This is a genomic window from Streptomyces sp. NPDC059582 (assembly GCF_042735715.1).
GTDB lineage: Bacteria > Actinomycetota > Actinomycetes > Streptomycetales > Streptomycetaceae > Streptomyces.
Map to the genome: position 1 here is coordinate 282,314 of NZ_JBHWCC010000003.1, position 50,088 is coordinate 332,401.

General features: G+C 72.7%; 41 protein-coding genes, 1 tRNA gene and 1 pseudogene (1 of these 43 running past the window's edge). 19 read left to right on the plus strand and 24 right to left on the minus strand.

The genetic code is table 11. From position 1 onward, the window contains the following. The 5 genes in view from ACFV0T_RS04840 to ACFV0T_RS04860 are tightly spaced (at most 3 nt apart) and all read left to right on the plus strand, a layout consistent with a single transcriptional unit that may run on beyond the window. Positions 1-2,049: the 3' end of a beta-ketoacyl synthase N-terminal-like domain-containing protein gene (locus ACFV0T_RS04840; protein WP_385774443.1), read on the plus strand. It extends 3,117 nt beyond the left edge of the window; 2,049 of the gene's 5,166 nt are visible here — the last part of the coding sequence; its start codon lies beyond the left edge, outside the window; it ends in the stop codon at positions 2,047-2,049. Then, positions 2,046-2,363, plus strand: coding sequence for an acyl carrier protein (locus ACFV0T_RS04845; RefSeq protein ID WP_385774445.1), 318 nt, complete (start codon positions 2,046-2,048; stop codon positions 2,361-2,363). The genes ACFV0T_RS04840 and ACFV0T_RS04845 overlap by 4 nt, the downstream gene beginning before the upstream one ends. Positions 2,364-2,366: 3 nt before the next feature. Continuing rightward, a complete protein-coding gene (locus tag ACFV0T_RS04850) occupies positions 2,367-3,218 on the plus strand; it encodes an alpha/beta fold hydrolase (RefSeq protein ID WP_385774447.1) in 852 nt (283 codons plus the stop codon). Further along, a complete protein-coding gene (locus tag ACFV0T_RS04855) occupies positions 3,215-4,639 on the plus strand; it encodes a glycosyltransferase (RefSeq protein WP_385774449.1) in 1,425 nt (474 codons plus the stop codon). Before ACFV0T_RS04850 ends, ACFV0T_RS04855 begins: the two co-directional genes overlap by 4 nt. After that, the gene (locus tag ACFV0T_RS04860) at positions 4,636-5,724 is read left to right on the plus strand and encodes a class I SAM-dependent methyltransferase (RefSeq protein WP_385774452.1); all 1,089 of its coding nucleotides are present in this window, start codon (positions 4,636-4,638) and stop codon (positions 5,722-5,724) included. The genes ACFV0T_RS04855 and ACFV0T_RS04860 overlap by 4 nt, the downstream gene beginning before the upstream one ends. Positions 5,725-6,106: 382 nt before the next feature. Here the strand turns inward: ACFV0T_RS04860 and ACFV0T_RS04865 are convergent, their stop codons facing one another. From ACFV0T_RS04865 to ACFV0T_RS04890, 6 genes are all read right to left on the minus strand, one after another. Next, positions 6,107-7,438, minus strand: coding sequence for an MFS transporter (locus ACFV0T_RS04865; protein ID WP_385774455.1), 1,332 nt, complete (start codon positions 7,436-7,438; stop codon positions 6,107-6,109). A gap of 322 nt (positions 7,439-7,760) precedes the next feature. Then, positions 7,761-8,711 carry a VOC family protein gene (locus tag ACFV0T_RS04870; protein WP_385774457.1) on the minus strand — a complete coding sequence of 317 codons (951 nt, stop codon included), beginning with the start codon at positions 8,709-8,711 and terminating at the stop codon, positions 7,761-7,763. Continuing rightward, complete coding sequence (locus ACFV0T_RS04875; protein WP_385774546.1) at positions 8,708-9,784, minus strand: 4-oxalomesaconate tautomerase; 1,077 nt, start codon at positions 9,782-9,784, stop codon at positions 8,708-8,710. The genes ACFV0T_RS04870 and ACFV0T_RS04875 overlap by 4 nt, the downstream gene beginning before the upstream one ends. Before the next feature lie 116 nt (positions 9,785-9,900). Beyond that, positions 9,901-10,611 carry a 4-carboxy-4-hydroxy-2-oxoadipate aldolase/oxaloacetate decarboxylase gene (locus ACFV0T_RS04880; RefSeq protein WP_385774459.1) on the minus strand — a complete coding sequence of 237 codons (711 nt, stop codon included), beginning with the start codon at positions 10,609-10,611 and terminating at the stop codon, positions 9,901-9,903. Then, positions 10,608-11,357, minus strand: coding sequence for a PIG-L deacetylase family protein (locus tag ACFV0T_RS04885; protein WP_385774461.1), 750 nt, complete (start codon positions 11,355-11,357; stop codon positions 10,608-10,610). Before ACFV0T_RS04885 ends, ACFV0T_RS04880 begins: the two co-directional genes overlap by 4 nt. 61 nt (positions 11,358-11,418) lie before the next feature. Next, positions 11,419-12,069, minus strand: coding sequence for a GntR family transcriptional regulator (locus ACFV0T_RS04890; RefSeq protein WP_385774463.1), 651 nt, complete (start codon positions 12,067-12,069; stop codon positions 11,419-11,421). Positions 12,070-12,319: 250 nt separating this feature from the next. On the opposite strand from ACFV0T_RS04890, the gene ACFV0T_RS04895 reads away from it, so the two are divergent. Continuing rightward, positions 12,320-14,092 carry a tannase/feruloyl esterase family alpha/beta hydrolase gene (locus ACFV0T_RS04895; protein WP_385774465.1) on the plus strand — a complete coding sequence of 591 codons (1,773 nt, stop codon included), beginning with the start codon at positions 12,320-12,322 and terminating at the stop codon, positions 14,090-14,092. 440 nt (positions 14,093-14,532) lie between these two features. Then, a complete protein-coding gene (locus ACFV0T_RS04900; RefSeq protein ID WP_385774467.1) occupies positions 14,533-14,877 on the plus strand; it encodes a cupin domain-containing protein in 345 nt (114 codons plus the stop codon). Here ACFV0T_RS04900 and ACFV0T_RS04905 read toward each other — a convergent pair. Continuing rightward, positions 14,867-15,880, minus strand: a complete 1,014-nt coding sequence (locus ACFV0T_RS04905) for a LacI family DNA-binding transcriptional regulator (RefSeq protein ID WP_385774469.1) — start codon at positions 15,878-15,880, stop codon at positions 14,867-14,869. The two genes, ACFV0T_RS04900 and ACFV0T_RS04905, sit on opposite strands and share 11 nt — an antisense overlap. 156 nt (positions 15,881-16,036) lie before the next feature. Between ACFV0T_RS04905 and ACFV0T_RS04910 the strand changes: the two genes are divergently transcribed. Next, positions 16,037-17,197, plus strand: a complete 1,161-nt coding sequence (locus ACFV0T_RS04910; RefSeq protein ID WP_385774548.1) for a Gfo/Idh/MocA family protein — start codon at positions 16,037-16,039, stop codon at positions 17,195-17,197. Here ACFV0T_RS04910 and ACFV0T_RS04915 read toward each other — a convergent pair. Continuing rightward, positions 17,178-18,224 carry a LacI family DNA-binding transcriptional regulator gene (locus tag ACFV0T_RS04915; protein WP_385774471.1) on the minus strand — a complete coding sequence of 349 codons (1,047 nt, stop codon included), beginning with the start codon at positions 18,222-18,224 and terminating at the stop codon, positions 17,178-17,180. The two genes, ACFV0T_RS04910 and ACFV0T_RS04915, sit on opposite strands and share 20 nt — an antisense overlap. A gap of 119 nt (positions 18,225-18,343) precedes the next feature. Between ACFV0T_RS04915 and ACFV0T_RS04920 the strand changes: the two genes are divergently transcribed. From ACFV0T_RS04920 to ACFV0T_RS04930, 3 genes are all read left to right on the plus strand, one after another. After that, on the plus strand, positions 18,344-19,510 hold the full coding sequence (locus tag ACFV0T_RS04920) for a phytanoyl-CoA dioxygenase family protein (RefSeq protein ID WP_385774473.1): 1,167 nt from the start codon (positions 18,344-18,346) through the stop codon (positions 19,508-19,510). 26 nt (positions 19,511-19,536) lie between these two features. After that, positions 19,537-20,313, plus strand: coding sequence for an SDR family oxidoreductase (locus tag ACFV0T_RS04925; protein ID WP_385774475.1), 777 nt, complete (start codon positions 19,537-19,539; stop codon positions 20,311-20,313). A 159-nt stretch (positions 20,314-20,472) separates the two neighbouring features. Continuing rightward, positions 20,473-21,477, plus strand: a complete 1,005-nt coding sequence (locus ACFV0T_RS04930; protein WP_385774477.1) for a Gfo/Idh/MocA family oxidoreductase — start codon at positions 20,473-20,475, stop codon at positions 21,475-21,477. A gap of 67 nt (positions 21,478-21,544) precedes the next feature. Here the strand turns inward: ACFV0T_RS04930 and ACFV0T_RS04935 are convergent, their stop codons facing one another. From ACFV0T_RS04935 to ACFV0T_RS04960, 6 genes and pseudogenes are all read right to left on the minus strand, one after another. Continuing rightward, positions 21,545-21,730, minus strand: coding sequence for a hypothetical protein (locus ACFV0T_RS04935; RefSeq protein WP_385774479.1), 186 nt, complete (start codon positions 21,728-21,730; stop codon positions 21,545-21,547). A gap of 70 nt (positions 21,731-21,800) precedes the next feature. Next, positions 21,801-23,051 (minus strand): serine hydrolase domain-containing protein, encoded by a 1,251-nt coding sequence (locus ACFV0T_RS04940; protein ID WP_385774481.1) that lies wholly within the window; start codon positions 23,049-23,051, stop codon positions 21,801-21,803. Positions 23,052-23,187: 136 nt separating this feature from the next. Continuing rightward, positions 23,188-23,280 (minus strand): annotated as a pseudogene (locus ACFV0T_RS04945) (2-keto-myo-inositol dehydratase); the annotation flags it as partial. Further along, the gene (locus tag ACFV0T_RS04950; RefSeq protein WP_385774483.1) at positions 23,277-24,191 is read right to left on the minus strand and encodes an ATP-binding cassette domain-containing protein; all 915 of its coding nucleotides are present in this window, start codon (positions 24,189-24,191) and stop codon (positions 23,277-23,279) included. The pseudogene ACFV0T_RS04945 and the gene ACFV0T_RS04950, both read right to left, overlap by 4 nt. A 2-nt stretch (positions 24,192-24,193) precedes the next feature. Next, entirely contained in the window at positions 24,194-25,267 is a 1,074-nt protein-coding gene (locus tag ACFV0T_RS04955) for an ABC transporter permease (protein ID WP_385774485.1), read from the minus strand. 6 nt (positions 25,268-25,273) lie between these two features. Continuing rightward, a complete protein-coding gene (locus ACFV0T_RS04960; protein ID WP_385774487.1) occupies positions 25,274-26,293 on the minus strand; it encodes a substrate-binding domain-containing protein in 1,020 nt (339 codons plus the stop codon). A gap of 326 nt (positions 26,294-26,619) precedes the next feature. Between ACFV0T_RS04960 and ACFV0T_RS04965 the strand changes: the two genes are divergently transcribed. The 6 genes from ACFV0T_RS04965 to ACFV0T_RS04990 all read left to right on the plus strand — a co-directional run bounded on the left by ACFV0T_RS04965 (position 26,620) and on the right by ACFV0T_RS04990 (position 34,106). After that, positions 26,620-27,363, plus strand: coding sequence for a GntR family transcriptional regulator (locus tag ACFV0T_RS04965; protein WP_385774489.1), 744 nt, complete (start codon positions 26,620-26,622; stop codon positions 27,361-27,363). 221 nt (positions 27,364-27,584) lie between these two features. After that, entirely contained in the window at positions 27,585-28,898 is a 1,314-nt protein-coding gene (locus ACFV0T_RS04970) for an ABC transporter substrate-binding protein (RefSeq protein ID WP_385774491.1), read from the plus strand. Then, positions 28,895-29,875, plus strand: coding sequence for a carbohydrate ABC transporter permease (locus tag ACFV0T_RS04975; RefSeq protein WP_385774493.1), 981 nt, complete (start codon positions 28,895-28,897; stop codon positions 29,873-29,875). Before ACFV0T_RS04970 ends, ACFV0T_RS04975 begins: the two co-directional genes overlap by 4 nt. Further along, entirely contained in the window at positions 29,872-30,762 is an 891-nt protein-coding gene (locus ACFV0T_RS04980; RefSeq protein WP_385774495.1) for a carbohydrate ABC transporter permease, read from the plus strand. Before ACFV0T_RS04975 ends, ACFV0T_RS04980 begins: the two co-directional genes overlap by 4 nt. A gap of 27 nt (positions 30,763-30,789) precedes the next feature. Beyond that, positions 30,790-32,103: a glycoside hydrolase family 36 protein gene (locus ACFV0T_RS04985; protein ID WP_385774497.1), complete on the plus strand. Its 1,314-nt coding sequence runs from the start codon at positions 30,790-30,792 to the stop codon at positions 32,101-32,103. After that, positions 32,100-34,106, plus strand: a complete 2,007-nt coding sequence (locus ACFV0T_RS04990) for a beta-galactosidase (protein ID WP_385774499.1) — start codon at positions 32,100-32,102, stop codon at positions 34,104-34,106. Before ACFV0T_RS04985 ends, ACFV0T_RS04990 begins: the two co-directional genes overlap by 4 nt. A 627-nt stretch (positions 34,107-34,733) precedes the next feature. Here the strand turns inward: ACFV0T_RS04990 and selD are convergent. Continuing rightward, positions 34,734-35,780: a selenide, water dikinase SelD gene (gene selD / locus ACFV0T_RS04995; protein ID WP_385774501.1), complete on the minus strand. Its 1,047-nt coding sequence runs from the start codon at positions 35,778-35,780 to the stop codon at positions 34,734-34,736. Between the two features lie 112 nt (positions 35,781-35,892). Between selD and ACFV0T_RS05000 the strand changes: the two genes are divergently transcribed. Next, positions 35,893-35,985, plus strand: a tRNA-Sec gene (locus ACFV0T_RS05000). Positions 35,986-36,002: 17 nt separating this feature from the next. On the opposite strand, the gene ACFV0T_RS05005 is transcribed toward ACFV0T_RS05000, so the two are convergent. The 9 genes from ACFV0T_RS05005 to ACFV0T_RS05045 all read right to left on the minus strand — a co-directional run bounded on the left by ACFV0T_RS05005 (position 36,003) and on the right by ACFV0T_RS05045 (position 49,476). Next, the gene (locus ACFV0T_RS05005) at positions 36,003-37,784 is read right to left on the minus strand and encodes a SelB C-terminal domain-containing protein (RefSeq protein WP_385774503.1); all 1,782 of its coding nucleotides are present in this window, start codon (positions 37,782-37,784) and stop codon (positions 36,003-36,005) included. A gap of 2 nt (positions 37,785-37,786) precedes the next feature. Then, a complete protein-coding gene (gene selA, locus ACFV0T_RS05010) occupies positions 37,787-39,151 on the minus strand; it encodes an L-seryl-tRNA(Sec) selenium transferase (protein WP_385774505.1) in 1,365 nt (454 codons plus the stop codon). A 126-nt stretch (positions 39,152-39,277) separates the two neighbouring features. After that, a complete protein-coding gene (gene nrfD, locus ACFV0T_RS05015) occupies positions 39,278-40,534 on the minus strand; it encodes an NrfD/PsrC family molybdoenzyme membrane anchor subunit (RefSeq protein WP_385774507.1) in 1,257 nt (418 codons plus the stop codon). Continuing rightward, a complete protein-coding gene (locus tag ACFV0T_RS05020) occupies positions 40,531-41,559 on the minus strand; it encodes a 4Fe-4S dicluster domain-containing protein (protein WP_385774509.1) in 1,029 nt (342 codons plus the stop codon). Before ACFV0T_RS05020 ends, nrfD begins: the two co-directional genes overlap by 4 nt. Next, entirely contained in the window at positions 41,556-44,879 is a 3,324-nt protein-coding gene (gene fdh / locus ACFV0T_RS05025; RefSeq protein WP_385774511.1) for a formate dehydrogenase, read from the minus strand. The genes ACFV0T_RS05020 and fdh overlap by 4 nt, the downstream gene beginning before the upstream one ends. 70 nt (positions 44,880-44,949) lie before the next feature. Then, the gene (locus tag ACFV0T_RS05030; RefSeq protein ID WP_385774513.1) at positions 44,950-46,152 is read right to left on the minus strand and encodes a cysteine desulfurase family protein; all 1,203 of its coding nucleotides are present in this window, start codon (positions 46,150-46,152) and stop codon (positions 44,950-44,952) included. 113 nt (positions 46,153-46,265) lie between these two features. Continuing rightward, positions 46,266-47,471 (minus strand): ferritin-like domain-containing protein, encoded by a 1,206-nt coding sequence (locus ACFV0T_RS05035; protein ID WP_385774515.1) that lies wholly within the window; start codon positions 47,469-47,471, stop codon positions 46,266-46,268. Then, positions 47,468-48,322, minus strand: a complete 855-nt coding sequence (locus ACFV0T_RS05040; RefSeq protein ID WP_385774517.1) for a phosphate/phosphite/phosphonate ABC transporter substrate-binding protein — start codon at positions 48,320-48,322, stop codon at positions 47,468-47,470. The genes ACFV0T_RS05035 and ACFV0T_RS05040 overlap by 4 nt, the downstream gene beginning before the upstream one ends. Next, on the minus strand, positions 48,322-49,476 hold the full coding sequence (locus ACFV0T_RS05045) for an acyl-CoA dehydrogenase family protein (RefSeq protein ID WP_385774519.1): 1,155 nt from the start codon (positions 49,474-49,476) through the stop codon (positions 48,322-48,324). Before ACFV0T_RS05045 ends, ACFV0T_RS05040 begins: the two co-directional genes overlap by 1 nt. A gap of 262 nt (positions 49,477-49,738) precedes the next feature. Between ACFV0T_RS05045 and ACFV0T_RS05050 the strand changes: the two genes are divergently transcribed. Continuing rightward, entirely contained in the window at positions 49,739-49,882 is a 144-nt protein-coding gene (locus tag ACFV0T_RS05050) for a hypothetical protein (protein WP_385774550.1), read from the plus strand. The last annotated feature ends 206 nt before the right edge of the window (positions 49,883-50,088 follow it).

Consider the following 50,088-nt stretch of genomic DNA (forward strand, 5'->3'; position numbering starts at 1 on the left):
GTGGCGACCGCGCTGTGGACGGCCGGGGCCGCGGTGGCCGCCGCCCTGCCGGCCGCGGCCAGGTCGGCCGCCGGCGTGGTGCGGGCCGGACGGCCGCCGGTGCGGCTCGATCTGGGCGGGGCGCTGGTCTCGCTCGACGGGCGGGCCCTGGCGGGCCTGCGCGCCGAGTTACGTACGGCTCGCGCGGCTCCCGGCTCCGCCGGTCCCGTTTCCGACTCGACCGGTCCCGTTTCCGGCGTACGGTCCCCGCTGGACGCGCTCGCCGAGCGGTTCCCCGTCGCCGCCGAGCTGGACGCCCTGCTGCGCGACACCGCGGACACGGCGGCCGCGCTGATCAACGCGCGGGCCGCGACCCGGCCCCCGACGCCCGTCCCGACGACCACCGCCGCAGAGGCCTCCGTACAAGCCCCCGCCGCCGTGCCCGGCCCCGTCGCCACCCCGGTCTCCCCCGCTCGCCTGCCGGGCTCAGCCCTGCCGTCCACGGTCGTGCGGGTCTCGCCGGAGACCATGCCGTACCTCCTCGACCACTGCTTCTTCCCCCAGCGCGCCGGCTGGCCGGACGTGGCCGACCGCTGGCCGGTCGTCCCGGCGACCACGATCGTGCAGCACATCATGGACGCGGCCGGGCGGGCGGCGCCGGGTACGCTGCCGGTCGCGGTGCGCGGGGCACGGTTCGAGGAGTGGCTGACGGCCACACCGGCCGTCGACGTACAGGTCACGGCGGAACCCGCGGGGGCGGACCGCCTCGCCGTGTCCTTCGGCCCCCGGGCCCGGGCCACCGTGGAACTCGCCCCCGCCTACCCGGCCGAGCCGCCCGCCCGCTGGCGGCCGGACACCACCGCCGAACGGCCGCCCGGCCACACCGCGGCACAGCTCTACGCCGAACGCTGGATGTTCCACGGCCCGGCCTTCCAGGGGGTCACCGAACTCACCGCGCTCGGCGACCGGCACATCCGCGGTGTCATCACCACCCCGTCCGCGCCCGGCGCCCTGCTGGACAACGTCGGCCAGATCCTCGGCTACTGGATCATGTCGACCCACACCGAACGGACCGTCGTGTTCCCCGTCGGCGTGCGGGAGATGTGCTTCTACGGCCCCCATCCGCGCCCGGGGACCGAGGTGGAGTGCCTGGTGCGGATCACCTCGCTCACCGACACCGTCCTGGAGGCAGAGGTGCAGCTGTCGGTCGCGGGCGTGGTGTGGGCGCAACTGCACGGCTGGCAGGACCGGCGCTTCGACAACGACCCGACGACCCGGCCGGTGGAACGCTTCCCCGACCGCAACACGCTGTCCGAGGCACGGCCCGGGGGCTGGTCGCTGGTGCACGAACGGTGGCCGGACCTGGCGTCCCGCGAGCTGATCATGCGCAACTCGCTGGGCGGGGAGGAACGTGCGGAGTACGCGAAGCACGCGCCGCGCGGTCGCCGGCAGTGGCTGCTGGGCCGGATCGCGGTCAAGGACGCCGTACGGCGGTGGCTGTGGGACCACGGCGAGGGCCCGGTCTTCCCGGCGGAGCTGCGGGTGCACAACGACGACGTGGGCCGCCCGTACGTCACCGGGGTGCACGGCCGGGAACTGCCCCCGCTGGACGTCTCGCTGGCCCACCGCGCGGAGGCGGGCGTGGCCATCGTCCGCCCGCACACGCCGGGTCCCGGACCCGGTATCGACATCGAGGAGGTCACGGCCCGCGACCCGCAGGCCATGGCGGCCGTGCTCGGCACGGACGAACTGGCCCTGCTGCGCGGCCTGTGCGCCGCCACCGACGCCCCGCAGGCGTTGTGGTTCACCCGGTTCTGGGCCGCCAAGGAGGCGGTCGCCAAGGCGGAGGGCACCGGCTTCGGCGGCCGGCCGCGCGACTTCGCCGTGCTCGAGGCGGCACCGGCCGGGGACGAGCTGATCGTCTCGGGCCGCCTGGAGCGCGCCTACGCGGTGCGATGCGGGCCGGCCGCGAACCCGCCGCGACTGCCCGACCGCGCCTATGTCGTGGCCTGGACCACGGGACCGGCCGGACCGACGGGACACCCGCACGAGGAGGAGTACGTCCGATGAACCCGATCACCCCCCACCCGGTCGACGAGGGCGCGGTCCTCGCCGACATCACCGGCATGCTCACCCGGCTCCTCGAGGACGAGTACGGCCTCGACGACATCGAGATCGACATGGCGACCACGTTCAACCGCGACCTGGAACTGGAGAGCATCGACCTGGTGACCCTGGCGGGCCTGCTGGAGGAGCGGTACGGCGGACGGGTCAACTTCGCCGAGTTCCTGGCCGGCATGGAGTTCGACGAGATCATCGAGCTGACCGTCGGCCGGCTCGTCGACCACGTGGTGACCAGCCTGCGGGCCGCGGGGGCGAGCTGACGCATGGCGATGGTCGACACCGGTGAACTCCGGTTGCACGTACAGCGGATCGGGCCCCGGGACGGCCGCCCGGCCGCCGCCACCGTGGTGCTCGTCCACGGACTGCTCACCGACAGCCTGGCCAGCTACTACTTCACCGTGGCACCCGCGTTCGCGGCGGCCGGCATCGACGTCGTCATGTACGACCTGCGGGGCCACGGCCGCAGCGAGCGCCCGCCCGACGGCTACACCCTGGACCACAACATCGACGACCTGGAGGCCCTGCTCGACCGGCTGGCCGTGACCGGGCCCGTGCATCTGGTCGGCAACTCCTACGGCGGTACGGTCGCGTTCGGATACGCGGCGCGCCACCCGGAGCGGACGGCCAGCGTGTCCCTGATCGAGTCCGAACCGGCCACCGCCGCCTGGGCCGTGAAGCTCGGCGGCATCCTCGACCGGGTGGTGACCCAGCTGGCCCACAACGAGCCCGACGCCATCGCCTGGATCACCGCCCACCGCGGCCACAACACCGCGCGTCTGGCGCGGGGCGCGGCCCGGCTCGCCCGGGACACCACCCTCGGCAGGGACATCCCGGCCAGCCGGGTCCTGACGGAGGACCTGATCCGCTCGGTGCGCTGCCCGGTGCTCGGCGTGTACGGCGGTGACTCCGAACTCGCCGAACTCGCGCCGTGGCTGGAGTCGTCACTGCCGGACTGCCGGACCGTGGTGATCCCGGGGCACGAGCACTCCGTGCTGGTGGAGGCGGCGGGCACGGTGGGCGGCCACATCCTGTCCCTGGTCCAGGAGGCCTCGGGGGCCGGGTGGTTCGGGGCCCGGCAGGTCGGGGTCCGGCGGGCGGGGGCCGAGGCGCGGTGAGCGGATTCCTATTCGTCGTACCGCCGTTGGTCGGGCACATCAACCCGACCGTGGGCGTCGCCTCCCGGCTGGCCGCGCACGGGCACCGGGTGGCGTGGGCGTGTGCCGACCCCGGGCTGGTGGGCCGTCTGGCGGGGGCGCGGGCCAGGGTGTTCCCCTGTGCCGGACCGGTTCCGGGTGCGGGCGAGGCGCGGCGGCCGCCCGAGCTGCGGGGGCCGGAGGCGCTCAGGTTCCTGTGGGAGTGGTATCTCGTGCCGTTGGCCGAGGCGATGGCGCCGGGAGTGCGGGCGGCCGTCGAGGAGTTCCGTCCGGACGTGGTCGTCGCCGACCAGCAGGCCTTCGCGGGTGCGCTGGTCGCCGAACGGCTCGGGCTGCCGTGGGCGACCTCGGCGACCACCTCGGCCGAGTTCGCCGATCCCCTGGCCGGTCTGCCCAAGGTGACGGAGTGGCTCGCGGAGCGGATCGCGCACCTGCGCCGGGCCGTCGGGGATCCGTCGGCCGACGCGGATCCCCGGTTCTCGCCGCATCTGGTGCTGGCGTTCAGCACACCGGAGCTCGCGGGTCCCGAGGCCGCCGGGCGCGGTGGCCCGGTCCGCTGGGTCGGGCCGTCGATCGAGGCCCGGCCCACCGCGTCCGGCTTCCCCTGGGAGTGGCTCGACCCCGGCCGGTCCACGGTGCTGGTGACCCTGGGCACGGCGAACGCCGACGCGGGCGCGCGCTTCCTCGCCGCCTGCCGGGAGGCGGCGCGCGAACGGGCCGACCGGATGCAGGCGGTGATCGTCGACCCGGGGGGCGTCCTCGGGGCGGACGGCGACCCGGGCAGCGGTCCCGGCCCGCGCGGCGACGCGGACAGCAGTCCCGGCCCGCTCGGCGACGCGGGCAGCGGACTCGGCCCGCGCGGCGACGCGGGCAGCGGTCTCGGCGCCGAGGGCGCACCGCGGAAGGGTCTCGGCGGGGACGGCGATCCGCAGAGCGGCCTCGGCGCGGACGGCAACCCGACGGACGGCCTCTGCGCGGACAGCAATCCGACGAACGGCCTGGGCGGGAACGGCCACGACAAGGACGTGCTCGTGCTGCCCTCCGTGCCGCAACTCGCCCTCCTCCAGCGGGCGGCCGCGGTGGTCTGCCACGCCGGGCACAACACCGTGTGCGAGGCCCTGTGGCACGGGGTCCCGCTCGTGGTCGCGCCCATCCGCGACGACCAGCCGGTGGTGGCCGGGCAGGTGGTGGACGCCGGGGCGGGCCTCCGGGTCAGGTTCGGCCGGGTCTCCGCCGCACGGCTGGGCGCCGCGCTCGACTCCGTACTGCACGAACCGGGGCACCGTGCCGCCGCCGGACGGATCCGTACGGCGTTCCGCGCCGCCGGCGGCGCGTCCGCGGCGGCGACCCATCTCGACCGACTCGCCAGGGAGTTCCGATGAGTGAGCAGACCGAGCGGCCCGCCGGGGAGCCGAGCCGCGCCGAGCGGATCGCCGCGCTGCGCCCCGGCTACCGGGCGGACCTGGCCGACGGCCCGGACCGCTTCTTCGCACCGCCGCGCACCACGTGCCCCTGGTGCGAGTCCGACCGGCTCACCACCCGACTGCGCACCACCGACCTGCTCCAGCACAAGCCGGGCCGCTTCGTACTCGACCGGTGCGACGCCTGCGGGCACATCTTCCAGAACCCGCAACTCAGCGAAGAGGGGCTGGAGTTCTACTATCGGGACTTCTACGACGGGCTGGGCGAGAAGAAGCTCGGCGACACCTTCGGCGGCCGTACCAGGATGTACCGGGGCCGTGCCGAGTCGATGCTGCCGCACGATCCCACCCCGAAGAGCTGGCTCGATGTCGGCACCGGGCACGGGCACTTCTGCGCGGCGGCGCGTGAGGTGCTGCCCGGTACGACGTTCGACGGACTCGACTTCACGGACGGCGTCGAACTCGCCGAACGCGAGGGCCGGGTGGAGCACGGCTACCGCGGCAGCTTCCCCGCCCTGGCACCGGAACTCGCCGGACGCTACGACGTGGTCAGCATGTTCCACTACCTGGAGCACAGCACCGACCCCGACCGGGAGCTGACGGCCGCGTGGCAGGCGGTACGGCCCGGCGGGCATCTGCTCATCGAGGTCCCGGACCCGGAGAGCCGGTATGCCCGGCTCCTGGGCCGGTGGTGGCTGCCGTGGCTCCAGCCGCAGCACCTGCACTTCGTGCCGGTGGCCAATCTGCGTCGCCGGCTGACGGACCTGGGCTTCACGGTGGTGGCGGAGCAGCACGCCGAGCCGCACGACCCGGTGGACCTGCTCGCCGCCGTGTGGCTGGCGCTGGACCACGCGGCACCGCGCGACGACGCGCCCTGGCTGCCGCAGCCGCCGAACGCGCCGCGCCGGACGGGACGCGCGGCCCTGCTCGTCGCCGGGATCCCGCTCCTGGTCCTGGGCACGCTCCTGGACCGGTTCGCGGTACGGCCGTTGTCGCACCGGCTGGGTGTGTCCAACGCGTACCGTCTGGTGGCCCGCCGGGACTGACCGAGCGCGGTCCGGCGTGGCCTCCCCCGCCGCCGGTCGCCGCGGAACGCCACCCGGCCCGCGGTCCACCAGGAGGGCCGGACGCCGTCCGCACCCGGCACACCCGGCTCTCCCCTTCGCCGGAAGCCGCCGTCCCCGTTCCCGGCCCAACGGCCCCCGGGAGCACGGAAGCCCGCCGATCGGTGCCGAGCCGCTCGCCGGTCTCGGCGGCCGCGCCGTCGGGGTAGAAGCGGCGGTGAGGTGGAAGCGGCGATGGTTGAGATTCATCGACTTGTAGACCCGGTTGTCGAGCCGGGCCTCCTGAGAAGGCCGACGCCGGCCCCCGCGTCTCGCGCGGTGGCCGGCGTCCGTCCTCGCTCCCGACGGGCCGTCGGGCCCGGGTTCAGCGGGCGCCGACCAGTTCCCGCTCCGCGCCGCTGCGGCCCTCGGACTTCCCGCTGCGCAGGGCGGCGATGCCGATGAAGACCATCGAGGAGAGGCCGGCCAGGGCGAAGGCGGTGAAGCCCCAGTCGCCGTGGTTCGCGGCGAGCAGCTGGCCGCCGAGCCACGGGCCGAAGACGGCGCCGAAGCGGCCCATGCCGGAGGTCCAGCCGACGGCGGTGGCGCGGTCGTCCGGGCCGGAGCGGATCGAGACCGTCGCGTAGATCATCGTCTGGGCGCTGTTGAGGAAGACGCCGGTGAGGAAGACGACCACCATGGTCACGCTCATCGGCATGTGGACGCTGAGCAGGAAGACGCCGGCGGCGGTCAGCGCGAACCAGATCGCGGAGATCCGCGGGGCGCCGAAGCGGTCGGCGGCCCGGCCCGCGGCCAGCATGCCCACGATCCCGCCGAGGTTGAAGACCACCACGAAGGACAGGGCCGAGCCGAGCTCGTAGCCCTCGGCGCGCATGAGGGTGGGCAGCCAGGTGGCGACGCCGTAGACCAGCAGCAGGCCGCCGAAGGAGGCCAGCCAGTACAGCAGGGTCTGCGTCCACTCGCCCCCGCGGAAGAGGTTCACCAGCGCGTTCCAGCGGTCGGCCGCGCCCTGCCCGCCCGACGACTTCACGGCGGGCAGCTCGACGTCGTAGCGGTCGGCCAGTTCGCGGGCCTCCTCGGCGCGTCCCTTGGCGACGAGGAAGCTCAGCGACTCGGGCAGCAGCCGGGCCAGTACCGGGGCGAACAGCAGCGGTATCACGCAGACCCAGAAGGCGGCCCGCCGGCCGGCCGGCTCCACGAGCCACTTGGCCACGTAGGCGGAGAGGATGCCGCCCGCGTGGTGGGCGGTCATCAGCACGCCGATGACGATCGCGCCGCGGCCGCGCGGGGCGTAGTCGGAGACCATGCTGATGGCGGTGGGCAGCAGGCCGCCGAGGCCGACGCCGGCCAGGGTCCGGCCGAGGCCGAAGACCGTGAGGCTGTCCGCCATCGCGCACACGCCGGAGGCCAGCGAGAAGACGACCACGCACGACACCATCAGCTTCTTGCGGCCGACCCGGTCGGCGACGGTGCCCGCGGCGAGCGCGCCGACCAGCATGCCGAAGGTGGCGTAGCTGCCGAGGTCGCCGGCCTGGTCCGGAGTGAGGCCGAAGGTCTTCGTCGCCAGCAGGTGCGGCAGCACCGAGCCGTAGATGAACATGTCGAGGCCGTCGAAGAGGACGGCCAGCCAGCACAGACCGACGACCAGGAAGGCCAGTCTGCTGCCGCGAGCGGACAGCGCGGGGGAGGAGGACATCGTTGTTTTCCTCTCGTCCAGGAGGCGTTCCCTGGAGGGGACTCAATAGGCGGGCCGTCGCGGCTCGTGCGGCTGACCCGGTGTGCGCTAGACGCTAAGGATCCGCTTCCAGAGTGTCAACGCTTTTGTCAACAATCTCATCAACGATCCAGGGAGGCTGCTCCGTCGACATGACGGGGGCTCCGTCGAGGCGACCGGACTCGACTGGAGGGGACGGGGCTCCGTCGGGGCACGGCAAGGGGGTGAGCGCGCACGGCAAGGGGGTGGGTCGCGCACGGCGGTGCGCGACCCACCCCCCGGCAGGACCCGTGACGGGCGACGGCTACGCGACCGGCGGCGTGCCGTGCGTGTGGAAGGACTGGATGGTCTTCAGGCCCCAGGCCTGCCCCTTGGCCCGCTCGGTCTCGGTCCAGGTGATCAGCGGCCAGTCCGGGGCCAGCACCAGCCGCGTCAGCGGGTTGCACAGCTCGATCCGGTTGCCGCCCGGCTCGTAGACGTAGAGGAAGAACGTCTGCTGGATGGCGTGCTTGTGCGGGCCGGTCTCGATGAACACACCGCTGTCGATGGCGAGATCGGCGGCCCGCAGGATGTCCTCGCGGGTGTCGGTCGCGAAGGCGATGTGGTGCAGGCGCCCGGCCGAGCCCGTCCAGTCGGAGGTGTAGACGACGTCGTACGACTTGTCGGTGAAGGTCAGCCAGCGCGCCGCGATCTTCCCGGTGTCGAGCCGGATCTGCTCGGTGGGCCGGGCGCCCAGCACGTTCTGCTGGAACTCGGCGTTGGCGAGCACGTCGGCGGCGAGGAAGTTGATGTGGTCCAGGCGCCGCACCCCCACCCCCCGGTTGGGCTTGGCCTGCGGCTGGTTCTTCAGCGTCGGCCTCAGCTCCTCGGGGGCCCGGTAGTACTCGCTCTCCCAGTACAGGGCGTGTTCGTGGCCGTCCGGGTCGGTGGTGACGTACAGCTTGCCGAGCCCCGGCTCGTCCTCGGCCCAGTGGCCGGTGCCGCCCGCCTCCTCGTTCGCCGCGACCCGGCGCCGGAGGGCCTCCTCGCTGGAGGTGCGCAGGGCGAGCCGGCCGAGACCCGGCTGCGCGCGGGCGGTGAGCACCAGGCTGTGGTGCTCGTAGTCGTCGAAGGTCCGCAGGTAGACGGTGTCGCCCTGCTGCCCGTTGACGGTGAGCCCCAGGTAGTCGGTGAAGAAGGCGACGCTGGCGTCCAGGTCCGGGGTGAACAGCCGGGCGTGGCCGATGTGGGCGATGTCGCCGAGCGGCGGAGTCATCGCTGACCTCCTCGGGATGGTGCGGGTGTCGGTGCCGTCTCGGCGGCCCTCGGGAAGACAGTGCCGTCGAAGATCTTGCGGGCCGTACGGACCACGGCCGTACGGCGGGCCGTGGGCAGGCCGTCGGGACCGGTGCCGAGGCTGCTCTCGATGTCGAGGAACCCCGTGGGGTGCTCGATGCGGACGCGGTCTCCCCGGTCGGGGAGCCGGGCCAGTCGCGCGCCCACGCCCCCTTCGATGCGCAGTCCGGCGGCCACGCCGGCCGCGCCGAGCACGCCGATCGAGGTGTGGCAGCGGACCGGGATGAAGGTCCGGGTGGTGACCGCGCCGCCGTCGCGGGGCGGGGCGAGCAGGGTCACCTTGGGCACGGTGGTGTCCGAGACGTCACCCAGGCCCATCAACCGGCCCGCCACCAGGCGCAGTTCGCGCAGCCGGCCGGCGAGGACGAGGTCGTCCTCCAGGTCCTTGGGCTGCTCGTAGCCGGTGACGTCGAGGTCGGAGGCGGCGACGAGCACGGTCGGCATGCCGTTGTCCACGCAGGTCACCGCAACGCCGTCGATCACGTCCAGGACGTTCCCGGTGGGCAGCAACGGGTGGGCGCCCGGCGGGAACTCGATCGTCACGGGGGCGGCCGTGCCGGGCACGCCCGAGATCGCGGCGCCGCCCGTGTAGTCGACCCGGCCGCCCGGCGTCGGGAAGGTCGCCGTGGCGAGGTCGCCGGTGTTGGTCATCCTGATACGTACGGAGGTGCGTTCCTTCCCCGCCGGTACCAGCCCGCGCTCCACGGCGAACGGCCCGATGCCCGCGAGGATGTTCCCGCAGTTCTGACGGTCGCTCACCTCCGGCCGGTCGACGGCGACCTGGAGGAAGAGGTAGTCGACGTCGGCGCGCGGGTCACCGGAGCGTGAGACCACGCCGACCTTGCTGGTGAGCGGGTGCGCCCCGCCCAGGCCGTCGATCTGGCGCGTGTCCGGGCTGCCCATGATGCGCAACAGCAGCTCGTCCCGGGCGGCAGGCTCGGCGGGCAGGTCCTCGGCCAGGAAGTAGGCGCCCTTGGAGGTGCCGCCCCGCATCAGCAGGCAGCGCACTTCCTCGGGGCCGCCCTCGGGGCCGCCCTCGGGGCCGCCCTCGGGGCCGCCCTCGGGGCCGCCCTCGGGGCCGCCCTCGGGGCCGTCCTCGGGGCCGCGGGTCACGATCCCGCTCCCTCGCCGGTGTACTCCTCGTAGGTCCGGTACTCCACGCCGAGACGCTTCAGCGTGTCGCGCAGACCGTAGCGGTCCAGGCCGAGTTGGCCGTCGACGAAGGCGGCGCGGGTGGCGGCCTCCTTGGCCTCGCGGACCTCGGCCGCCTCGGCGGTGGCGCGGGCGCGCTCGCGGGGGACGACCACCACGCCGTCGTCGTCGGCGAGAATCACGTCACCGGGGCGAACCACCTGGCCGTCGATGACGATCGGCACGTTGACCGAGCCGCCGGTGGCCTTCACGGTGCCTTGCGCGCAGACGGCCCGGGCCCAGGCCGCGAAGCCCATGTCCCGCAGCTCCTGAGTGTCCCGGATGCCCGCGTCGGTGACCACGCCCCGCACCCCGCGCCGTTGGAGCGCGGTGGCGAACAGCTCGCCGAACATGCCGTCGGTGGACGGCGAGGTGGTGGTGACGACCAGGATGTCGCCCTCCCCGCACTGCTCGACGGCGGCGTGGATCATGAGGTTGTCGCCGGGCCAGCTGAGCACGGTCACCGCCGTGCCGGCGACGCGTACGCCCTGCTGGACGGGGCGGATCCGCGGGCCGAGCAGGCCGGTGCGGCCCATCGCCTCGCCGACGGTGGCCACGCCGAAGCCGGCCAGCGCGTCGACGTCCTGGGCGTCCGCCTTCGGCGGGTCGGTGACGATCACGCCGCTCATGCCAGCTCCTTCGCGATCTGCGGGTACGGACGCATGTACGCCTCGGCCATGGTCTTGTGCGCCAGGCCCAGGTTGGGGCCCGCGTTGCGCTTGAGCTGGACACCGCGGCGCACGGCGAGGTCGGTGTAGTAGTCCCACAGGTGCTGCTGGGCGCCGAGGCACTCCATGGCCTCGCGCTTGGTGTCCCACACCTCGGTGATGTCGAGCAGCACCTCGGGCCGGAAGCCGCTCATCTCCGGCTGGTGCGGCTCGAAGAAGAAGACCGGCGGGGCGCCGATGATCTCGCCCGGACCGGGGTAGCCGATGGCCTGGGCGAGGACGCGGGCCTCCAGGGCCATGCGGTTGGCGGCCGGGTGGTCACCGTTGTACGGGTCCTCGGCGGGGTGGGTGAGGACGACGTCCGGCTGGGTGTCGCGGTAGACCTCGACGAGCTTGTCGGTCAGCTCGGCGGTGGCGACCAGCGGATAGTCGCCGGCGTCGAAGAAGCGGACTTCGGCACCGAGGGTGGCCGCGGCACGCTCGGCCTCGTCCCGGCGTATCGCCTTGATCTCCTCCAGCTTCCGTCCCTCGCGCCACGCCTTCGCGGACTCCCCGCGCTCGCCGAAGGTCAGGCACGCGATGGTGACCTTCTCGCCCCGGGACGCGGCCAGGGCGACGGCTCCGCCCGCACGCCAGACGAAGTCCCCGGCGTGCGCGGTGATGACGAGTGTCGAGCGTGGAACGGCGGGCGCGTTGCCATGCGTCATTGCAGAAATCTCCTTGATGGACAGGTGGGCGCCCGCCCCGCGTGTGCCGGTCGGCCGCGCGTCAGTCGCGCAACGCCTCGATCACACTGGTGAGGTGGGCGCGGACGGCCGCCTCGGCCGCCTGCGGGTCCCTGGCCCGGATCGCCTCGATCATGGTCAGGTGCTCGTTCAGGGACTGCTGCGGGCGTCCGGGACGAAGCGCCAACTGGAAGCGGTGGCGAACCAGTTGGGCGTTGAGCCGTTCCAGCAGCTCCTGGGCGGTCCGCTGGTCGGAGAACTCCCTGATCCGGACGTGCAGTTCGTGGTTGAGATCGGAGTAGGTCACCGGCTCGCCGCCGGCCACCGACTTGGTCATGGCCGTGCCGAGGTCGGTCAGTTCACTCAGCTGCTCGTCGCTGGCCGCGACAGCGGCCTTCGCCGCGCACAGCCCTTCGAGGACCATGCGGCACTCGGTGATGGCGACCGCTTCGTCCACGGTCACCACCCGCACCCGCGAACCGCGGTTGCGGATCCGCTCGACCAGCCCCTGGGACTCCAGGTCGATGAGTGCCGCCCGGATGCTGGCCCGTGTCACACCGAACTGCTCGGCGAGCTCGTTCTCCACCAACCGCTGCGCCGGTGCCATGTCGCCGTGCAGGATCGCTTGCCGCAGCTGCGTCAACGCATGCTGTTTGGCCTGCTCCCCGGTGCTCGGACGGGCTTCTGTCGGCATGTGCCCTCCCTGAGTGAGTGCCTGTCGAACCTAAATCTAGCCAAACAAGATTGTCAACAATTTTGTCTGCCTTATTGCTCGCACATGTTCGGCGGCGCTACGGTCCCGGGGCGGCGGCACCTGATCCCTCCGCTTCCTTCCGCACCCTTCTGCCGCCCTCCTCTCTTTCTGCGTACTTCCGTGTATTTCGGCGTATTTCCACTTCCGTTCCGGAGGCGACTCCGGTCCGACGATCGAATGGAGACCGCGCATGCCCAGGCTGACCCGATGGTTCCGGTGGGGAAGAGCCGGCTTCATGACCGGCCTCGCCGCCGCCCTCGCACTCGTGACCGGCGCGGGCACGGCCCCCGCCCAGGGCGCCGACGCCGGCGCACCGGCGGCCGCCCCGGTCACCGCCGTGGCCGCCGCGAGCGGCACGTCCGCGGGGATCACACCGGCCCTCCCCTGCGCCGGCGTCGCCGCGCTGGACCTGGCGAGCGCCGTGCCCGGCACCCCGTTCGAGATCACCTCGGCCGCCGAGCTGGCCGCAGGCGGCAACACGCTCGGCGACTGGGCCGCCTGCTACGTGAAGGGCGTCATCGCCCCCCAGATCCACTTCGAGATGCGTCTGCCCCTGACGGGCTGGCAGGCCGACTACCTCCAGGTCGGCTGCGGCGGCCTGTGCGGCAACGTGAACACGGGCGGCGCGCCCGCCTCGGCCGGCTGCGTCCCGCTGACCACCGGCGCCTTCGCCGTCGCCTCCAGCGACGAGGGCCACTACCAGGGCGGCGGTCTGTTCTCGACGGACCCGACGCTGCGCGCCGACTTCGGCTACAAGTCCGACCACGAACTGGCCCAGGTGGCGAAGGCCGTCATCGAGCGGTTCTACGGGCGGCCCGCGTCGCACTCCTACTTCGACGGCTGCTCGCAGGGCGGGCACCAAGCGCTCACCGAGGCCCAGCGCTACCCGACCGACTTCGACGGCATCGTCGCCGGTGCCCCGGCCAACAACTTCACCGCCCTGAACACCTTCTCGCACGCCTGGACCGCGCAGTCCGTCTTCCTGGACGGCGGCACGGCCACCCTCACCACGGCCGACCTCGCGCCGCTGCACGCGGCCGTGCTCCAGGGCTGCGGCGCGCCCGCCGACGGGATCACCGCCGACCCGCTGGCCTGCCACTGGGACCCCGCGAGCATCCGGTGCGCGGCAGGCCACCACCCCACGGCCGCGGACTTCTGTCTGACCGCGGACCAGGTCACCACCCTGCGCCGCATCTACGCGGGCCCGACCGACGAGCACGGCAGACTGCTGTACCCGGGGTACCAGCTGCGCGGCTCCGAGCTGAACTGGGCGGGCGTCATCGTGCCGGCCACCGCCACCGGTTCGACCGGCGACCAGAGCTTCGTCCGGGAGACCATCCGCTACCAGATCTTCGACAGCCCGCGGCCGGCGCTGACGTACGAGGACATCAAGTTCACCGCGGCCTACTACGAGAAGGTCATGCGGCCCAACGAGGGCATGTACGACGCCACCGACCCCGACCTGTCGGCCTTCCGGAAGGCCGGGGGCAAGCTGATCCTCTGGCACGGTCTGGGCGACCAGCACATCCCGGCCGTCGGCACGATGGCGTACTACAAGGCCGTCCAGAAGGCGATGGGCGGCGCCGAGGCGACCAGCGCCTTCGCCCGGCTGTTCCTGCTCCCGGGTGTCGCCCACTGCGGCGGCGGCCAGGGCCCGAACACCTTCGACGCGCTGAGCGCCCTCACCGACTGGGTCACCAAGGGCGTGGCCCCGGCGAGCCTGCTGACCAGCACGGTCGACAGCGCCGGACACGTCACCTCCGCCCGCCCGGCCTACCCCTTCCCGTACGTCGCCAGGAACACCGGGGGCGGCTCGGCCGACGACCCGGCCGGCTACACCGCCGTGAAGTCCACCGCCGAGGCCGGACTCACCCTGGACCGGCTCGGTTTCTTCCGCTCCGGCTACGAGACCGTCGGCGACTGGGTCGGCGGGAAGTGGGTCGTCCGCAAGGGCAAGAACTGACCTGACCGGATGTGGTGGGTCCGCACCGGCGGGGCGCGACACCGACGGCGCCGGTGCGGTCCACGACGGCCGACGTGGACCACGTACGACCGGTGCGGGCCGGCACGACCGGTGCGGGCGAGGCCACCACGACCGGTACGGACCACCATGACCGGTGCGGGCCGGCACGACCAGTGCGGGCGAGGCCACCACGACCGGTACGGACCACCATGACCGGTGCGGGCCAGGCCACCACGACCGGTACGGACCACCACCACGCCGACCGCTCCGGACCGTCACAAGGGCACGCGGCGCCGCTGCTCGATGGGCGCGTTCCGGCCCGTACGCGCGCCCGGTGCTCGCGCCGGTCCGCGCCGCCGCGACGAAGTGTCCTCCCACCTGCGCCGATACCGCACACTCTGTCGGCGGACCGGGGGGCGTCCGCTCGCTAGGGTCGCCGCATGACCCAAAGCCTCGTACTCCATGTCCCCGACGCCGAGCTCGTGCCCGAGCCGCTCGACCCGGCGCAGATCGTCGCCGGAACGCCCGAGGTGACCGGAAAGGTGGTCCGGGAGTCGCGGGACGGCCGGCAGATCCGGGGCGTCTGGCAGATCACCCCCGGCGTGGTGACCGACACGGAGGCCGACGAACTGTTCGTCGTGGTCAGCGGTTCGGCGACGATCGAGGTCGAGGGCGGACCGACACTGCGGGTCGGTCCCGGCGACCTGGCGGTGCTGCGCGAGGGGGACCGTACGACGTGGACGGTCCACGAGACGCTGCGCAAGGTGTACGCGATCAACCTCTGAGGTCCGCCGCAGGCGGTGCCGTCGTGCCGCGGATCTCCAGGGTCGGCACGGCGAGATGGACCCGGCCCGCTCCCCCGGGGGTCTCCAGGCGGTCGAGGAGGCAGCGGGCGGCGCGGCGGCCGACCTCGTGGCCCGCGGCGTCGACGGTGGTGAGCCAGACGTGGCGCAGCCGGGCGATGCTCGTGTTGTCGTAGCCGACCACGGACAGGTCGTGCGGCACACGCAGGCCCAGTTCGGCGGCGGCCGACAGGACACCGACGGAGGCGATGTCGTTGACGGCGAAGACGGCGGTGGGCCGCCCGGGGTGTCCCAGCAGCCGGACGGCGGTGCGGTAGCCGCCCTCCTCGGTCATGTCGCCGGGTTCGACCCGCGCGCCGTCGGCCAGCCCGTGCGCCCGCATCGTCGCCTCGAAGCTGCGCCGGCGCAGCTCGCCCACCGCGCCGTAGCCCGCGATGTGCGCGATCCGGCGGTGGCCGAGGGCGATCAGATGCTCGGTGGCCAGTCGCGCGCCGTGCTCGTCGTCGCCCGCGACGAGGTCCGCGCCGGGCGGCACGGTCTCGCGGGCGCCCGCGACCACGACCGGCACGCGGGCGGCGACCGCGCCGAGCGCGGCCGGGTCGGGCAGCGTGCCGACCACGACCAGACCGTCGGCCTGGAGGTCCAGGAAGGGGCCGGTGAGGTCGTGGCCGGTGCGGCGGTTGAGGCGGGCGTCGGCGAGCAGCATGTGCAGGCCGCCCGCGTGCAGCAGGGAGTTCAGGCCGTCGAGCAGGTCGACGAACCAGGGGTTGCGCAGATCGTTCAGGAGGACGCCTACCGTGCGGGTGCGCTGTTCGCTGAGGCTGCGCGCGGCGGCGTTGGGCCGGTAGCCGAGCTCGCGCGCGGCCCGCAGGACGGCGTCCCGCTTCTCGGGGCGCACCTGGTCGGAGCCGCGCAGCACCAGCGAGACCAGCGACTTGGACACGCCGGCCTGGTCGGCGACGTCACGGATCGTCGGCGGTCTCATGTCATGGACCGTTCCACGGGCCTCGCCGGGTTGTCAAAGGGAACGAAGGGCGGCGGACGGCACCAGAGGCTTCGGAGCTGGGGTTGACACCGGAGTGACGCGCGCCCAGGGTGACCTGGACAGGTAGTTGGACCGGTCCAAAGAGGGGCTGTCATGGTGGTACGTCCGCTCGGTGTCGCCGTCGTCGGGTTCGGCTGGATGGGCCGGGTGCACACCCAGGCGTATCTGCGGGTGCGGCACCACTATCCGCACCTGGCCCTGCGTCCTGAGCTGGTGACGGTCGCCGAGGACGTGCCGGGCCGGGCCGAGGAGGCGGCCGCGCGGTACGGGTTCGCGTCCACCGCCCGCGACTGGCGCGAGGTGGCCGCCGACCCGCGGGTGGCGGCGGTCAGCGTCACCGCCCCGAACTTCCTGCACCGCGAGATCGGCGTCGCGATGGCCGAGGCGGGCAAGCACCTGTGGATCGAGAAGCCGGTGGGCCTGACGGTGGCGGACGCGAGCGCGGTGGCGGACGCGGTCGCCAAGGCCGGTGTGCAGGGCGCGGTCGGCTTCAACTACCGCAACGCGCCCGCCGTGGAGGCCGCCCGCGAGCTGATCGCCTCCGGCGGCATCGGCGGCATCACCCATGTCCGCATCCGGCTGTTCAGCGACTACGCGGCCCATCCCGAGGGAGCTCTGACCTGGCGGTACGAGCGGGAGCGGGGCGGCAGCGGAGTGCTGGGGGACCTCGCCTCGCACGGCGCGGACCTGGCTCGTCATCTGCTCGGCGACATCACGTCCCTGACCGCCGACACGGCCGTCTTCGTGCCGGAGCGGTCCCGCCCGCTCGGCGCCACGGCCGGCCACACGCGGGCCACCGGCGGCGAGCCGGGCCCGGTCGAGAACGAGGACTACGTCAGCTGTCTGCTGCGCTTCGCCTCCGGCGCCCGCGGTGTCCTGGAGGCCTGCCGGGTCTCGGTCGGCGAGCAGAACAACTACGGTTTCGAGGTACACGGCACCGCGGGCGCGGTGTTCTGGGACTTCCGCAGGATGAACGAGCTGGGCGTCAGCCGCGGCACGGCCTACCAGGACCAGCCCGTCAGTACGGTGTACGTCGGTCCGGGCGACGGCGAGTTCGGCGCGTTCCAGCCGGGTGCGGCGAACGCGATGGGCTACGACGACCTGAAGGTGATCGAGGCGTACCGCTTCCTGCGCTCCGTCGCCGAGGACACCCCGTACGGCGCCACCCTCGCCGACGCGGTGCGCAGCGCGGCCGTGCTGGACGCGATGACGCGGTCCGCCGAGAGTGGCGCCTGGGTCAACGTGACGTCGGCGTAGGCAGCGTGTAGGGCGGCATGTTGTACGGGGTGACCACCTGGATCGCCGACGGCAGCACCGGACCGGCGGGCGGCAGGGCGCCGTGGGCGCGCATCAGGACGTGGCAGGCCTCGCGCAGGTCCTGGCGCAGGTCGTGATGGAGCACGGCGGACAGCCGGTGCTCGCCCAGCAGACGGGTGTTGTCGTGGTCGAGGTCGTGGGCGACGAACACCGCGCAGTCACGGCCGAGGTCCGCGAAGGCGCGGAGCGTGGCGATGTTTCCGCCGCCGATCGAGTAAACCGCCCGGATCTCCGGGTCGCGTTCCAGCGCGGCCCGCACCAGGTCGTACTGGGTGGCGTCCAGGCCCTGCCCCTCGGCGATCTCGACCAGGGCGCGCTGCGGACGCAGGGCGCGCATGGCGGCGCGAAAGCCCATCTCGCGCTCCTCCTCGTTGCGGAAGAACCCGCTGCTGAGGCTGGTGAGCACATTGCCGGGCCGGTCGCCGAGCCACTGGCCCATGAGGTACGCGGCGGTGGCACCGGCCGCCCGGTTGTCGATACCGACGTAAGCCTGCCGGGCGCTCGCGGGCAGGTCCGTCACCAGGGTCACCACCGGGATGCCCGCGGCTTCGAGCCGGCCCACGGCCGCGGTCACCTCGGGGACGTCCGGGGCCTTGAGGATCACGCCCTGCGAGCCGCGCCGGGCGATCCGGTCCAGGGTCGCGACCTGCTCCCGCGCGGGGCCCGTCTCGCGGAAGTGGAAGCGGGAGCGGATCACCGCCGGGTGCAGGGCGGGCAACTCGGCCTCCAGCGCGGCGCGTACGGCGGTGCTGAACCGCTCGGGCGTCTGCATCACGATGTCGACCATGAAGGTGCGGCCGACGAGCCGCACCTGGGTGCGCTGCCGGTCCAGGTCGGCGATGGCCCGCCGCACCTCCCGCTCGGTGCTGTCGCGCACCCCGCCCCGCCCGTTCAGGACCCGGTCCACGGTGGCCTCGCTCAGACCTGCCTGACGTGCGATCTCGCGGATCGGGAAGGGGTGGCCCATGGGGAGGACTCCTCAGCTCCTTGAGGGGTTTTTGATGGCTGGCTGCTGGTTGTTCGACGGGTTTGTACTGACAAGAATGACAGCACCGCGTCGCACTCGTGACCGAAGGAAGGACGACGATGTCCCTCACCGCCGCACAGCGCCGGGTCTGGCTGTCCGCCCAGGACTGCGACCTGGCCGCCTTCCGCACCCTGGTCGAACGGACCACCGACCTCGCCGCCTATCCGCACGCCTCCGCCGTGACGGACGGCGTCCTCGTCTACGACAGCGACCGGCTGCGCGGCGCAGGGGACCGCCGGGAGGTGGGGGCCGAGCTGGTCCGCGCGCTCGACGAGGGGCCGGGCGTCGTGGTCCTCCGCGGTGCCTTCCCGGACCCGGCGGTCGTCGACCGGGCCACGGCCGTGTTCGACGCCCTGATCGCCGAGCAGCGTGCCTCGGGCGCGGGCGCCGGGGACCACTTCGCCCGGCCGGGCGCGAACGACCGGGTGTGGAACGCGCTGGAGAAGGCGGCCCGGTACGACCCGGAGGCGTTCGCCGACTACTACGCCAACGACATCCTGGCGCTGGTCTCGTCGGCCTGGCTCGGCCCCGGCTACCAGGTCACCTCCCAGGTCAACGTGGTCAACCCGGGCGGCGCCGCGCAGACCGCGCACCGCGACTACCACCTCGGTTTCCTCACCGACGAGGCCGCGGCCGCCTATCCGGCCCATGTGCACCGCCTCTCCCCCGTGCTCACCCTCCAGGGCGCGGTCGCGCACGGCGACATGCCGGTCGAGTCCGGCCCGACGATGTACCTCCCGTACTCGCAGCGGTACGAGCCGGGCTACCTGGCCTGGCGACGCCCCGAGTTCCAGGCGTACTTCGAGGACCGGCACGTCCAGCTCCCGCTGGCGAAGGGCGACGCCGCCTTCTTCAACCCGGCGCTGTTCCACGCGGCCGGCACCAACCGCACTTCCGACGTCCGGCGCATGGCGAACCTCCTCCAGGTCTCGTCCGCCTTCGGGCGGGCGATGGAGACGGTGGACCGGGAGGCGGTGGTGAACGCGGTCTTCCCGGTGCTGCTGGACCGCGCGGCCGCCGGCGCCGGCCAGGCGTGGCTGGAGAACGTGATCGCCGCGAGCGCCGAGGGCTATCCCTTCCCCACCAACCTCGACGAGGACCCGCCGGTCGGCGGTCTCGCGCCGCCGTCGCAGGCGGACGTCGTACGGCGGGCCGTGCGCGAGGAGTGGACCGCGCAGGCGCTGCGCGAGGAGCTGCGGGCCGCTGCCGGGCGACGTGAGAGCTGAGAGCAGAGAGCTGAGTGGGGAACGTCATGGGACTGCTCGACGACAAGGTCGTCCTGGTCAACGGCGGCAGCCAGGGCGTCGGGGCGGCGATCGCGCGCGCCGCGGTGCGCGAGGGGGCGGCGGTGGTCGTCACCGGGCGGCGCTCCGAGCCCGGTGAGGCGCTCGTGGCCGAGCTGACGGCGGCCGGGGGCAAGGCCGGGTACGTACGCGCGGACCTCGCGGACGCGGCCCAGGCGAAGGCTTCCGTCGCGGAGGTGGTGGCCGCCCACGGTCGTGTCGACTGCCTGGTCAACTCGGCGGGGCTGACCTCCCGCGGCACCCTGCTGGACACCACGCCCGAGCTGTTCGACGCGCACATCGCGATCAACCTCAAGGGGCCGTTCTTCGCGATGCAGGCGGCGGTCGCCGACATGGTGCAGCGCGGGGCGCCCGGCACGATCGTCAACATCATCACCTCCTCGCAGCACGGCGGACAGCCGTTCCTGGCGCCGTACGTGGCCGCCAAGGCCGGACTCGCCGGACTCACCCGCAACGCCGCGCACGCCCACCGCTGGGACCGGATCCGGATCAACGGCCTGAACATCGGCTGGACCGCGACCGAGGGCGAGGACGCGACCCAGCGCGCCTTCCACGGTGCGGGCGACGACTGGCGCGAACAGGCGGCGGCCCGGCTGCCGATGGGCAGGCTGGGGCAGCCGGACGAGATCGCCGACTTCGTGGTGCTGCTGCTGTCCGACCGGTCCGGTGTGGTCACCGGTTCGGTGATCGACTGGGACCAGAACGTCCTCGGCGGCCTCGACTAGCCGGCCTCCCTCACCTCACACGCGACCCGCACCACCGGCACTACCCGCACCACCCGCACTACCCGCACTACCCGCACTACCCGCACTACCCGCACCACCGGCACTACCCGCACCGCCCGCACCGCCCGCACCGCCCGCACCCAAGGAGCACTCACCCTCATGCGCATCGGAATCCTCGGCCTCGGCCGCATCGGCGCCTTCCACGCCGAGACCCTCTCCGGACTCGACGCCGTCGAGTCGCTCGTCGTCGCCGACCCGTTCACCCAGGCCGCCAAGGCGGCGGGCGAGCGGTTCGGCGCCGAGGTCGCGGACTCGCCCGAGGCGGTGCTGGCCGCCGGGGTGGACGGCATCGTGGTGGCGGCAGCCACCGACGCCCACCCCGCCCTGATCACGGCCGCCGTGGCGGCCGGCGTCCCCGTCTTCTGCGAGAAGCCCGTCGCGCGCACCATGCGCGAGGGCGTCGAGGTGCTGAAGGCGGTCGAGGGCAGTGACGTCCCGATCCAGATCGGCTTCAACCGCCGCTTCGACACGGGCTTCGTCGCCGCCCGCGCGGCCGTGGCGGCCGGTGAGCTCGGCAAGCTGCACACGGTCCGGTCGACGACGCTGGACCCGGCGCCGCCGCCGGCCGCGTACGTCGCCGCCTCCGGAGGCATCTTCCGCGACTGTTCCGTGCACGACTTCGACATCATCCGGTGGGTGACGGGCCGTGAGGTGACCGAGGTGTACGCGGTCGGCGGCAACCGCGGTGCCGACTACATCAGGGAGGCGGGCGACGCCGACACCACCGGCGCGGTCCTCACCCTGGACGACGGCACGATCGCCGTGGTCTCCAACAGCCGCCACAACGCCCGCGGTTACGACGTGCGCATGGAGCTGCACGGGTTCGCGGACTCGATCGCGGTCGGGCTGGACGACAAGCTGCCGCTGCGGTCCGTGGAGCCGGGCGTGACCTTCCCGGCCGGCGTCCCGCACGACTTCTTCATGGACCGGTTCACCGACGCCTACCGCGCCGAACTGACCGCGTTCACCGAGGTCGTCGCCGGCGGCCGGCCGTCGCCGTGCACGGTCGCGGACGCCCTGGAGGCGGGCTGGGTCGCCGAGGCGTGCACGCTGTCGCTGCACGAGCACCGGCCGGTACGGATCGACGAGGTGCGCGCGCTCTGACGGCGACGGCGTCCGTCCGCGGGGACGGTGCCCTCGGGTCCCGTCCCCGCGGTGCGGCCGCGTCGGCTCACAGGCAGTACCGGACCAGCCACTCGTCCGGGTCGTAGGCGGTGCGCGCCGGGTCCGGCGCGATGGCCGGCCGCTCCTCCACCGTGTCCTGCGGACGGATCCGCTCCGGCAGGGCGCCGAACCTCGACCGCCGCAGGGCCTCGGCGGTGTCCGGTGCCGTTCCCTCGTGCTCCGCGTGCGCCATGTCGTCCTCCCCGCTCCGATGTGCGCCTCCGCGACCGTGCACGGAGGGCCCCTCCCTCACCTAACGCGTTTCACCTCGCCGCTGGTTCCGCCGGCAGGTCGAAGACATGGTCCGGAGAGACGATCTTCGTGATCGCGTCGCCGAGGAGGGTGCTGGGCTCCGTGCCCTTGTGGTCGATGTCGGTGTTCAGCAGCACGACCAGCGTCGTCTGCGCCGACGGCAGGTAGACGGTCAGGGACTCGTAGCCCGGCAGTGAGCCGTTGTGGCCGATCCAGCCGTCGACGTTGAAGATGCCCAGGCCGTAGCCCGCGCCCGGGATCGTGGTCGGGGCCGTGGTGAGCCGCTGCTTCTGGGTGAAGGGGCTGATCAGGGTGTTGCCGTCGGGCAGGACACCGGTGGCGACCGTGCGCGCCCAGATCCGCAGGTCGTCCAGGGTCGAGATCATCGCGCCCGCGGCCCAGGCCCAGGACGGGTTCCAGTCGGCCGTGTCCTCGACCTTCCCGTCCGCCGTCTGGTTCGAGTAGCCCTGCGCGTGCGGGTCGGGGTACTCCGCGCCCACCGGGAAGAGACTGTGGTCCATTCCGGCCGGCAGCAGGACGTGGTCGCGGATGTAGTCCTGGAGCTTCTTCCCGGACAGCTTCTCGACGACCAGGCCGAGCAGGACCAGGTTGGTGTTGCTGTAGGAGAACTTGTCACCCGGCGGGAACAGCACGGGGTGCCTGAACGCGAAGTCGAGCAGTTGCCGCGGGGTGTACGACCGCTGCGGATCGGTCGTCAGCGCCTTGAAGAAGTCGTCGTCCTCGGTGTAGTTGAACAGGCCGCTGCGCATCCCGGCCAACTGGCGCAGGGTGATCTCGTCGCCGTTGGGCACCCCGTCGACGTACCGGTCGATCGTGTCGTCGAGGCCTGCCTCGCCCTGGTCCACCAGCTCCAGCAGCGCGGTGACGGTGAACGTCTTGGTCTCGCTGCCGATCCGCGTGTAGAGGTCGTTCGTCATCTTCCGGCCTTCGCTCCTGTCGGCGACGCCGAAGGACCTCACGTACTCGCCCTCGTCGGGCGTCCACAGCCCGACGGTCACCCCGGGGATGTCCGCCTCGTCCATCACCCGACGTACGACGGCGTCCAACTGGCGCCGCACGGCGGGGGTCAGCTCGCGGACGGCGTCCTCGGAGGCGGACGGGGAGGGCGGGTCGGCGGCGGGTGCGTCCGTGGCGGTCGGCGGTGCGGCGAGGGCCGTCCCGCCCGCGACCGGGACCATGAGCATCGCCACCGCGGTGGCGAGAACGGCCCCCCTGCGCAGTCGTGTGCACGCGTGCGTCATGGGCTGCTCCCACGTGTGGGGACATGAGGACGGACCCGCCCAGTCGTCGCACCGTGGACGGAGGCCGGACGGCCCCGCACCCACCAGGATAGAAGCGCCCGCACGCCACCGCCTGTCGACGGCACGCGGCGCCGAGCACCTGCCGGGGATCGTCGGGGAACCACACGCCCCAGGAGTCGGGGGCCGGGCCGACCCGGATCCGGTCGAGGGTGGGGACCTGCCCTCTCAGGAGGTCCCTTCGGGCGGGGCGGGCGCGGCCGACCCGGTGAGGTCCTCCGCTTCGGGGAGCCCCTCGACGTCGACTCCGCGGACCTGTGCCAACTCGTGCTTGAGCGCAGCGAGTTCGGCGCCGCCCGCCATGTGGTTGGTGAGATCCTCGAGGCTGACCTCGCTGCGGTCGGCGCTGAGTTCGAGGGTGCCCAGCCGCAGCACGCTGAAGTGGTCGCCGACCATGTAGGCGTGGTGCGGGTTGTGGGTGATGAAGATGACGCCGAGGCCGCGGTCGCGGGCGGCGGCGATGTACTTCAGGACCACGCCGGACTGCTTGACGCCGAGGGCGGCCGTCGGCTCGTCCAGGATCAGCACGCGGGCACCGAAGTAGACGGCGCGGGCGATGGCCACGCACTGGCGCTGGCCGCCGGAGAGGGTGCCGATGGGCTGGTCAAGGTCGTCGAGGACGATGCCCATGTTGCGCAGTTCCTCGTCGGCGGTCCGCTTCATCCGCTCGATGTCGAGGCGGCGCACGGGCCAGGGGCCCTTGGTCATCTCGGAGCCCAGGAAGAAGTTCCGCCACACCGGCATCAGCGGGACCGTCGCCAGGTCCTGGTAGACGGTGGCGATGCCCTTGTCGAGGGCCTCGCGCGGGGTGCCGAAGCGCACCGGTGTGCCGTCGACGAGGAACTCGCCCTCGGTGTGCTGGTGCAGCCCTGAGACGATCTTGATGAGGGTGGACTTGCCGGCGCCGTTGTCGCCCAGGACGCAGGTCACCCGGCCGGCGTGGACCGTGAGGTCGACTCCGTGCAGGGCGCGGATGTTGCCGTAGGACTTGCCCGCGTCCCGGAGTTCGACGACGGGTGCGCCCCGGTCGGGGGCGGTGTCCTTGAGGACGGCTCCGTGCGGACCGGTTCCGTTGGTAGTCATGTTCACCTCCGGGTCGCCGTGCGGCGGACCCACAGATTGACGAGGGCGGCGACCAGGAGCATGACGCCGAGGAACGCCTTGAACCAGTCGGGGTTCCAGTTGGCGTAGACGATGCCCTGGTTGACCATGCCGAAGATGAAGGCGCCGATGACCGGGCCGACCGCGGAGCCGTAGCCGCCGGTGAGCAGGCAGCCGCCGATGACCGCGGCGATGATGTACAGGAACTCGTTGCCGACGCCCTCACCGGACTGCACCGTGTTGAACGAGAACAGCAGGTGCATGCCGACCAGCCAGGCACCGGCGCCCACGCCCATGAACAGGGCGATCTTGGTGAAACTGACCGGCACGCCGACCGCGCGGGCACTGTCCTTGTTGCCGCCGACCGCGAAGATCCAGTTGCCGAACCTGGTGCGCAGCAGCAGCCAGGTGGCGGCCGCGGCGAGCACCAGCCAGTAGACGATCGTGATCTTGAAGTCCACTCCCCCGACGCTGAACTCGGAGGCGAAGATCTTCTTGGCCTGGGCGAAGCCGTCCATGTCCGCGATCGAGTCGCTGGCGACATTGCCCGTGAAGATCTTGGTGACGGCGAGGTTGGCGCCCTGGAGGATCAGGAACGAGCCCAGGGTGACCAGGAAGCTGGGCAGTCCGGTCTTGATCAGCAGCCAGCCGTTGAAGGCGCCGACGGCCAGGGCGGCGATCAGGGCCACGATCACGCCGGTCCACACGTTCACCGTGAACTGGAAGCTCAGGATGGCAGCGGTCAGCGCCGAGGTGGTGACGGCGACACCGGCGGACAGGTCGAACTCGCCACCGATCATCAGCAGGGCCACCGGCAGCGTCATGATGCCCATGACGGACGCCTGGTAGAGGACGGTGGAAAGGGCGCCTGCGTCGCGGAAGGAGGGGGCCACCGCGAAGAAGAAGACGTACACGCCGATCGCGGCGATCAGCGCGCCCACCTCCGGGCGGGCGAGCAGCCTGCGCCACAGGGCGCGCTGGGCGGTGCGCCCGTCCTTGTGGCCGGCCGGCGAGGCCGGCGACGAGGAACTCGCCGCCGGTGCCGTTGCTTGGGTCATCTCAGATCACCGGGTGCCCTTCGCGGCGAACGCGGCGACCCGCTCGACGTTGGACTTGTCCACGAAGGCCGGCCCGGTCAGCACCGGCTGCTCCCCGCCGCCGCTGTAGTTGCCGTTGTTCTTGTAGAGCCACAGCGAGTCCACCGCCAGGTAGCCCTGGAGATAGGGCTGCTGGTCGACCGCGAACTGGATGTCGCCCTGGGAGATGGCGGTGGTGAGGTCCTTGTTGAGGTCGAAGGTGGCGATCTTCGCCTTGCTGCCCGCGTCCCCGACCGACTGCACCGCGGTCAGCGCGTACGGCGCGCCGAGGGCGACGACGTAGTCGATGGCGCCGTCCTGCTTCAGCTTGGCGGTGATGGTGGACTTCACGGACGGCATGTCGGTGCCGTTGACGTAGAGGATCTCGGTGGTGCCCTGGAAGGTCTTCTTCACCCCGGCGCAGCGCTGAGTGAGGCCGACGTTGCCCTGTTCCTGGATCACGCAGACGGTCTTCTTGGCGCCGACCTCGTTCAGCTTCTTGCCGAACGCCTCGCCGGCCACGCTCTCGTCCTGTCCGAAGAACGACATCAGGCCCAGGTTCTTCCAGTCGCTCAGGCCGGAGTTGAGGCCGACCACGGGTATCCCGGCCTGCTCCGCCTTGCTCGCGACGTCCTTCATCGCGTCCGGCTTGGCCAGGGTGATGGCGATGCCGTCGACCTTCTGGTCGATCGCGTTCTGCACCAGGTTGGCCTGGTTGCCGGCGTTCGGGTCGGCGGAGTAGACGAGCTTGATGTTGTCCTTGTCGGCGGCGGCCTGCGCGCCCTTGCGGACGATGTCCCAGAAGGTGTCGCCGGGGGCCTGGTGGGTGACGAGCGCGACCGTCATGCGGGGTGTGGTGGCCTTGCCCGCGGCAGCGTTGTCCCCGCCTTCCTCGGCCTTCTTGCCGCCTGAGCTGCTGGAGCAGCCCGCCAGGGTCAGAACTGCCGCGGCGGCCACGGCCATCACGGGGACCAGCCTGCGGGAGCGGACGCGAGAGGAACGATCCATCTTTCCTGCACCTCACTGTGCGACGGGGGAACGACGGGAAAGGGGGAGGGATCCGGGAAGATCCGGGGGCCCTGGTCGGGCCGTGGGTACGGCTGTTGCGCTGGGACGGGATCCAATCCCCTGCCGCCACCTACTGTCAATACTTTGTTAAGACATCATTTCAGAACAAGGTCAGGATGTAAGTACAAACCATTGACATCGACAGCCGCCGGGACCTACACCTGAAGACGTCCCGATCACGGCTCCGCGTCGGGATCGATCTACCCGCTGCGGTCGGGTGTACCCCTGGACGAAGACCGAGGCGAAAGAGCGATGGGAGGCAACCGGTGCTCGACTCCGTGCACTTCGACCTGGACCGCATCAGCCCGGTCCCGCTCTACTACCAGCTCGCACGGCAGTTGGAGGCGGTGATCGACCAAGGGGCCCTCGTCCCGGGCGACCTGCTGGGCAACGAGATCGACCTCTCCGTACGCCTCGGACTGTCCCGGCCCACGGTCCGCCAGGCCATCCAGTTGCTGGTCGACAAGGGGCTGCTGGTGCGCCGCCGCGGGGTGGGCACCCAGGTGGTGCACCGTCAGGTCAAGCGCCCACTGGAGCTCAGCAGCCTCTACGACGACCTGGAGGCGGCCGGCCAGGGCCCCACGACCGAGGTGCTGCGCCACGAGGCCGTCCCGGCGGGCGCCGGCGTGGCCGCCGCCCTCGGGGTCACGGAAGGCGCCGAGGTCACGGTCCTGGAGCGGCTGCGCCGCACGCACGGCAGGCCGGTGGCCTCCCTGTGCAACTACCTTCCGGCAGGCCTCCTCCAACTCGACCGCACAAGGCTGGAGTCGAGCGGTCTGTACCGGTTGATGCGCTCCGCCGGAATCACCCTGCACAGCGCCCGCCAGACCATCGGCGCCCGCTCCGCGACCGCCGAGGAGGCCGCCCGCCTCGACGAGCGCCCCGGGGCAGCGCTGCTGACCATGACACGCACGGCATACGACGACACCGGACGGGCCGTCGAGTTCGGCACGCACATCTACCGCGCGTCCCGGTACGCCTTCGACTTCCAGTTGCTGGTCAGACCGTAGCGGTTCCAGTTGCTGGTCAGACCGTAGCGGTCGAGGGGCCAAGTCGCAGGCGTCCGCGTCGATTACGTTTCGGGCAAGAGGGACGGGAGCTCTTGACTGCGCCAGTACATGCGACTGTCATTACGCCCACGATGTTTGGTCGAGTTGGTTTCTGATCGGTTTCGAAGACCTTTCGGGCGCCAGCTCTCCCCTTGACCGAACCCTGTCACTCAGGAGCCGCCATGCGCCTGTCCTCTTCCGGTCTCTCCGTGCCGGGGCCCAGCCGACGTTCACTGCTGCGTGGAGTCGGCGGCGCAGCCGTCCTCGCCGGTGCCGGGATACCCCTGCTTTCCGCCTGCGGCGGCAGCGGCACCGCCTCGGACCCGAAGACCGTCACCCTCGGCTCCAACGGCTCGGACGCCGTGCCGAAGAAGGCCTACGCGGAGATCTACGCGACCTTCAAGAAGCAGTCCGGCATCACCGTCGATGTCAACACGAAGGACCACAACACCTTCCAGGAGCAGATCAACTCCTACCTTCAGGGCACGCCGGACGACGTCTTCAACTGGTTCGCCGGGTACCGCATGCAGTTCTTCGCGAAGAAGGGCCTGGCGACCCCGCTCGACGAGGTGTGGGACAAGATCGGGGACAACTTCCCCGACGCGATGAAGAAGCTCAGCAAGGGCGAGGACGGCAAGTACTACTTCGTGCCGCTGGACACGTACCCGTGGGCGATCTTCTACCGCAAGAGCGTCTTCAAGGCGCACGGCTACACGGTCCCCACCACCTGGGACCAGCTCGTGGCCCTGTGCAAGCAGATGAAGAAGGACAACCTGGTCCCGATCGCCTTCGGCGACAAGGACGCCTGGCCCGCGCTCGGCACCTTCGACCAGATCAACTTCCGCACCAACGGCTACGACTTCCACGTCGAGTTGATGGCGGGCAAGGCGTCCTGGACCGACGCCAAGGTGCGCACCGTCTTCGACCACTGGGCCGAGCTGCTGCCCTACCACCAGGACGGCGCCGTGGGCCGCACCTGGCAGGACGCCGCGCAGACGCTGGTGTCGAAGAAGGCCGGCATGTACCTGCTGGGCACCTTCGTCGCGCAGCAGTTCACCGACCCGGCCGACCTCGAGGACCTCGACTTCTTCGCCTTCCCGGAGATCGACCCCACGTACGGCCAGGACACCGTCGAGGCCCCCACCGACGGGTACATGCTCAGCAAGTCCCCGAAGAACAAGGCCGGCGCCCTCAAGCTGCTGGAGTTCCTGGGCACCCCGGAGGCCGAGGCGCTCTACCTCAAGGCGGACCCGAGCGTCGTCGCCGCCTCGTCCAAGGCCGACACCGCCTCGTACTCCGCGCTGCAGAAGAAGGCGTACGACATGATCAGCGGGGCGAAGAGCCTCACGCAGTTCATGGACCGCGACAGCCGTCCGGACTTCACCTCCACGGTGATGCAGCCCGCGCTCCAGAAGTTCGTCCGCGACCCCAAGGGCGTCGACAGCATGCTCTCCTCGATCGAGCGCCAGAAGAAGACGATCTTCGCATCCGCATGAGCACCGAGACGACCACGAAGTCCCCGGAGGCGGCCGCCGTGCCGCCTCCGGGCACCGCGCTTTCCAAGAAGCGGGCAGCGCAGGGCCACGGGCGCCTGCTCACCCGCCGCGACCGCATCACGCTCGCCCTCATGGCGGGCGTGCCCACGGTCCTGCACGTCGCCCTCGTGTGGCTCACGGCCTTCGCCTCGATCGCGCTGGCCTTCACCACCTGGGACGGCATCGGCTTCGACTCCATCAAGTGGGTCGGACTGGACAACTTCAGGGAGCTGTTCACCAACAACCCGCAGTTCTGGCCCGCGGTCCAGCACAACATCATCTGGTTCGTCGCGCTCATCCTGATCCCGACCCCGTTCGGGCTCTTCCTGGCCGTGCAGCTGGACAAGCAGATCCGGTTCAGCCGGGTCTACCAGACCGCGTTCTTCCTCCCCGTCGTGGTGTCGCTGGCGGTCACCGGATTCGTCTGGCAGCTCGTCTACAACCCCGACACGGGCCTCATCAACAGCCTCATCGGGGCCAACGAGCCGGGCCACTACATCGACTGGATCGGCGACCCGGACCTCAACCTGTGGGCCGTTCTGATCGCCGCCTCCTGGCGCCACACCGGCTACATGATGATCCTCTACCTGGCCGGTCTCAAGGGCGTCGACCCGTCGCTGCGGGAGGCCTCCGCGCTGGACGGCGCGAACGAGTGGCAGACGTTCAAGAACGTCATCTTCCCGACGCTGCGGCCCACCAACACCGTCGTCCTGGTCGTCACCATCATCGAGGCCCTGCGCGCCTTCGACCTGGTGTTCGTCTTCAACAAGGGCGCCCAGGGCACCGAGTTGCTGTCGATCCTGGTCACCAACAACATCATCGGCGAGTCCAGCCGCATCGGGTACGGGTCGGCCATCGCCGTCGTCCTGCTGGTGATCTCGCTCGCCGTGATCATCCCGTACCTGGTGGCCACCTTCCGGAAGGAGCGGCGCGCATGAGCACCCCCACCGCCGCGCTCGGCAAGCAGCGCACCCCGGTCCGCCCGGCCCGGGTCCTGCTGCACGTGTTCCTCGTCGTCACCTCGCTGGTCTGGCTCGCCCCGCTGCTGTGGGCGCTGCTCGCGGCCCTGCGGCCGTACTCGGAGACGAGCGACAAGGGCTACGTCTCCTGGCCGGACAAGCTGAGCCTCGACAACTTCACCAACGCGTTCGAGCAGTCGGACATGACGCACTACTTCGTCAACACGCTGCTCATCGCGGTGCCGGCCGTGCTGCTGACGCTGCTGCTGTCGTCGATGGTCGCCTTCTACGTCAGCCGCTTCGACTTCCGGCTCAACCTGTTCCTGCTGCTGGTCTTCACGGCCGGCAACCTGCTGCCGCAGCAGGTCATCATCACCCCGCTGTACCGCCTGTACCTCCTGGTGGACCTGCCCGGCATCACTGTCAGCGGCAAGCTGTACGACTCCGCGCTCGGCCTGGTGCTCATCCATGTGGCGTTCCAGTCCGGGTTCTGCGCGTTCGTGCTGAGCAACTACATGCGCATGCTGCCGCACGAGCTGACCGAGGCCGCGCTCGTCGACGGGGCGTCGGTGTGGCGGATGTACTGGCAGATCGTGCTGCCGCTGTGCAAGCCCGCCATGGCGGCCCTGGCGACGCTGCTGTCCATCTGGATCTACAACGACTTCTTCTGGGCCATCGTCCTGATCTCCACCGGCGAGAACATGCCGATCACCTCGGCCCTGAACAACCTCTCCGGGCAGTACTTCACCGACCCCAACCTGGTCGCCGCCGGCGCCCTGCTCACGGCGATCCCGACGCTGATCGTGTACTTCGCGCTCCAGCGGCAGTTCGTCAGCGGTCTCACCCTCGGCGCCAACAAGGGCTGACCCGGCTCCATCCGAAAGAGAACCACCGTGCCCCACTTCTCCCCCGTCGGCTCCGTCCTCGTGGATCCGCGCACCGCCCGGGTCCACGAGGAAGGCTGGCAGTCCTGGAGCCCCAGCGGCGCCTACGCCCTCGGCACCGCCCCGTACCGGCCGGCCGACGACAACTGGGCGACCGTCTGCTACCGGCCCGGCCGCACCGTCCCCGCCGGCACCTTCCAGGGCGAGGGGCTGCTGGCGCTCGACCCCGGCGACGGCTCCCCGGTCCGGCTGTGGGCGGCGGCCGACCCGATCCACGAGGTGCCCTCCGTCCGGCTGACCGTGCGCGACGGGAACATCGCCGAGATCGGCGCCGACGGACCGGTGAAGGAGTGGTCGGGGCCGGACCTCCAGTCGGCGCTGGCCCACTGGGCCGACGCCCTCGGGCTGCCGGCCCCGCGCAGGGCACCGACGGTCTGGTGTTCCTGGTACGAGTACTTCACGGCCGTCACCGAGGACGACATCCACGAGAACCTCCGCGCGATGGACACCCTCGACCTGCCGATCGACGTCGTCCAGATCGACGACGGCTACCAGCGCGCCCTCGGCGACTGGCTCGCCCTCTCCGGCCGCTTCCGCTCCCGCGGCGGCATCGCCGACGCCATCCGGGCGCGGGGCCGGCGCGCGGGCATCTGGACGGCGCCCTTCCTGGTCGACCCGCGCAGCGAGACGGCGGCCGAACACCCCGACTGGCTGGTCCGGGACACGGACGGCGCGCCCTTGCACGCCGGCCGTAACTGGGGCCACGACCTGTACGCCCTGGACACCACCCACCCCGGCGCGGCGGCCTACCTCACCGAGGTCTACGCCACCCTGCGCGCCGAGGGCTACGACTACTTCAAGACCGACTTCCTCTACGCGGGCGCCCTGGACGGCGTGCGCCACACCGCCACCGACGCCCTGACGGCGTACCGCGCGGGCGTCGCGCTGATCCGCGAGGCGATCGGCGCCGACGCCTACCTGCTCGGCTGCGGCGCCCCGATCCTGCCCTCCATCGGCCTGTTCGACGCCATGCGGGTCAGCCCCGACACGGCCCCGCACCGCCGCCCGGAGGCCGACGACCACAGCCAACCCGGCCAGGACCCGGCCGAGTTCACCGGCACCGCCCGCCAGTGGCAGCACGGGCGGCTGTGGGTCAACGATCCCGACTGTCTGATGGCCCGCCCCACCGTGGAGACCCGGGAACGCTGGGCCGCACACGTGGAGGCCACCGGCGGACTGATGGCCTCCAGCGACCGTCTGCTGTCGCTCGACCAGTGGGGCGTGGACACCACGCGCCGCCTCCTGACGGGAGCCGCCCGATGAACCGCACCCTCTCCGTCCCCGGCATCGTCTACGGCGGCGACTACAACCCAGAGCAGTGGCCCGAGGAGGTCTGGGCCGAGGACATGCGTCTGATGCGCGAGGCCGGGGTCACCATGGTCAGCGTCGGCATCTTCTCCTGGGCGCTGCTCGAACCCTCCGAGGGCGCCTACGACTTCTCGCGCCTGGACCGGATCCTCGGCCTGCTGCACGAGAACGGCATCGCCGCCGACCTCGCCACGCCCACCGCGGCCCCGCCCGCCTGGTTCTTCCGCGCCCACCCCGAGTCGCTCCCGGTGGACCGGGACGGCCGCACCCTGTCGTACGGCAGCCGCCAGACGTTCTGCCCGAGCAGCCCCGCGTACCGCACCGCCGCCCTGCGCGTCGCGGGCGCGCTGGCCGAGCGGTACGCCGGTCACCCGGCCGTCGCCATGTGGCACGTGCACAACGAGTACGGCTGCCACAACGCGGCCTGCTACTGCGACACCAGCGCGCAGGCGTTCCGCCGCTGGCTGCGGGCGCGCTACGGCGACGACCTGGCGGTCCTCAACCACGCCTGGGGCACGACGTTCTGGAGCCAGTGGTACTACGACTGGGCCGAGATCCTGCCGCCGCGCGCCACCGGTGCCGTGCCCAACCCGAGCCAGCAGCTGGACTGGCGCCGGTTCTGCTCGGACGAACTGCTGTCGCTGTACACGGCGGAACGGGACGTCCTGCGCGCGGCCGCGCCGGACACCCCGGCCACCACCAACTTCATGGTGATGGAGAGCTTCGACGCCCTCGACTACTGGCGCTGGGCCCCGGAGCTGGACCTCGTCTCCAACGACCACTACCTCCAGTCCGCCGACCCCGAGTCCGAGATCGACATCGCGCTCTGCGGCGACCTGACGCGCTCCCTCGCGGGCGGCCCCTGGCTGCTGATGGAGCACTCCACCGGTGCCGTGAACTGGCAGCCGGTCAACCGCGCGAAGGGGCCCGGCGAGCTGCGCCGCAACGCCCTCGCCCATGTGGCGCACGGCGCGGACGGCATCGCGTACTTCCAGTGGCGGGCGGCGAAGGCGGGTGCCGAGCAGTGGCACTCGGCGATGCTGCCGCACGCGGGCACCGACAGCCGGATCTGGCAGGACGTGGTCCGCCTGGGCGCGGACCTCAAGGCCCTGGCAGAGGTGCGCGGCAGCACCGGCACGGCCGAGGTCGCGATCGTCTGGGACTGGAACGCCCGCTGGGCCCTGGAGCTGCCCTCGCAGCCGAGCGGCGAACTGCGCTACCTGGACCTGGTGCGCTCCTGGTACGCGCCGCTGTGGCGGGCCGGGGTCGCGGTCGACTTCGTCCGGCCGGACGCGGACCTCCGCGCGTACCGTCTGGTCCTGGCGCCGAGCCTGTACCTGGTCGACGACGCGGGCGCGGCGAACCTCACCGGGTACGCCGAGCGTGGCGGCACGCTGGCCGTCGGTTTCCACAGCGGGACGGTGGACGACAACTGCCATGTGCGGCTGGGCGGTTACCCCGGGGCGTTCCGGGAGGCGCTGGGCGTGCGCACGGACGAGCTGTTCCCGCTGCTGCCCGGCGAGACGGTGGGCCTGAGCGGCGGCGGCACGGCCTCGCTGTGGTCGGAGCGGGTGCGCCCGGCGGGTGCCGAGACGGTCACCTCGTACACGGACGGCCCGCTGAGCGGCGTGCCGGCGGTGACCCGGCACGCGTACGGCACGGGCAGCGCCTGGTATCTGGCCACACGGCCCGACCCGGACACGCTCGCCGCGCTCCTCGACCGGATCCGCGCCGAGGCGGGCGTCGCACCGGTCCGTACGGCGCCGCCCGGCGTCGAGGTGGTCCGGCGCCGGGGCGCCGACGCGGACTACCTGTTCCTGATCGACCACTCCGGAAAGGGCGCGGAGGTCACCGTCGCGGACGGCGCGGTGGAGCTCCTCACCGGCAAGGACCTCACCGCCTCGGTGACGGTCCCGCCGGGCGAGGTCGCCGTCGTACGGGAGCCGCGGGACCGGTGAGCCCGGCCCCGGACGGGCCGCGGACCGGACACCGGTTCCGGCACGGCTCGTCCGGGGCGCGGTGCCCATCGCGGACGGTCTACGGACTGCCCGTCGCGCGGGGTCCGCGGACTGCCCGTCCCGCGCCGATCCACGGGCTGCCCGCCCGTCGCGGGTCCGCGGGCTGCCCGTCCAGCGCGGGTCCGCGGACTGCCCGCCCGTCGCGGGTCCGCGGACTGCCCGCCCGTCGCGGGTCCGTGTGCTGCCCGCCCGTCGCGGGTGTGCGGGCTGCCCGTCCCGCGCCGATCCACGGGCTGCCCGTCCAGCGCGGGTCCGCCGACTGTCCGTCCCGCGCGGGTCCGCGGGCTGCCCGCCCATCGCGGGTCCGCGGACTGCCCGTCCCGCGCGGGTCCGTGTGCTGCCCGTCCCGCGCCGATCCACGGGCTGCCCGCCCAGCGCGGGTCCGCGGACTGTCCGTCCCGCGCGGGTCCGCGGGCTGCCCGCCCATCGCGGGTCCGCGGACTGCCCGCCCGTCGCGGGTGTGCGGGCTGCCCGCCCCGCGCCGATCCACGGGCTGCCCGCCCAGCGCGGGTCCGCGGACTGCCCGTCCCGCGCCGATCCGCGGACTGCCCGCCCCGCGCCGGTCCCCTAGCGGACGACCAGCCGGTGCGGCTGCGCCGGCACCAGTTCCCCGATGACCGGAGCGCCCGGCACCTCCCCGGCGACGAGCAGGCCCCCGGAGGTCTGGGCGTCGGCGAGGAGCAGCCGGGTCAGCTCGTCGGTGCCGCCGAAGTCCGTGTGCGGGGCGACCCATTCGAGGTTGCGGCGGGTTCCGCCGCTGATGTGCCCGGCGCGGGCGGCCTCCCAGGCGCCGTCGAGGTAGGGGACCGCGGCGGAGTCGACGACGGCGGTCACCCCCGAAGCCCGGGCCAGCTTGAACAGGTGCCCCAGCAGGCCGAATCCGGTGACGTCGGTGGCGCAGACCGCGCCCGCCGTCAGCGCGGCCCGCGCCGCGTCGCGGTTGAGCGCGACCATCGTCCGAACGGCCTGCGGGAAGACCTCGCCGGTCGTCTTGTGCCGGTTGTTGAGCACGCCCAGGCCCAGCGGCTTGGTCAGCGACAGCGGCATCCCCGGCCGCCCCGCGTCGTTGCGCAGCAGCCGGTCCGGATCGACCGTTCCGGTCACCGCCATGCCGTACTTGGGTTCCGGGTCGTCCACGGTGTGACCGCCCGCCACCACGCAGCCCGCCGACGCGGCGACGTCCAGTCCGCCCCGCAGCACCTCCCTCGCCAGATCGAACGGCAGCACGTCGCGGGGCCAGCACAGGAGGTTGACCGCGACGAGCGGGGTCCCGCCCATGGCGTAGACGTCGGAGAGCGCGTTGGCGGCGGCGATACGGCCCCAGTCGTACGGGTCGTCGACCACGGGCGTGAAGAAGTCGGCGGTGGCGACGGCGGCGAGCGCGCCGGGTCCGCCCGGCAGCCGGACGACCGCCGCGTCGTCACCGTGGTCGAGGCCCACGAGCAGATCACCGGCGAGCGCGCCGCCCCCTCCCGGGGTCGTCAGACCGGCCACGATCTCCTCGAGTTCGCCGGGGGGAATCTTGCAGGCGCAGCCGCCACCGTGGGCGTAGTGCGTGAGCCGCACCGATTCCCGCTGGTCTGCCTGCTGGACGCCGGTCCGGATAGCCGTCATGGCGGTATCAGTCCTTACAAGTGGGGGGAGCGCCGTGTGGCGCGTTGACTCGTACGGGAGGCGAGGGTTCGATGGCGCGCAGGTCCGGGCCGTCGGCATCGACGGCCCGCGGGGAGACGTAAAGGTGCCTGGTGGCCCTCCCGGTCTTCAAAACCGAGGTGTCCGAGCAACTCGGGCAGGCGGGTTCGATTCCCGTCCGTCTCCGCCGAGCGGCGCGGCGCGTCATCGCGCGTCCAGGTCGGCGGTGCGGCAGCGGCGCAGAACGCCGTCCACGCGGACGGTGCGGCCGTGCCGGTCCAGATACTCCAGCAGCGGGATGACGACCCGGCGCGTGGTGTCCAGCGCACGGCGCGCCTGGCTCGCCGTGAACGGCTGCTCCAGCCGCGCGAGGACCGCCGCGGCCTGCGCGTCCGCCCCCGGCAGCAGCACGATGCCCTTGTCGATCCGCAGCAGGGCTCCCGCGGCCTCGGCGGCCGCCAACAGCTTCGGGGAGAGGCCGAGTTCGTGCAGCCGCTCGGCCTCCGGCGCGCGGAACGGCTCACGGGCGAGATCCGCGCGTACGGCCTCGACGGCGGCCTCCGCCCGCGGCGGGAGCGTGGGACGGGCGTGGCTGCCGTAGAGGCGGCCCTCGTTGTGCCGCAGCCCGGGCGACTGCGCCCTCAGCGCGTCGACCAGGCCGCGCTCCGGCAGTCCGAGCGCCTGGCGGGCCGCCTCCAGGGGCAGGCCGGGCTCCAGGGGGTTGCGGGCGGCGTGCTCCTCGACCGCGTCGCTCAGGCGCTCGCGCAGGGCCGCCCAGTGGGCCGGGTCCGCCAGCCAGTCCCCGGCGACCGGCTCGGCCGGCGGCCGTACGCCCATGGCGAGCAGCTCCGAGCGGCGGATCAGACCGCGCCGGCGCAGTTCCTCGGCCCCGTCGGCGGGTCCCGGCGTCGTCCGCAGCTCCCGGTCCCGGGCCGCCGCCGCGCCGCGCCGGACCAGCCGGGGCGGACGGACGTCGAGCACGGTGATCCCCGCCGGGACGCGGTGCCGGCCGGGGTCGCGCAGCAGCGCGCCGTCGCCGACGCGCAGCGGGAGCGGCGCGGCCAGCCGCAGGCGCGCGGTGTCCTCGCCGAGGGGACGGACCGTCACCGGCACCGCCGCGGAGCCCGCGTGCAGCGTGAGCTCACGCGGCAGATCACCGGCCGCGTCGCCGCGCAGCCGTACGTCCACGGTGTCGGTGGTCAGCCACCGGTCCGGGGTGAGCAACGCGTCACCGCGGGTCAGGCCCCCGGCGCCCGGTCCGGTCACGTTGACCGCCACCCGGGAGACCGCGCCGGCCTCCTGCCGTGGCTCCTTGAGGCACTCCAGCCCGCGTACCCGCAGCATCGCGCCGTCACGCGAGAGCCGCAGCCGGTCGCCGACGCGCAGGGTGCCCGCGCCGAGGGTGCCGGTGACGACCGTGCCGTGGCCGCGCACCGTGAACGCGCGGTCCACCCACAGCCGTACGTCGGCGGCGCGGTCGGCGGCGGGCAGTGCGCCGGTCAGCCGGACCAGGGCCGCGCGCAGCGCGTCGAGACCGACGCCGGTCACCGCGCTGACGGCCACGCTCGGCAGCTCCCCGAGCGAGGTCCCGGCGATGCGGCGGCGCGCCTGTGCGCGGGCCTCATCCGGCTCGGCGAGGTCGCAGCGGGTGACGGCGAGCACGCCGTGCCGCACCCCGAGCGCGTCCAGGACGGACAGGTGCTCCTCGGACTGCGGTTGCCAGCCCTGGTCGGCGGCGACGACGAAGAGGACGGCGGGCACCGGGCCGACCCCGGCCAGCATGTTGCCCACGAGGCGTTCGTGCCCCGGTACGTCCACGAAGGCCAGGTCACCCGCCCCGGGCAGCCGCGTCCACACGAAGCCCAGGTCCAGCGTCATGCCCCGGCGCCGCTCCTGCTCCCAGCGGTCGGGCTCCATGCCCGTCAGGGCGCGCAGCAGCGCGGACTTGCCGTGGTCCACGTGCCCCGCCGTGGCGATGACGTGCACGGTCAGCTCCCCGTTCCCGGCCCGGCCGCCTCCCGCCGGAAGCCCGCCCGGCGGACCGCCCGCGCCAGTGCCGGGTCGGCGTCCGCCGGCACCGCCCGCAGGTCGAGCAGGCAGCGGCCGTCCTCGACGCGGGCCATCACCGCGGGTTCCGCGGCACGCAGCAGGGGCGCGTACCCGGCGGGCAGCGAGACCGCGGCGCTCGGCAGCGTCACCCCCGGCGCGCCGCCGCCGCCGACCACCGCCTCGGTGTCGACGGCACGGCTGTCGTGCCCGTCCGCGCGCAGCTTCCCGGCGAGCCGCTCGGCGCGCCGCCGTAGCTCGGCCGGGTCGGCGCGCAGCGCGGTCACCGTCGGCGGGACGGGGCCGCGCACCGTCGCCTCCAGGGCGGCGAGGGTCAGCTTGTCCACGCGCAGGGCGCGCGCCAGCGGATGCCGGGCCAGCCGCCGCACCAGCTCGGCGCTGCCCAGCACGAGCCCGCACTGCGGTCCGCCGAGCAGCTTGTCGCCGCTCGCGGTGACCAGGGACGCCCCGGCGCGCAGCCAGGTCGTCGCGTCGGGCTCCGCGGGCAGCGCGGGCTCCGGGGTGAGCAGGCCCGAGCCGATGTCCGCCACCACGGGCACGCCGAGCGCGGCCAGTTCGGCGACCGATGCCTCCCGGGTGAAGCCGGTGACACGGAAGTTGGAGGGATGGACCTTCAGGACGAACCCGGTGTCCGGGCCCACGGCCGCCGCGTAGTCGGCGGGAGTGGTGCGGTTGGTGGTGCCTACCTCGCGCAGTCGGGCACCGGTCGAGACCAGCAGGTCGGGCAGGCGGAAACCGTCCCCGATCTCCACCATCTCGCCGCGGCTGACGATGATCTCCCGCCTCTGGGCGAGCGCGGTGGCGGCCAGCACGAGCGCCGCCGCGCCGTTGTTGACCACGTGGGCGGCCTCGGCGGCCGGTACGGCGCGCAACAGGGCGTCGAGCGCGGACCGGCCCCGCCGGGAACGCGCTCCGGTGCTGAGGTCCAGCTCCACGTCCGTGGTGCCGGAGGCGGCCAGCACGGCGTCGCGGGCCGCCGCCGAGAGCGCGGCCCGGCCCAGGTTGGTGTGGAGCAGGACACCGGTGGCGTTGATCACCGGGCGAAGGGCGGACGCGGTGGCCGGCAGCGCGGCGACGGCACGGTCGGTGATCTCTCCGACGGCCACCTCGCCCGTCCGTGCCTGTGCCTGCACCTCGGCGACCACGTCCTTGACCAGCGCGCGTCCCAGCCGGCGGGCCGCCGCGTCGAGCCGGGGATCGGCCAGCAGCACATCGGTACGTGGCAGCAGCCGCCGCTCGTCGACGGGCGGGGCGGCGTCCGCGGCGGAGAGGTGGTCGCGGTCCATCTCGGGCACCCTCGTTCTGGCCTGGCCGGCTGAAACCCCTGTCAGGCTACGGCGGCCCCGGCCGCCCGGCATCCGCGCCACACCGCGGGCGCCGGCGAGGTCAGCCGGGCGGCCGCCGGAACGAGGTCACTGCCCGTCGAGCCCCTCTCCCCGCTCCCTTTCCGGCCCCGCTCCGTGCGTCTTGTCCTGCGTCTTGTCCTGCGTCTTGTCCTGCGTCTTTTCCCGTGTCTCCTGCTGCTCCAGCTGCTCCTGCTGCTCTCTGCGGCGGGCGTCGAGGCGTTCGCGCTGTGGCTTCACCACGTAGATCGGGTCCTTCGTGGACGCCACGCCCGCCTCGAAGGTCCCGAACCGCTGGAACGCGCTGCCCGCGAGCAGGGCCAGGCCGCCGAGCACGGCGACGGCGCGGCTGCGCCGGGCGAAGGTGAGTGCGGCGACCGCGCCGCCGAGAGTGAGGTACTCCGAGGCCTTGCGCATCCTGTGCGCGGTGCCCTGGGTGAACGTCGAGGTCTCGAACTTCGGTTTGTGGTCGATGCGGTGGGCCGCCACGATCTCGACGGTGGCGCCGATGAGAGCCAGCCGGCGGGCCGGGCCCGCCTCCTCGACCGGCGCGCAGATCATCGCCAGGCCGGCGCCGCTGGCGGCGGCGGAACCCGTGAAGACGAACGGCAGTTCCTCGTGAGCCTCGTGCCAGGCGGGCACCGCGGTCTGGGAGAGCAGGACGGCCGTGTAGGAGGCCAGCGCGGGGGCGACCACGGCCGCGGAGAGGCCGCTCAGCCGGGCCACCCACTTCAGGGCGGTGTCGACGGTGCCCGGGGTGCGCCAGGACCGCGGCAGGAGTTCGACCAGGCCGGCCAGGGAGCTGCCGGGTCCGTAGGAGAGCAGGATCCAGGTCCCCATGGACATCGGGGAGGTCGGCTTGGCCACCCGCATCATGTGGTGGAAGCGCAGCGGTCGGCCGAGGTCCCCGATGAGCAGGTAGCTGCTGGCGAGCAGCGCCCCGAATCCGCCGACGCGGCAGGAGCGGCACAGGTTCGGCCGCCCGGTCAGGTCGGCGCCCGCCGCGAGCAGGGCGGCGCCCGCGGAGAGTCCGCCGGTGAGGAGGTAGGCGGGAACCATCCACTCCCAGACCGGCGGCTTGAGCACGGGGCGCCCGTAGTACGACTGGAACTCCGCGCGGGGGACCATCGACTCCTCGCCCCCGCCGCCCTTGCCGCCCTTGCCGCTCCTGCCGCCCTTGTGGCCGGTTGCGTCCTCGCCGCCGGTGCCGGTCGCGGCGCCGGTATCACTCGTGCCGCCGGTGCCGCTCGCGGAGAACGTGGCCTCGGAGTCGGCGGCGCCCGCGGCGCCCTGCGGCTCGCGGCGCGTGCCGTCGTCCTCGGTCATCGAGATCCTCCCTTGACGAACACGGCGGCGGAAGCGGCCAGCATGGCCCCCGCGGCCACCGCCGCGTGCTTCCACATGGAGCTCAGATCCCGGGTGGTGACGATCGGGTCCGGCGGCAGTCCGTAGACCTCCGGCTCGTCGAGGAGCAGGAAGAAGGCGCCGTCGCCGCCGACTCCGTCGTCGGGGTCGCGGCCGTAGAGCTGGGCCTCGGTCACCCCCGCCGCGTGGAGCTGTTCGAGGCGGCGGTCCGCCCGCTCCCGCAGTTCGTCGAGCACACCGAACTGGATGGAGTCGGTCGGGCAGGCCTTCGCGCAGGCCGGCTCCATACCGCCCTTGAGCCGGTCGTAGCACAGGGTGCACTTCCAGGCCCGGCCGTCGTCGGGGCGCCGGTCGATGACGCCGTAGGGGCAGCCGGAGACGCAGTAGCCGCAGCCGTTGCAGATGTCGGGCTGGACCACGACGCTGCCGAACTCGGTGCGGAACAGCGCGCCGGTGGGGCAGACGTCGAGGCAGCCGGCGTGGGTGCAGTGCTTGCACACGTCGGAGGACATCAGCCAGCGGAAGTCCGTGCGGCTCTCCTCGCCGCTCGTCGCGCCGGGCAGATCGAAGCTGGGGAAGCCCAGGTCGACCGGCTCGGTGCCCAGTTCACCACCGGCCCGGTGGCCCACCTCGCGCAGCGCCTCCGACACCACCTCGGTCGTCGTCCCGGTGCCGGACGGCCCGGTGGGCAGCCCGGTCAGGCCGGAGTCCTGGTCGCCCAGTTGCCGGTCCTGCTCGATGAAGGCGACGTGCCGCCAGGTGCTGGCGCCGAGCGAGCCGGTGTTGTCGTAGGACATGCCCAGCAGGTCGATGCCGTCCGTCGGCACACCGTTCCACTCCTTGCAGGCGACCTCGCACGCTTTGCAGCCGATGCAGACGGAGGTGTCGGTGAAGAAGCCGACCCTGGGCGGGTGGTCCTCGGGGTGGCCGGCGTCCGCGGCCGGGTCCGCCAGCGGGCCGAAGAGGCTGTTCTCGTGCTCGGTCATGAGGAGTCCTCCGACCCGTCTGTGGTGGCCGGGCGGTCGGCGGCGGCCGGGCCGTCCGTCTCGCCCGGCGCCCGGCGGTGGCCGTCGGCCGTGAGCTCGTGGGTGCCGGTGTCCAGGGTGATCCCGGCGCGACGCCGGTAGTCCGCGACGTACGCCAGGAGATCGGGACCGCGCGGGCGCCGTCCGGGGCGGATGTCGCAGGTGAGCACCTTGCTCTCCTGGATCAGCACGTTGGCGTCGGCGACCACGCCGATCAGGTCGTTGACCACGTCGCCGGTGGTGAGCCCGGTGCCGCCCCAGTGGTAGGGCATCCAGAGCTGGTGCACCCGGCGGCCTTCGAGGCGCAGCGGGGCCAGCCGGTCGGTGACGACCACCTTGGCCTCCACCGCGGTACGGCTGGTGATCACGTGCGCCCAGTCCATGTGGTGCAGGCCGCGTTCGGCGGCGAGTTCCGGGGACACCTCCACGGTCAGCCCGGGCTGGAGCTCGGAGAGGTAGGGCAGCTGGCGGCTCATCGCGCCCGCCGTGTGGTGCTCGGTGAGCCGGGAGGCGGTGAACACGAACGGGAAGACGTCGCCGTGTTCCTGCGGCGGCGAGGGGTTGTAGGGGTTGTCGTGCCGTGCGTAGATCATCCGGGTCGGGTTGGACTGCTGGACGTAGAGCGGGTTGCGCACGGGGGATTCTTCGGGCTCGTAGTGCGTCGGCAGGGGCCCGTCGACCAGGCCGGTCGGCGAGTACAGCGCCGCCTTGCCGTCGCCCATCATGATGAACGCGTCGTCCCCGGCCAGGGCGTCCGGACCGGTCGCGCCCGGCGGCGGCTGGTAGTGCGGCGGCTTGTGCCGCTGGAAGTCGGGGGCGTCCTCGCCGGTCCACTCGCCGCGTTCCTCGTCCCACCAGACGAGGGCCTTGCGCTCGCTCCACGGCCGTCCGTCGGGGTCGGCGGACGCCCTGTTGTAGAGGACCCTCCGGTTCAGCGGCCACACGAAGCCCCACTGGCCCTCGGCGGCCGGGTGCTCGAAGCGCGAGTTGCGGCGCCGTGCGTGGTTGATCTCGTTCGCGTAGACACCGCTGTAGATCCAGCAGCCGCACGCGGTGCTTCCGTCGGCCTTGAGGTCCTCGTAGCCGCTGACGGTGCGTCCGGTGCGCAGGTCGATGCCGTTGATGTGGCGCAGGACGTCCGCCGCGGAGGGCTCGTCCCCCTCCTCCACCTCGTAGTCCCAGGCCAGTTCGAGGACGGGCCGGTCGCGTTCGTCCTGCGAGCCCTCAAGCTTCTCCCGGACGAGCCGGCCGAGGTGGTAGAAGAACCACAGGTCGGAGCGGCGGTCGCCGATCGGTTCGACGGCCTGGTCGCGCCATTGGATCATGCGCTGGGTCTGGGTGAAGGTGCCGGACTTCTCCACGTGCGAGGAGGCGGGGAAGAAGAACACCTCGGTCTTGCAGGTCTCGGTGGAGATCTCGCCCGTCTCGATCTCCGGCGCGTCCTTCCAGACGGTCGCGCTCTCGATCATCGCGAGATCACGTACGACCAGCCACTCCAGGTTGGCGATGCCGAGCCGTTGCAGCCGTCCGTTCGCGGAGCCCACCGCCGGGTTCTGCCCGACCAGGAAGAAGCCGTGGACGGTGCCGGCGATCATGTCCATCGCGGTGCGGTAGGTGCCGTGGTCGCCGTTGATGCGGGGCAGGTAGTCGTAGCAGAAGTCGTTCTCGGGGGTGGCCGCGTCGCCCCAGTACTCCTTCAGCAGGGAGACCATGTAGGCGTCGGCGTTCCCCCAGTAGCCCTTGCGCATCACATGGCGTACGTCGTCCAGGAACGTGGTCAGGCTGGTGTGGGTGACGTTGGGCATCGGAAGGTAGCCGGGCAGCAGGTTGTACAGGGTCGGGATGTCCGTGGAGCCCTGGATGCTGGCGTGGCCGCGCAGCGCGAAGATGCCGCCGCCGGGCCGCCCGAGGTTTCCCAGCAGCAGCTGGACGATGGAACCGGCCCGGATGTACTGCGCGCCGGTGGAGTGCTGCGTCCAGCCCACGCTGTAGACGAGGGCGGTGGTGCGCTCCCGGTTGGAGTTCTCGGTCCAGGCGCGGCACACGTCCAGGAACTGCCGCTGGGTGATGCCGCAGGTCCGCTCGACCATGTCCGGCGTGTACCGGGAGAAGTGCCGCTTGAGCACCTGGAGCACGCACCGCGGATGCTCCATGGTGGGGTCCGTCGCGATCCGCCCGGCCGTGCCGGGCAGTGCCTCGTGACCGCCGGCCGCCTGCGCGGGGGTCGCGGAGATGAGCGTGCTGCCCTGCCTGCCGTCGCCCTCGTCGACCTGGTAGGCCCAGCTGGTGCTGTCGTACTTGCCGGTCTGCGGGTTGTAGCCGCTGAACAGGCCGTCCAGGTCCTCGGTGTCCTCGAAGTCCTCGTTCACCAGGAACGTGGCGTTGGTGTACGCCCGCACGTACTCCTCGAAGTACAGGTCGTTGGAGAGGATGTGGTTGACGACGCCGCCGAGGAAGGCGATGTCGGTACCCACCCTGATCCGCACGTGCTGGTCGGCATGGGCGCTGGTCCGGGTGAACCGCGGGTCGATGTGGATCACCTTGGCACCGAGCGTCCTGGCCTCGGTGACCCACTGGAACGCGACCGGATGGGCTTCGGCCATGTTCGAGCCCATGATGACGATGCAGTCGGACCTCGTCAGGTTCTCCGGGTAGTCCGTGGCGCCGCCACGTCCGAGCGAGGTTCCCAGACCGGGAACGGTGGCGGAGTGTCAAATACGCGCCTGGTTCTCGATCTGCAGGGCACCGAGGGCGGTGAACAACTTCTTGATCAGGTAGTTCTCCTCGTTGTCCAGCGCCGCGCCGCCCAGGCTCGCGAAGCCCATGGTGCGGCGGAGCGGGTTGCCCTGCTCGTCGGCGTCCTGCCAGCCCTTGCGCCGGGCGTCCAGCACCCGGTCGGCCACCATGTCCATGGCCGTCTCCAGGTCCAGGTCCTGCCACTCGGTGGCGTACGGAGCCCGGTAGCGCACCTTCTGCTCACGCTGCGGCCCGGTGACGAGCTGTTTGCTGGAGGACCCCTTGGGGCACAGCCGGCCGCGGGAGACCGGGCTGTCCGGGTTGCCCTCGATCTGGGTGACCTTCTCGTCCTTGACGTAGACGCGCTGTGCGCAGCCCACGGCGCAGTAGGGGCACACGGAGTGGACGACCCGGTCGGCTTCCGCCGTGCGGGGCTTCAGCGTCCTCGACCTCTTGGACTCGACCGCCTTGCCGCGGCCCAGCGGGTCGGCTCCGGTGATCTGGCGGTACACGGGCCACAGCTCCAGCCAGCGTTCGACGCCCATCCGCCCGCTCCTTCGCGCAAGGGCCCCCACCTCCCTTCCGACGCTACCGGCTGGGGGACCCACCGCAAGTTCAGGACACCGCGGACCAGGACCGGCCCGGCCTCCCGGGGGCGAGTGTCCGCACGGCGTCGACCAGCAGCCCGGCCGCCCGGTCCACGTCCGCCGCGGTCGTCCAGCGGCCCGCCGACAGCCGTACGGCGGCCAGCGCCCGGGCGTCGTCGAAGCCCATCGCGTGGAGCACCGGCGACGGCGTGTGGGATCCGCTGTGGCACGCCGAGCCGGTGGAGGCCGCGAGGCCCGGCACGGCGGCCAGCAGCTCGTGCCCCGTGGTGCCCTCGATGCTGACGTTCAGGGTGCCGGGCAGCCGGCGGTCGCAGCCGTTCAGGCGCACCTGCCCGGGAAGCTCCTCGGTGAGCCGTCGGTGCAGGCGGTCGCGCAGCTCCTCGACGCGCCGTGGGCCACCGTCCGCGAGCTCCGCGGCGGCGAGTTCGGCGGCGGTGCCCAGCGCCACGGCGAGGGCGACGCTTTCGGTGCCGGCGCGCAGGCCGCCCTCCTGGCCGCCGCCGTACACCAGCGGTTCGAGGCGGACGCCCGCACGCACCCACAGCGCGGCGACGCCTTTCGGGGCGTACATCTTGTGACCCACCACGGTCAGCAGGTCCGCGCCGAGCGCATGGGCGTCCACCGGGACCTTCCCGACCGCCTGGGCCGCGTCGCAGTGGAAGAGGGCGCCCTGATCGTGGGCGAGGCGGGCCAGCTCGGCCACGGGTTGCAGCGTGCCGGTCTCGTTGTTGGCGGCCATGACGGAGACCACGGCCGTCCGGTCGTCCAGCGCCGCGGCCAGGTCGGCGGGATCGACCAGGCCCCTGCCGTCGACGGGCAGACAGGTCACCTCCACCCCGTGCAGCCGGTGCAGGGCGCGGCAGGTCTCCAGCACGGCGGGGTGCTCGGTGACCTGTGTGACGATCCGCCGTCTGCCGTCGTCCGCGGCGAGCACGGCGCCGCGCAGCGCGAGGTTGTTCGCCTCCGAGCCGGACCCGGTGAAGACGATCTCCTCCGCGCCCGCGCCGACGAGCTCGGCGACCTGCCGACGGGCCCGGGCCAGCGCGGCCCGCGGCGCCTCGGCGTAGCCGTGTCCACTGGACGGATTGCCGAAGCCGCCGGTCAGGAAGGGCAGCATGGCCTCCACCACCCGGGGGTCGACCGGAGTGGTGGCGTTGTGGTCCAGGTAGACAGGACCGCCGTGATGGTCCGGGCCTGCCGGCATGTTCATGGGGCCCTGCGCCTTTCGTCGTCGACGGGGTGAGGGGGTGAGGGGCCGAGCCCCGGCGCCTACGCGGTCACCGGCAACCCGGCACGGCGCCGCCTCGCGGGGGCGGGCTGCCCTCACATGAAGTTGCGGGTGTGCAGGGCGGAGAGTGCGGCCGCCTCGTCGTCGGGGAAGCCCAGCCGCGACAGGCGGTGGCGGCGTCCCTCGTCCATCTCCTGTTGCAGGCGCCGTACCGCCCCCCAGCCCCGGGCGATCCCGGGCGGCTCCCACGATCCGGCGGCCAGCAGCACCAGGGCGTCGAAGACGTCCCGGTTCAGGCCCGCCGTCCCGATCAGCGCGTCGTGCCGGCGCTCCACCGCGGCCCGCAGCCGGCCGTGCAGCAGCGGGTCTACGCCCGCCCGGTGCTCCAGGTGCCCGAGCCCGAACGCCACGTGCCGCGCCTCGTCCTGGCGGACCAGGTGACTGATCCGGCGGGTGACCGGATCCGGCGCGTGCCGTTCCAGGAACGACAGGAGGTTGAGGAAGCTGCCCTCCCCGAGCACGGACAGCAGGAAGGACGCGATGGAGAAGTCCGGCTCGGTCAGCAGGGTCGCCAGCGACGCCCGGCCGCCCACCGACGACGTGCCCATCGCGCCCTGCCTGAGCAGGGCCCGGCGGGTGAAGACCTCCACGTGCCGGGCCTCGTCGGCGGCCTGCACCGCCAGGAGTTGCAGCACCTCACGGAAGTGCGGGTGCACCTGCGCCAGCAGCCGGCCGGGCACCACCAGCGCGGCCTGCTCGTTCTCCACCAGATACGTCATCACCTGGACGACGGCCGTCTCCACCTCGTCGGGCAGGGTGAAGTCGGCGGCCCAGTCCACCGCGCCCTGCGGGTCCCACTGCGCGGCGGCCGCCTGCCGGTAGAGGCGCGGCGCGAGGTCCGTCCACGCGACGTCCCGGTCGGCCACCGCGAACGGGACCTCGGGTCCGCCCGCCTCCACCAGCGCCCCGCGCGCCGCGAGGCCCCAGTGCAGCGGGGCCCGGCCGGCGATCTGCGTGGCCGAGGGACCACCGGCGCGTTCGGCACCGCGCAGGCGGGCCTTCGCGAGCGGCCCGGCCCGCACCCGCGCGACCACCGGCGTCTCCCGCGGGTCCGCGACCTCCAGCTCGTGACCCTCGTGGCGGCACCAGGCGGCCAGATGCGTCGGGAGCGCGGGATCCGTCCCGAGCACCTCGACCCGGCCGCCGGGCGGAGCCTGCCGCAGGGCGCGGCTCAGCAGCAGATGCGCGCCCTGCTCGAACCCGAGCCCGCCGAGGTCGACCGGCGGCGCGGGCGAGGTCATGGCCGGTAGTCGGCGGCGGTGATCCGGCCGCTCGGGTCGTAGAAGCCCGTGGCGTCGACGGCCGCGGTCAGCTGTCCGAAGCCGCTCTCACGCCCGGGCACCCACCGGGTGAGTCCCTCCAGGTCCAGCAGCCGGCGCACCTCCGGGTCGCTGTACGACATGGACAGCAGGAGCTGCGTGAACCGCTCGCCGAGCCCGGCGTCGAGGGACGGCCCCGCCGCCAGGACGCAGTGGTCGAAGGGGGCGGTGCGCGTCAGCAGCCGCGTGCCGCCGGGCGGCAGGGTGCCCTCCTGCCCGAACAGCAGGTGGTTGGCGTCGATCATGCAGGCCGCCGCCGCCTCGCCCGCCATCAGGGCGCGGGCGGCGTCGCGCTCGCCGCCGATGTGGTCGCCGTGCAGGCCGACTCCGGTGTCGTGGCGGCGGACCTCGAAGTCGGTGCCCGCGACCAGGCCGAGTTCGGCGAGGTGCTGCAACGGGATGAGGGTCGACTGGGGTGAGTCGACCGCGCCGACGGCGACCGTCGTGTCCTTGAGGTCGGCCGGTGAATGGATCGCGCTGTCGGCCCGGACGACGACCACCGAGGTCAGGTCGCGGTCGGTGTCGCGCATGACGAGCGGCCGCACCTCCGTCCCGGCCGCGCCGGCCAGCCTGCGGGTGCGCAGCCAGGCCAGCGGCGAGTGCCAGGCGGCGTCGATCCGCCCGTCGACCAGGTCCCGAGCCTGCCGCTCGTAGTGGGCGTACAGCACGAAGTCGAACGGGAGTTCCTGCGCGCGGAGCCAGGAGCGGAAGCCGGACCAGATGGTCACGACCTTGGGGTCGTAGGCGACGGCTCCGAGGACCAGGTCGTGCATCAGGCCTCCTCGAAGAGCGGCAGGCCCAGCTGCGCGCGACCGCAGAAGTCGTGCAGCGCCTCGGTGGTCGGTGCCATCACACGGGCCGCGAGGGCGTCGCGGAAGCGCCTCTCCACGCCCGTGTCCCGGCGGAAGGCGGCGCCGCCGCACAGCCGCATCGCGCCGTCCGCCACCTCGGCGGCGGTCTCGGCGGCGAGGGCCTTGATCTGCAGAACCCGTACCGTGGCCTCCGGACACCCGTCCTGCATCGCGGTCAGGGTCCCCTCCAGCATCGCGCGCAGCGCGTCGCCGCGCAGCCGCAGCCCGGCGAACTGGTTGCGGGCGACCGGCTGTTGGGCGAGCGTCTGGTCCAGGTGCTCGAGCCTGGTCTCCCGCAGATGCGTGGCGGTGAGGCCGAGCAGCGTTTCGGTCACGCCGAGCGAGAAGGCGGCGCTGAGTACGAGGAAGCACGGCAGCACCACTTCGAGTGCGGTGGCCAGCCCCTCCCCGTCGGTGCCCAGCAGCGCGGCCCGGGGGACGGAGACCGCTTTCGCGGACATGGGGCTGGAGGCGTTGCCGCGCAGCCCGAACCCGTCGTACTCACCGCGCACTTCGAGCCCGGCGCTGCCGCCGGGCACCAGCCACAGCGACATCGCGCCGTCCGCCTGAAGGGGCTTGCTCGACCACACGTAGCTGTCGGCCTCGCCCGCCGAGGTGACCCACGACTTCTTCGCGTCCAGGTGCGCCGTGTCCGGCCCCTCGGGGGTCGCGGTGCCCACCGGCGCCCAGAAGTGGCTGCGGGAGCCGCGCTCGGAGAACGCCAGCGTGCTCAGATGGCGGCCCGCGGCGATCTCGCGCCGGACGTCCTCGGGCGCGTGACGGTCGAGGACGGTCACGGCCGAGTAGTGCATGAGCAGCACCATGGCCGTCGATCCGCACACGCCCGCGAGCCGCTCGATCACCTGGGCGGCCTCGCGCAGTCCCGCGCCCGCGCCTCCGCTGTCGCGCGAGCTGAGCAGGCCCAGCAGTCCGGCCTCGCCCAGCGCCCGGACCCCCTCCCGGGGGAAGCGTCCGGCGCGGTCCACCTCGTCCGCGAGCGGCCCGATGATGTCACGGGCCGCGGCCTCCAACTCGTCGGACAGGAGGTACGGGGGTGCCGTCACGGACGTCTGCACGATTTCGCCCCTTGGTGTGGAGTTGCCCTTGAACATCCCTTGCGGTGCGTCAGTCAAGCACCCCGGTCGGCGTCAGGGTCGGCGCGCACGCCGTTGCGGCAAAGGAGTGATGATCGGGCGAATGGGACGGCACGCGGCAGGCGCGTCACACGCGGCCGGTCGACTCGCCCGCTCGCGGCCACGATCTGACCGGGCGTCAGGCCTGGTCCGACGGCCCGTCAACGGACGGGCGGCCCGCGCCGGGTGAGACGCGCGGCCTCGGCTGCCGCTCGCCGGCCTCGACCCGGCCGGCGTCTACCGGCACGGCGAACAGCGTTACTCCGGCGGCCACCTCACCGCCGTCGGCCTGCCCGTGCGGTGGACCGCCGAGCACGACGCCGGACTCGTCGTGCCGCGGCGCGCCTGACGCCGTCCGCTCCCCGTCCGGGTCGGCCCGACATCACGACGCCGTGGCGCGTAGCCGCGCCACGGCGTCTCGAAGTCTTGCCGAATCGGGCGCCCGACGGTGAGGCAGAACCAGAGTGCGGCCCAGCCCAAACACCAGGTTTGGTTGAAACCCGCCCCCTCGGCGCGGTCGTTGTTGCCGCCGACGCCGGCGTAGCCCACCACCAC

What these genes read in the sequence shown, in the direction of transcription:
- ACFV0T_RS04880 (WP_385774459.1), bottom strand. Translation starts at nt 10,611, where the DNA reads ATGAGCGGCGTGATCGTCACCGACCCGCCGAAGGCGGACGCCCAGGAC.
- ACFV0T_RS04935 (WP_385774479.1), bottom strand. Translation starts at nt 21,730, where the DNA reads ATGGCGCACGCGGAGCACGAGGGAACGGCACCGGACACCGCCGAGGCC.
- selA (WP_385774505.1), bottom strand. Translation starts at nt 39,151, where the DNA reads ATGGACCGCGACCACCTCTCCGCCGCGGACGCCGCCCCGCCCGTCGAC.
- ACFV0T_RS04990 (WP_385774499.1), top strand. Translation starts at nt 32,100, where the DNA reads ATGAACCGCACCCTCTCCGTCCCCGGCATCGTCTACGGCGGCGACTAC.
- ACFV0T_RS04925 (WP_385774475.1), top strand. Translation starts at nt 19,537, where the DNA reads ATGGGACTGCTCGACGACAAGGTCGTCCTGGTCAACGGCGGCAGCCAG.
- ACFV0T_RS04885 (WP_385774461.1), bottom strand. Translation starts at nt 11,357, where the DNA reads ATGACGCATGGCAACGCGCCCGCCGTTCCACGCTCGACACTCGTCATC.
- ACFV0T_RS05020 (WP_385774509.1), bottom strand. Translation starts at nt 41,559, where the DNA reads ATGACCGAGCACGAGAACAGCCTCTTCGGCCCGCTGGCGGACCCGGCC.
- ACFV0T_RS05030 (WP_385774513.1), bottom strand. Translation starts at nt 46,152, where the DNA reads ATGAACATGCCGGCAGGCCCGGACCATCACGGCGGTCCTGTCTACCTG.
- ACFV0T_RS04955 (WP_385774485.1), bottom strand. Translation starts at nt 25,267, where the DNA reads ATGACCCAAGCAACGGCACCGGCGGCGAGTTCCTCGTCGCCGGCCTCG.
- ACFV0T_RS04950 (WP_385774483.1), bottom strand. Translation starts at nt 24,191, where the DNA reads ATGACTACCAACGGAACCGGTCCGCACGGAGCCGTCCTCAAGGACACC.
- ACFV0T_RS04940 (WP_385774481.1), bottom strand. Translation starts at nt 23,051, where the DNA reads ATGACGCACGCGTGCACACGACTGCGCAGGGGGGCCGTTCTCGCCACC.
- ACFV0T_RS04920 (WP_385774473.1), top strand. Translation starts at nt 18,344, where the DNA reads ATGTCCCTCACCGCCGCACAGCGCCGGGTCTGGCTGTCCGCCCAGGAC.
- ACFV0T_RS04960 (WP_385774487.1), bottom strand. Translation starts at nt 26,293, where the DNA reads ATGGATCGTTCCTCTCGCGTCCGCTCCCGCAGGCTGGTCCCCGTGATG.
- nrfD (WP_385774507.1), bottom strand. Translation starts at nt 40,534, where the DNA reads ATGACCGAGGACGACGGCACGCGCCGCGAGCCGCAGGGCGCCGCGGGC.
- ACFV0T_RS04975 (WP_385774493.1), top strand. Translation starts at nt 28,895, where the DNA reads ATGAGCACCGAGACGACCACGAAGTCCCCGGAGGCGGCCGCCGTGCCG.
- selD (WP_385774501.1), bottom strand. Translation starts at nt 35,780, where the DNA reads ATGACGGCTATCCGGACCGGCGTCCAGCAGGCAGACCAGCGGGAATCG.
- ACFV0T_RS04845 (WP_385774445.1), top strand. Translation starts at nt 2,046, where the DNA reads ATGAACCCGATCACCCCCCACCCGGTCGACGAGGGCGCGGTCCTCGCC.
- ACFV0T_RS04980 (WP_385774495.1), top strand. Translation starts at nt 29,872, where the DNA reads ATGAGCACCCCCACCGCCGCGCTCGGCAAGCAGCGCACCCCGGTCCGC.
- ACFV0T_RS04905 (WP_385774469.1), bottom strand. Translation starts at nt 15,880, where the DNA reads ATGAGACCGCCGACGATCCGTGACGTCGCCGACCAGGCCGGCGTGTCC.
- ACFV0T_RS04860 (WP_385774452.1), top strand. Translation starts at nt 4,636, where the DNA reads ATGAGTGAGCAGACCGAGCGGCCCGCCGGGGAGCCGAGCCGCGCCGAG.
- ACFV0T_RS04930 (WP_385774477.1), top strand. Translation starts at nt 20,473, where the DNA reads ATGCGCATCGGAATCCTCGGCCTCGGCCGCATCGGCGCCTTCCACGCC.
- ACFV0T_RS04850 (WP_385774447.1), top strand. Translation starts at nt 2,367, where the DNA reads ATGGCGATGGTCGACACCGGTGAACTCCGGTTGCACGTACAGCGGATC.
- ACFV0T_RS04870 (WP_385774457.1), bottom strand. Translation starts at nt 8,711, where the DNA reads ATGACTCCGCCGCTCGGCGACATCGCCCACATCGGCCACGCCCGGCTG.
- ACFV0T_RS04865 (WP_385774455.1), bottom strand. Translation starts at nt 7,438, where the DNA reads ATGTCCTCCTCCCCCGCGCTGTCCGCTCGCGGCAGCAGACTGGCCTTC.
- ACFV0T_RS04890 (WP_385774463.1), bottom strand. Translation starts at nt 12,069, where the DNA reads ATGCCGACAGAAGCCCGTCCGAGCACCGGGGAGCAGGCCAAACAGCAT.
- ACFV0T_RS04970 (WP_385774491.1), top strand. Translation starts at nt 27,585, where the DNA reads ATGCGCCTGTCCTCTTCCGGTCTCTCCGTGCCGGGGCCCAGCCGACGT.
- ACFV0T_RS05035 (WP_385774515.1), bottom strand. Translation starts at nt 47,471, where the DNA reads ATGACCTCGCCCGCGCCGCCGGTCGACCTCGGCGGGCTCGGGTTCGAG.
- ACFV0T_RS04875 (WP_385774546.1), bottom strand. Translation starts at nt 9,784, where the DNA reads ATGCGGGGCGGCACCTCCAAGGGCGCCTACTTCCTGGCCGAGGACCTG.
- ACFV0T_RS05040 (WP_385774517.1), bottom strand. Translation starts at nt 48,322, where the DNA reads ATGCACGACCTGGTCCTCGGAGCCGTCGCCTACGACCCCAAGGTCGTG.
- ACFV0T_RS04915 (WP_385774471.1), bottom strand. Translation starts at nt 18,224, where the DNA reads ATGGGCCACCCCTTCCCGATCCGCGAGATCGCACGTCAGGCAGGTCTG.
- ACFV0T_RS04895 (WP_385774465.1), top strand. Translation starts at nt 12,320, where the DNA reads ATGCCCAGGCTGACCCGATGGTTCCGGTGGGGAAGAGCCGGCTTCATG.
- ACFV0T_RS04900 (WP_385774467.1), top strand. Translation starts at nt 14,533, where the DNA reads ATGACCCAAAGCCTCGTACTCCATGTCCCCGACGCCGAGCTCGTGCCC.